This window comes from Ruegeria sp. AH7, from assembly GCF_056541325.1.
In genome coordinates, this window is the sequence record NZ_JBQFYF010000001.1 from 167,386 (window position 1) to 222,423 (window position 55,038).

General features: G+C 58.9%; 56 protein-coding genes, 3 tRNA genes and 1 riboswitch (2 of these 60 cut by a window edge). Of the genes, 22 read left to right on the forward strand and 37 right to left on the reverse strand.

Annotation, left to right across the window (positions count from 1 at the left end; all coding sequences use genetic code 11):
• On the reverse strand, positions 1–253 hold the start of the coding sequence (locus tag ACR0JX_RS00860; RefSeq protein WP_480540575.1) for a monovalent cation/H+ antiporter subunit A. Its footprint begins 2,618 nt before the window's first position; 253 of the gene's 2,871 nt are visible here — the first part of the coding sequence; it begins with the start codon at positions 251–253; its stop codon lies off the left edge, out of view.
• Between the two features lie 221 nt (positions 254–474).
• Between ACR0JX_RS00860 and ACR0JX_RS00865 the strand changes: the two genes are divergently transcribed.
• Together ACR0JX_RS00865 and ACR0JX_RS00870 are read left to right on the forward strand one after the other, a co-directional pair.
• On the forward strand, positions 475–945 hold the full coding sequence (locus ACR0JX_RS00865) for a rhodanese-like domain-containing protein (protein ID WP_480540577.1): 471 nt from the start codon (positions 475–477) through the stop codon (positions 943–945).
• A 5-nt stretch (positions 946–950) separates the two neighbouring features.
• Positions 951–1,769, forward strand: a complete 819-nt coding sequence (locus ACR0JX_RS00870; RefSeq protein WP_480540579.1) for a CE1 family esterase — start codon at positions 951–953, stop codon at positions 1,767–1,769.
• On the opposite strand, the gene mdoH is transcribed toward ACR0JX_RS00870, so the two are convergent.
• The 13 genes from mdoH to cbiE all read right to left on the reverse strand — a co-directional run bounded on the left by mdoH (position 1,770) and on the right by cbiE (position 16,443).
• The gene (gene mdoH, locus ACR0JX_RS00875) at positions 1,770–3,638 is read right to left on the reverse strand and encodes a glucans biosynthesis glucosyltransferase MdoH (RefSeq protein ID WP_480540581.1); all 1,869 of its coding nucleotides are present in this window, start codon (positions 3,636–3,638) and stop codon (positions 1,770–1,772) included.
• On the reverse strand, positions 3,635–5,134 hold the full coding sequence (locus ACR0JX_RS00880) for an OpgD/OpgG family glucan biosynthesis protein (RefSeq protein WP_480540583.1): 1,500 nt from the start codon (positions 5,132–5,134) through the stop codon (positions 3,635–3,637). Before ACR0JX_RS00880 ends, mdoH begins: the two co-directional genes overlap by 4 nt.
• Complete coding sequence (locus ACR0JX_RS00885; protein WP_480540585.1) at positions 5,131–6,348, reverse strand: OpgC family protein; 1,218 nt, start codon at positions 6,346–6,348, stop codon at positions 5,131–5,133. Before ACR0JX_RS00885 ends, ACR0JX_RS00880 begins: the two co-directional genes overlap by 4 nt.
• A 28-nt stretch (positions 6,349–6,376) precedes the next feature.
• On the reverse strand, positions 6,377–7,747 hold the full coding sequence (locus ACR0JX_RS00890; protein ID WP_480540587.1) for a tetratricopeptide repeat protein: 1,371 nt from the start codon (positions 7,745–7,747) through the stop codon (positions 6,377–6,379).
• Positions 7,748–7,926: 179 nt separating this feature from the next.
• Positions 7,927–9,111: a CaiB/BaiF CoA transferase family protein gene (locus tag ACR0JX_RS00895; protein ID WP_480540589.1), complete on the reverse strand. Its 1,185-nt coding sequence runs from the start codon at positions 9,109–9,111 to the stop codon at positions 7,927–7,929.
• The gene (locus tag ACR0JX_RS00900) at positions 9,098–10,717 is read right to left on the reverse strand and encodes a thiamine pyrophosphate-binding protein (RefSeq protein ID WP_480540591.1); all 1,620 of its coding nucleotides are present in this window, start codon (positions 10,715–10,717) and stop codon (positions 9,098–9,100) included. Before ACR0JX_RS00900 ends, ACR0JX_RS00895 begins: the two co-directional genes overlap by 14 nt.
• Positions 10,718–10,795: 78 nt before the next feature.
• Positions 10,796–11,254, reverse strand: coding sequence for a DUF302 domain-containing protein (locus tag ACR0JX_RS00905; RefSeq protein ID WP_480540593.1), 459 nt, complete (start codon positions 11,252–11,254; stop codon positions 10,796–10,798).
• A gap of 63 nt (positions 11,255–11,317) precedes the next feature.
• The gene (cobF, locus tag ACR0JX_RS00910; protein ID WP_480540595.1) at positions 11,318–12,061 is read right to left on the reverse strand and encodes a precorrin-6A synthase (deacetylating); all 744 of its coding nucleotides are present in this window, start codon (positions 12,059–12,061) and stop codon (positions 11,318–11,320) included.
• The gene (gene cobA, locus ACR0JX_RS00915) at positions 12,054–12,782 is read right to left on the reverse strand and encodes a uroporphyrinogen-III C-methyltransferase (RefSeq protein WP_170532057.1); all 729 of its coding nucleotides are present in this window, start codon (positions 12,780–12,782) and stop codon (positions 12,054–12,056) included. The genes cobF and cobA overlap by 8 nt, the downstream gene beginning before the upstream one ends.
• Positions 12,779–14,101: a cobyrinic acid a,c-diamide synthase CobB gene (locus tag ACR0JX_RS00920; protein ID WP_480540597.1), complete on the reverse strand. Its 1,323-nt coding sequence runs from the start codon at positions 14,099–14,101 to the stop codon at positions 12,779–12,781. Before ACR0JX_RS00920 ends, cobA begins: the two co-directional genes overlap by 4 nt.
• Complete coding sequence (gene cobM, locus ACR0JX_RS00925) at positions 14,088–14,882, reverse strand: precorrin-4 C(11)-methyltransferase (RefSeq protein ID WP_480540599.1); 795 nt, start codon at positions 14,880–14,882, stop codon at positions 14,088–14,090. Before cobM ends, ACR0JX_RS00920 begins: the two co-directional genes overlap by 14 nt.
• Positions 14,879–15,247 (reverse strand): cobalamin biosynthesis protein, encoded by a 369-nt coding sequence (locus ACR0JX_RS00930; RefSeq protein ID WP_480540601.1) that lies wholly within the window; start codon positions 15,245–15,247, stop codon positions 14,879–14,881. The genes cobM and ACR0JX_RS00930 overlap by 4 nt, the downstream gene beginning before the upstream one ends.
• The gene (gene cbiE / locus ACR0JX_RS00935; RefSeq protein ID WP_480540603.1) at positions 15,244–16,443 is read right to left on the reverse strand and encodes a precorrin-6y C5,15-methyltransferase (decarboxylating) subunit CbiE; all 1,200 of its coding nucleotides are present in this window, start codon (positions 16,441–16,443) and stop codon (positions 15,244–15,246) included. The genes ACR0JX_RS00930 and cbiE overlap by 4 nt, the downstream gene beginning before the upstream one ends.
• Here cbiE and ACR0JX_RS00940 point away from each other — a divergent pair.
• Positions 16,442–17,173 carry a cobalt-precorrin-6A reductase gene (locus ACR0JX_RS00940; RefSeq protein WP_480540605.1) on the forward strand — a complete coding sequence of 244 codons (732 nt, stop codon included), beginning with the start codon at positions 16,442–16,444 and terminating at the stop codon, positions 17,171–17,173. The two genes, cbiE and ACR0JX_RS00940, sit on opposite strands and share 2 nt — an antisense overlap.
• On the opposite strand, the gene cobJ is transcribed toward ACR0JX_RS00940, so the two are convergent.
• The 8 genes from cobJ to ACR0JX_RS00980 form a co-directional block, all read right to left on the reverse strand.
• Positions 17,164–17,928 (reverse strand): precorrin-3B C(17)-methyltransferase, encoded by a 765-nt coding sequence (gene cobJ, locus ACR0JX_RS00945; protein WP_480540607.1) that lies wholly within the window; start codon positions 17,926–17,928, stop codon positions 17,164–17,166. The two genes, ACR0JX_RS00940 and cobJ, sit on opposite strands and share 10 nt — an antisense overlap.
• Positions 17,925–18,653: a precorrin-2 C(20)-methyltransferase gene (locus ACR0JX_RS00950; protein ID WP_480540609.1), complete on the reverse strand. Its 729-nt coding sequence runs from the start codon at positions 18,651–18,653 to the stop codon at positions 17,925–17,927. The genes cobJ and ACR0JX_RS00950 overlap by 4 nt, the downstream gene beginning before the upstream one ends.
• Entirely contained in the window at positions 18,650–19,279 is a 630-nt protein-coding gene (locus ACR0JX_RS00955; RefSeq protein WP_480540611.1) for a precorrin-8X methylmutase, read from the reverse strand. The genes ACR0JX_RS00950 and ACR0JX_RS00955 overlap by 4 nt, the downstream gene beginning before the upstream one ends.
• Complete coding sequence (locus tag ACR0JX_RS00960; RefSeq protein ID WP_480540613.1) at positions 19,279–20,418, reverse strand: cobalamin biosynthesis protein CobG; 1,140 nt, start codon at positions 20,416–20,418, stop codon at positions 19,279–19,281. Before ACR0JX_RS00960 ends, ACR0JX_RS00955 begins: the two co-directional genes overlap by 1 nt.
• Positions 20,415–23,708 (reverse strand): cobaltochelatase subunit CobN, encoded by a 3,294-nt coding sequence (cobN, locus tag ACR0JX_RS00965; protein WP_480540615.1) that lies wholly within the window; start codon positions 23,706–23,708, stop codon positions 20,415–20,417. The genes ACR0JX_RS00960 and cobN overlap by 4 nt, the downstream gene beginning before the upstream one ends.
• A 5-nt stretch (positions 23,709–23,713) precedes the next feature.
• Positions 23,714–24,769, reverse strand: coding sequence for a cobalamin biosynthesis protein CobW (cobW, locus tag ACR0JX_RS00970; RefSeq protein ID WP_480540617.1), 1,056 nt, complete (start codon positions 24,767–24,769; stop codon positions 23,714–23,716).
• Positions 24,766–25,146 carry a DUF1636 family protein gene (locus ACR0JX_RS00975; RefSeq protein ID WP_480540619.1) on the reverse strand — a complete coding sequence of 127 codons (381 nt, stop codon included), beginning with the start codon at positions 25,144–25,146 and terminating at the stop codon, positions 24,766–24,768. Before ACR0JX_RS00975 ends, cobW begins: the two co-directional genes overlap by 4 nt.
• Before the next feature lie 83 nt (positions 25,147–25,229).
• Positions 25,230–25,435, reverse strand: a riboswitch (cobalamin riboswitch).
• Between the two features lie 237 nt (positions 25,436–25,672).
• Positions 25,673–25,756 (reverse strand) — tRNA-Tyr (locus ACR0JX_RS00980).
• A gap of 116 nt (positions 25,757–25,872) precedes the next feature.
• Between ACR0JX_RS00980 and rlmB the strand changes: the two genes are divergently transcribed.
• The 4 genes from rlmB (at position 25,873) to ACR0JX_RS01000 (ending at position 28,168) form a co-directional block, all read left to right on the forward strand.
• Positions 25,873–26,646, forward strand: coding sequence for a 23S rRNA (guanosine(2251)-2'-O)-methyltransferase RlmB (rlmB, locus tag ACR0JX_RS00985; RefSeq protein WP_480540621.1), 774 nt, complete (start codon positions 25,873–25,875; stop codon positions 26,644–26,646).
• Positions 26,627–26,941, forward strand: coding sequence for a hypothetical protein (locus tag ACR0JX_RS00990; RefSeq protein WP_480541732.1), 315 nt, complete (start codon positions 26,627–26,629; stop codon positions 26,939–26,941). Before rlmB ends, ACR0JX_RS00990 begins: the two co-directional genes overlap by 20 nt.
• A 105-nt stretch (positions 26,942–27,046) precedes the next feature.
• Positions 27,047–27,499 (forward strand): YHS domain-containing (seleno)protein, encoded by a 453-nt coding sequence (locus tag ACR0JX_RS00995; RefSeq protein ID WP_480540623.1) that lies wholly within the window; start codon positions 27,047–27,049, stop codon positions 27,497–27,499.
• Between the two features lie 198 nt (positions 27,500–27,697).
• On the forward strand, positions 27,698–28,168 hold the full coding sequence (locus tag ACR0JX_RS01000) for a CoA-binding protein (RefSeq protein ID WP_480540625.1): 471 nt from the start codon (positions 27,698–27,700) through the stop codon (positions 28,166–28,168).
• 2 nt (positions 28,169–28,170) lie between these two features.
• Here ACR0JX_RS01000 and ACR0JX_RS01005 read toward each other — a convergent pair whose 3' ends face one another.
• The 4 genes from ACR0JX_RS01005 to hisF form a co-directional block, all read right to left on the reverse strand.
• Complete coding sequence (locus ACR0JX_RS01005; RefSeq protein WP_480540627.1) at positions 28,171–28,737, reverse strand: hypothetical protein; 567 nt, start codon at positions 28,735–28,737, stop codon at positions 28,171–28,173.
• A 65-nt stretch (positions 28,738–28,802) separates the two neighbouring features.
• Positions 28,803–29,111: a phosphoribosyl-ATP diphosphatase gene (locus ACR0JX_RS01010; protein ID WP_480540629.1), complete on the reverse strand. Its 309-nt coding sequence runs from the start codon at positions 29,109–29,111 to the stop codon at positions 28,803–28,805.
• Entirely contained in the window at positions 29,108–29,521 is a 414-nt protein-coding gene (locus ACR0JX_RS01015) for a hypothetical protein (RefSeq protein WP_480540631.1), read from the reverse strand. The genes ACR0JX_RS01010 and ACR0JX_RS01015 overlap by 4 nt, the downstream gene beginning before the upstream one ends.
• Entirely contained in the window at positions 29,521–30,282 is a 762-nt protein-coding gene (hisF, locus tag ACR0JX_RS01020; RefSeq protein ID WP_480540633.1) for an imidazole glycerol phosphate synthase subunit HisF, read from the reverse strand. The genes ACR0JX_RS01015 and hisF overlap by 1 nt, the downstream gene beginning before the upstream one ends.
• A gap of 120 nt (positions 30,283–30,402) precedes the next feature.
• On the opposite strand from hisF, the gene ACR0JX_RS01025 reads away from it, so the two are divergent.
• Positions 30,403–30,849 (forward strand): DUF302 domain-containing protein, encoded by a 447-nt coding sequence (locus ACR0JX_RS01025; protein WP_480540635.1) that lies wholly within the window; start codon positions 30,403–30,405, stop codon positions 30,847–30,849.
• Positions 30,850–30,852: 3 nt separating this feature from the next.
• Here the strand turns inward: ACR0JX_RS01025 and ACR0JX_RS01030 are convergent, their stop codons facing one another.
• Positions 30,853–31,317 (reverse strand): DUF2867 domain-containing protein, encoded by a 465-nt coding sequence (locus ACR0JX_RS01030; protein WP_480540637.1) that lies wholly within the window; start codon positions 31,315–31,317, stop codon positions 30,853–30,855.
• A 4-nt stretch (positions 31,318–31,321) separates the two neighbouring features.
• Positions 31,322–32,044: a 1-(5-phosphoribosyl)-5-[(5-phosphoribosylamino)methylideneamino]imidazole-4-carboxamide isomerase gene (gene hisA, locus ACR0JX_RS01035; protein WP_480540639.1), complete on the reverse strand. Its 723-nt coding sequence runs from the start codon at positions 32,042–32,044 to the stop codon at positions 31,322–31,324.
• Between the two features lie 134 nt (positions 32,045–32,178).
• On the opposite strand from hisA, the gene ACR0JX_RS01040 reads away from it, so the two are divergent.
• Positions 32,179–32,580, forward strand: coding sequence for a DUF2147 domain-containing protein (locus ACR0JX_RS01040; protein WP_480540641.1), 402 nt, complete (start codon positions 32,179–32,181; stop codon positions 32,578–32,580).
• 4 nt (positions 32,581–32,584) lie between these two features.
• Here the strand turns inward: ACR0JX_RS01040 and hisH are convergent, their stop codons facing one another.
• Together hisH and hisB are read right to left on the reverse strand one after the other, a co-directional pair.
• Complete coding sequence (gene hisH / locus ACR0JX_RS01045; protein ID WP_480540643.1) at positions 32,585–33,223, reverse strand: imidazole glycerol phosphate synthase subunit HisH; 639 nt, start codon at positions 33,221–33,223, stop codon at positions 32,585–32,587.
• Positions 33,224–33,811 (reverse strand): imidazoleglycerol-phosphate dehydratase HisB, encoded by a 588-nt coding sequence (gene hisB / locus ACR0JX_RS01050; RefSeq protein ID WP_480540645.1) that lies wholly within the window; start codon positions 33,809–33,811, stop codon positions 33,224–33,226.
• Between the two features lie 154 nt (positions 33,812–33,965).
• On the opposite strand from hisB, the gene ACR0JX_RS01055 reads away from it, so the two are divergent.
• Positions 33,966–34,205, forward strand: coding sequence for an Lrp/AsnC family transcriptional regulator (locus ACR0JX_RS01055; protein WP_170532103.1), 240 nt, complete (start codon positions 33,966–33,968; stop codon positions 34,203–34,205).
• Here the strand turns inward: ACR0JX_RS01055 and ACR0JX_RS01060 are convergent.
• The 3 genes from ACR0JX_RS01060 to ACR0JX_RS01070 form a co-directional block, all read right to left on the reverse strand.
• Positions 34,202–35,068 carry a GNAT family N-acetyltransferase gene (locus ACR0JX_RS01060; protein WP_480540648.1) on the reverse strand — a complete coding sequence of 289 codons (867 nt, stop codon included), beginning with the start codon at positions 35,066–35,068 and terminating at the stop codon, positions 34,202–34,204. The two genes, ACR0JX_RS01055 and ACR0JX_RS01060, sit on opposite strands and share 4 nt — an antisense overlap.
• A gap of 84 nt (positions 35,069–35,152) precedes the next feature.
• A tRNA-Gly gene (locus ACR0JX_RS01065) sits at positions 35,153–35,227 on the reverse strand.
• Positions 35,228–35,260: 33 nt separating this feature from the next.
• Positions 35,261–35,335 (reverse strand) — tRNA-Gly (locus ACR0JX_RS01070).
• Positions 35,336–35,483: 148 nt separating this feature from the next.
• On the opposite strand from ACR0JX_RS01070, the gene ACR0JX_RS01075 reads away from it, so the two are divergent.
• A complete protein-coding gene (locus ACR0JX_RS01075) occupies positions 35,484–35,627 on the forward strand; it encodes a hypothetical protein (protein WP_480540650.1) in 144 nt (47 codons plus the stop codon).
• Between the two features lie 24 nt (positions 35,628–35,651).
• On the opposite strand, the gene ACR0JX_RS01080 is transcribed toward ACR0JX_RS01075, so the two are convergent.
• The 3 genes from ACR0JX_RS01080 to ACR0JX_RS01090 all read right to left on the reverse strand — a co-directional run bounded on the left by ACR0JX_RS01080 (position 35,652) and on the right by ACR0JX_RS01090 (position 40,837).
• Positions 35,652–36,035 carry an MAPEG family protein gene (locus ACR0JX_RS01080; RefSeq protein ID WP_480540652.1) on the reverse strand — a complete coding sequence of 128 codons (384 nt, stop codon included), beginning with the start codon at positions 36,033–36,035 and terminating at the stop codon, positions 35,652–35,654.
• 81 nt (positions 36,036–36,116) lie between these two features.
• Positions 36,117–39,554: a pyruvate carboxylase gene (locus tag ACR0JX_RS01085; RefSeq protein ID WP_480540654.1), complete on the reverse strand. Its 3,438-nt coding sequence runs from the start codon at positions 39,552–39,554 to the stop codon at positions 36,117–36,119.
• 146 nt (positions 39,555–39,700) lie between these two features.
• The gene (locus tag ACR0JX_RS01090; protein ID WP_480540656.1) at positions 39,701–40,837 is read right to left on the reverse strand and encodes an alpha-hydroxy acid oxidase; all 1,137 of its coding nucleotides are present in this window, start codon (positions 40,835–40,837) and stop codon (positions 39,701–39,703) included.
• 177 nt (positions 40,838–41,014) lie between these two features.
• Between ACR0JX_RS01090 and ACR0JX_RS01095 the strand changes: the two genes are divergently transcribed.
• Positions 41,015–43,471, forward strand: coding sequence for an ATP-dependent helicase (locus ACR0JX_RS01095; RefSeq protein WP_480540658.1), 2,457 nt, complete (start codon positions 41,015–41,017; stop codon positions 43,469–43,471).
• A 406-nt stretch (positions 43,472–43,877) separates the two neighbouring features.
• Here the strand turns inward: ACR0JX_RS01095 and ACR0JX_RS01100 are convergent, their stop codons facing one another.
• Complete coding sequence (locus tag ACR0JX_RS01100; RefSeq protein ID WP_170533071.1) at positions 43,878–44,102, reverse strand: DUF1127 domain-containing protein; 225 nt, start codon at positions 44,100–44,102, stop codon at positions 43,878–43,880.
• Between the two features lie 903 nt (positions 44,103–45,005).
• Between ACR0JX_RS01100 and mraZ the strand changes: the two genes are divergently transcribed.
• The 10 genes from mraZ to ACR0JX_RS01150 all read left to right on the forward strand — a co-directional run.
• Positions 45,006–45,509 (forward strand): division/cell wall cluster transcriptional repressor MraZ, encoded by a 504-nt coding sequence (gene mraZ / locus ACR0JX_RS01105; protein ID WP_480540660.1) that lies wholly within the window; start codon positions 45,006–45,008, stop codon positions 45,507–45,509.
• A gap of 4 nt (positions 45,510–45,513) precedes the next feature.
• Complete coding sequence (gene rsmH / locus ACR0JX_RS01110) at positions 45,514–46,506, forward strand: 16S rRNA (cytosine(1402)-N(4))-methyltransferase RsmH (protein WP_480541734.1); 993 nt, start codon at positions 45,514–45,516, stop codon at positions 46,504–46,506.
• On the forward strand, positions 46,503–46,871 hold the full coding sequence (gene ftsL / locus ACR0JX_RS01115; protein WP_480540662.1) for a cell division protein FtsL: 369 nt from the start codon (positions 46,503–46,505) through the stop codon (positions 46,869–46,871). Before rsmH ends, ftsL begins: the two co-directional genes overlap by 4 nt.
• On the forward strand, positions 46,868–48,655 hold the full coding sequence (locus tag ACR0JX_RS01120; protein ID WP_480540664.1) for a peptidoglycan D,D-transpeptidase FtsI family protein: 1,788 nt from the start codon (positions 46,868–46,870) through the stop codon (positions 48,653–48,655). The genes ftsL and ACR0JX_RS01120 overlap by 4 nt, the downstream gene beginning before the upstream one ends.
• A gap of 22 nt (positions 48,656–48,677) precedes the next feature.
• Positions 48,678–50,159 carry a UDP-N-acetylmuramoyl-L-alanyl-D-glutamate--2,6-diaminopimelate ligase gene (locus tag ACR0JX_RS01125; RefSeq protein WP_480540666.1) on the forward strand — a complete coding sequence of 494 codons (1,482 nt, stop codon included), beginning with the start codon at positions 48,678–48,680 and terminating at the stop codon, positions 50,157–50,159.
• Complete coding sequence (locus tag ACR0JX_RS01130; protein WP_480540668.1) at positions 50,156–51,550, forward strand: UDP-N-acetylmuramoyl-tripeptide--D-alanyl-D-alanine ligase; 1,395 nt, start codon at positions 50,156–50,158, stop codon at positions 51,548–51,550. Before ACR0JX_RS01125 ends, ACR0JX_RS01130 begins: the two co-directional genes overlap by 4 nt.
• Before the next feature lie 36 nt (positions 51,551–51,586).
• A complete protein-coding gene (gene mraY, locus ACR0JX_RS01135) occupies positions 51,587–52,669 on the forward strand; it encodes a phospho-N-acetylmuramoyl-pentapeptide-transferase (protein ID WP_170532124.1) in 1,083 nt (360 codons plus the stop codon).
• Positions 52,666–53,211 carry an AAA family ATPase gene (locus tag ACR0JX_RS01140; protein ID WP_480540670.1) on the forward strand — a complete coding sequence of 182 codons (546 nt, stop codon included), beginning with the start codon at positions 52,666–52,668 and terminating at the stop codon, positions 53,209–53,211. Before mraY ends, ACR0JX_RS01140 begins: the two co-directional genes overlap by 4 nt.
• Complete coding sequence (murD, locus tag ACR0JX_RS01145) at positions 53,208–54,608, forward strand: UDP-N-acetylmuramoyl-L-alanine--D-glutamate ligase (RefSeq protein WP_480540672.1); 1,401 nt, start codon at positions 53,208–53,210, stop codon at positions 54,606–54,608. The genes ACR0JX_RS01140 and murD overlap by 4 nt, the downstream gene beginning before the upstream one ends.
• A gap of 108 nt (positions 54,609–54,716) precedes the next feature.
• Positions 54,717–55,038 carry the 5' portion of a glycine zipper family protein gene (locus tag ACR0JX_RS01150; protein ID WP_170532131.1) on the forward strand. Its footprint extends 53 nt past the window's final position, so 322 of the gene's 375 nt are visible here — the first part of the coding sequence; it begins with the start codon at positions 54,717–54,719; its stop codon lies off the right edge, out of view.

Here is a 55,038-nt window from a genome sequence, read left to right on the forward strand (position 1 = left end):
TCAGCAGGGCAAACAGAAAGCCCAGCCCATCCAGCATGAAGTTCGCGTTCAGGCCCAGACCCGGGATCCAGTCGAACCGCGCCGTCACGATCTCGCCACGCATCACGGCCGGGATGTGGATCAGCAACCCCATGAGGGCAAGAAACGTGGTCAACCCAGCGGCAGATGCGGCTGCGTTTCGTCCTGCCCGGATCAAAAGGGCTGGAAAAACAGCTCCGAGAAAGGGAAGGGCCGCGATAAGGAATAGGGACAAGTGCGATACTCCGGTGTGGGCGGTCGATATGACTGAATTCTGAAGGATAATTTATTGGCTGCCGGGAAATTGCAAGGTTTCGACAAGGACTAAAGGGCGTATTTCGGGCGGAACCCTGCTGCGTGATAATGACGCGAACTTGATCGCAGTGGCCATTCTTGATCAAAGCCTCTTTGTCTTTGATGTGCTACAACAAGGCGGTCAACGCAAAAGGGTGCCGCATGGCAGAGAAGACAAACCTTGCCCGAAGATGGGTTTTGCTGGGGGGCGGGGCGGCCCTTACCGCTGGCTTTGCAATCCGCCAATACCGTTTGATTCCACAGGATTATTCGGGCGATCAGCTTGATGTCGCGCAAGCGCATCAGAGCGCAGTTTCCGGAGACATCCTGCTGGTGGATATTCGCACCCCGCGCGAATGGATGGCGACCGGCATTGGGCAAGGCGCGCAGCCGCTGGATATGCGGCGGGATGATTTTGTGGCGGCTTTGTTGCAGTTGACCGACGGAGATCAATCTGGCCCGATTGCCCTGATCTGCGCGCGGGGCGTGCGGTCTGCGCGGTTGAGCAATCAACTGACTGAGGCGGGATTTACCAATATTATCGACGTGCCGGAAGGTATGCTGGGATCAGCGGCAGGGCCGGGTTGGGTTCGGTCCGGATTGCCCGTCGAGACGTATTCTGAGGGGACCTGAGCAAGATGAAATACTGGTTATCTGCCTGTTTGGCCGTTGCGGCCCAGTCCGCATATGCTGATTGCGGCCCGGATGAGGGCACATGCAAGACGGCCTTGGGCGAATATCACATCGAACTGCCCAACGCCGAAAACCCGCCTTTGCTGGTATTCTTGCATGGCTATGGCGGCAGCGGGTCCGGCACCATGAACAACCGCAGCATGGTCGAGCCCTTATTGGCCCGTGGATACGCCGTTATGGCCCCCGAGGGTCTGGAAAGACCTGATCGCGGCGGCACCAAAAGCTGGAATTTCTACCCGGGCTTTGGTGAACGGGATGAGACAGCCTTTCTGAGCGAAGTGGTAAACGATGCGGCAGAGCGGTTCGGCATCGACAGCGACCGCGCGGTTCTGGGTGGGTTTTCAGCCGGAGGATTCATGGTGAACTATCTGGCCTGCGATGCGCCTGAGACATTCTCGGCCTATGTGCCGGTTTCCGGCGGGTTCTGGCGACCACATCCAGAAGCCTGCAATGGGCCGGTACGCCTGTTCCATGCGCACGGCTGGATCGACAATGTTGTACCGCTCGAAGGGCGGCTGCTTGGGGGTGGTCGTTTTCATCAGGGTGACATCTTTGCCGGGCTTGAAATCTGGCGTGTTGCCAACGGATGCGTTGACACCAAACCCAGCGGGTTTTCCACGACCGGTCCGTTCATGCGCCGGTATTGGAGCGGCTGCGCTGATGGCAGCGCGCTGGAGTTCGCTCTGTTCCCGGGTGGCCATACAGTGCCAAATGGTTGGGCGGACATGATGGTGGATTGGTACGAAGGTCTGCCCGGCGGATAATCACTCTGCCGGGGTCATGCTTCCCTTACCTTCGATCAGACGTTTCAGCTCATCCCGATGACGACGGGCTGATCGGGTGATATCTGGCTCAGCAAAATCCTCGCGCATCCCGACCATCTGGCGCGCCGCCCCGGCGGATACGCCGCTGAGTGCTGACAGTGGGATTGCAAAGGCCAGGCTGATGGCAATCGGGGCCAGCCAGACTGAAACCAGACCCGCCAGTATACCAAGGCTGAGTGCGATGCCGCTAACGGTTTCCAGCGCATGGCAAAAGATCAGTGTGCGCAGACCATAGCTGCCTCCGTCGCGCGCCTGCGGTGACCAACCTTTTTGCAGGCCCAAGGCGGTGCGGAACACGGCAATCATCTGTTGCACCATCAGGATCGGCGCGTAGAGGATCGACAGGATGACCTCGAACAGGAACGAGGTGAAGAACCGCCGCCAACCGCCGAAATCTGAATAGCGCACACCGCTGAGGGGTAGGGCGGCCACGCCCAGAACCTTGGGGGCCAGTAGCATCGCGTACATCACCAGAATGATCAGCACGTGACGGGTTTCGCTCATCTCGGGCCATTGCGGAAACAGCGGGTTGTCCGGGCTGAAATAGTGCAGAACCGACGCCTCTTCACCCTGACCGATCAACGCCCACATCAGCAGCAAGGCAAACCATAGCGGCGACATCAGATAACCAACCGCACCATGGAACATGTGAAACCGCGAGACCGAGCGGAACCCACGCGAGCCCAGCAGTTTCAGGTGTTGCAGGTTCCCCTGGCACCAGCGACGATCCCGCATGGCGTGATCGATGAGGGTGGGTGGTGTTTCTTCGTATGATCCACGGATACGCGGCAGGAAACGCACGCCCCATCCGGCACGGCGCAGCAGACCAGCCTCGACGAAGTCGTGGCTCATGATCAGCTTATCTTGCCCGTTGAACGACCGCAGCTTTGGCAGGCCTGCACAGGTGGCGAAAGCCTTGGTTCGGATGATGGCGTTGTGGCCCCAGTAATTGCCTTCTTGTCCGCACCAGCGGGCCAGACCTTCGGCAAATGCAATGCCGTAGACGCCATTGGCGAATTGCTGCATTCGGGCAAAGACCGACTGCGCGCCGATCAGTTGCGGGTAGCTTTGGATCAGCCCTGCACCGGGGTCGCGGGCCAGCGAATCCGTCAGGCGGGCGATGGCGCGTCCGGTCATCAGGCTGTCTGCATCCAGCACCAACATCGCATCCCAATCGCCGCCCCATTGGCTGACCCAATCGGCGATGTTGCCCACTTTGCGATCCGTATTCTGTTCGCGGCGGCGATAGTAGAGTTTCAGATCGGGGGCTAACGTGGTGCGCAATGCCTCGATACTGGCTTGTTCCTGTGCCGCGATTTCGGGGTCGCGGGTATCTGACAGAATGAACATGGCGTATTCGTGCCGTCCGCCGCGTGCGCGCAGCTGTTCCAGCATGGTGCGGGCATTGCCCAGAACAAACCAAGGAACCTCATTGTAGATCGGCATCAATAGGGCGACGCGCAGCGGCTGTACGCGGCCCAGAGCGACGGGTCGTTCTTGCCGCGATAGCGAGATCATTCCTAGCAGGACAGTGCAAACCGTGAACGAGATCCAGAAGAAGTTGAACGAGATCAACGCCAGCAGAATGCCTTCGACCAGGTTGATCCCCTCGGCCCCGAACCAATCGGTCATTACCCATAGCAGGCCAAGTGTTGCCACCATGGCCGGGGAAAAGGCCAGCGCGCGCCAGAACCCGGCTGAGCGATGTTTGCCTGATGGCACCTCGGCATCACGGAACCCGGCGCTGAAGTCCTGAGCGGGCATCGCCTGTGGCGCCTCGGGTGGCATGATATGCAAATCGCGGTTCATGCGGTCCAACGATACAGCCACACTTCGGAGGCCGGGCGTTTGTTTACTAGCAGCTGCGCGCGCAGTTCGACATGGTCACGCTCATCAGGTTGGAAGGAAAACGCCAGGCGCACACCGCCGGTATCGGGGTTGCGTTGCAACACACCATCTGAGGTTTCCGCATGAGGCGAATTGGCAAAGATGGTAACTGCGTCCAGATCATCGAACAGCTCACTGGGTTCGAAGTCGATCACGGCCAGACGGCCCTCACCAAAGGTATTTTCACCCATGGCCGTGTTGATCACGCGCGGCATCGGCGTAAGCTGAGGTTCCTCGCCCCAGATCAAGCGGTAGGTCAGATCAACCTGGTTGCCAGCAGAATAAGGTTCTGCCGGACGCCAATAGGCAACGATGTTGTCGTAGATCTCCTGATCGGCTGGGATCTCAACCAGCGTCACCGTTCCCTTGCCCCAATCAGAGCCGGGCTCGACCCATAAGCTGGGGCGCTTGTGATAATTCGCCTCAAGATCTGCATAGTCCGAGAATTCGCGTTTACGCTGCATCAGGCCAAAGCCCTGAGGGTTCGTATCCACGAAGGACGAGATTTGCAGGCGGGTTGGGTTGGCCAATGGTCGCCAGATCACCTCTCCCGCGCCGTTGCGGATCAGCAGCCCGTCGCTGTCATGGACGGCAGGGCGGAAATCATCAAAGCGGCTATGATTTGTTTGGTCGAACAGGAACATCGAGGTTCCGGGCGCGATGCCAACGTGATCCAGTTCGGTACGTGGGAACAAGGTGGCATCGACATCCATGATGCAATCGGTCCCTGCAGTCACATTAAACCGATAAGCCCCCGTTACGCTGGGGCTGTCCATCAGGGCGTGAACCACCATATTGCGTTGGCCGGGTTCCGGTCGTTCCAGCCAGAAGCGGATGAATTCGGGGAATTCCTCGCCATCCGGATCGCCGGTTTTCAGCGCCAGGCCACGTGCTGACAGGCCGTAAACCTCGTGCAGACCGATGGCACGGAAATAGCTGGCCCCTTGCCAGACGCAGAACTCATCGGTTTCGCCGGGGCGGTGCATTTCAGTGCGCAGGCGCAGGCCAGAGAAACCCAGGGTTTCGTCGATCGGTAGGGCCGGAACATCTTTGGACTTGTCGAACATGTCCAGGTCGAAGGTGACCGGTCTGGTCATGCCTTTCTCAACTGTTGACACTTTGACCGTGCGCGGGAAATACAGGCCGGGCGTGAAGAAATCGACGTTGAACGGCGTCTCGGTTTCATACCACAGCGCGCGATCCAGCCGGAACCGGATCGAGCGGTATTGCTGGTACGTCAGGTCCTGCCATTCCTGCGGCACCATCTCGCGCTCAGCAAAAGGGCGGCTGGCCAGCTCGCGGGCCAGCTCGATCACATGGCTGCGGTCAAACGCCACATCCCCGCCCGAGGCAAAGGTGGCCGGCGCCAGAAACAGCGCTGAAGTAGAAGCCAGAAATGCGCGGCGGGTCAGGGTCATCTCTTTGATTTCCAAGGCTGTGATTTGAACCAGGCCGCCAGATAGGCCACCGCGATGATCATGGCAAAGCCAATCGTGTTGGCGGCGAAGACGGTGGCAAAATCCCGCCCAGCCTGATCCAAGGCAACGCCGATCAGGCGCGCAGCGGCCATCGAAAAGACGAAGACCGCCAGGGATTGCTGACCCACTTTGGTGATCAGTTTCAACACCACTTGCCAGATGCGCGCACCAAGACTGTGGCCCGAAGCGATCAGGCGATGGCCTTGCTCACCAGCGATGACCCAGCCCAGATAGGCCAGTGACAGGAAGTGGATATAGCGGAACAGGCCAAACTCGGTCTTGCCGCGCAGTTCTTTGGTCAAGGGCCAGATCTCGCGGATTTGCTCGGCCACACCGGGGGCTGCGGACTGCACCCACAGGAATACCTTCCAGGACCCGATGGGCGCGGACAGAACAAGGAATGCAATCGCCGCCCAGATCAGCGGTTTCGAAACCGGCGGGGCCGGAATCCAGCCGCGCATGAAGGCGAAGCCGGTGAAGAACAACAGTTGCCAGCCAAACGGGTTGAAAAACCATTGACGATCCGACCATGGTTCGGCCGGAAGGGCCAGCGCGCCGGTTTGAGCAATAAACCAGATCGCCACGGAAACGGCGACCATCAGCCAGAAACTGACCCGATATAGTGCCATGTAAAGCGGCATCATGGCCAGAACCACCAGATACATCGGCAGGATGTCAAAGTAGTTCGGCACATAGGTCAGCGTGAAAATCCCCACCATCTGAGAGGCTGGGTCTTTGAAGAAGTGCTGAAGGTTCAGGGATGAGATGTAAGTCTTTTCAAATGCACCGGTCTGGTCCAGCGCGGCCATAGTCATCGCGACAAAGAAAAACAGACAGATATGGGCCCAATAGACTTGCCAGATGCGGAACGCCACCCGCGCCGTGCCCATCCACCAGCCTTTGCGCACAAACGCACCACCAAAAGCGATGGCCGAGGCCATGCCGGAACAGAACACAAAGATCTCGGTCGCGTCAGAAAATCCGAACCGGGCCGGAATCCAACTGGTCCATGGGTTGCCGGGAATATGGGCCACCAGAATAATGAACATCGCGATGCCGCGATAGAAATCCAGACGCGGGTCGCGCATGGTGGCAGGGGCAGCCGCATGGGCCGCCACGGGCGCAAAATCAGAAGCGGGCGATACTGTCGCCATACGTTTTCTGTCCTTCTTGGTCTTTTGGTTATTCAGCCGGGACGCTTTGCGCGTCGCCGCTGTCGCGGGCCGCTTCGATCAATGCGCGGCGCGCTAGTGCGTAATTGTCCTCGCCCCCGGCGCGTTTTGCCCGGCGATCATCCAGAATGCGCTCGACTGCATCCAGACGACCTGCGCGCAGGCCGGAATCAATTGTGATGCGCTCGAATACATCACGCTGGGCGTGGCTGCCACCGGCCAATTGCATCCCGGCCCGAGCGGTTGACAGGAAGTCAAAGGCCGCGCCGTAAAGCCCGTCGCCAAACGCCTCAAGCCCCTTGGCGGCCGCGATGCCCGGATCAGACATGCGGATCGGGGTGTCGCCTTGATTGCGCTGCGCATCCTGCTGGATACGCTGCAGCATTTTCCCGGTGGCATCGCCGCGATTGTCACCGGTTAAGGCCAGCAGATAGTGCAGGTCGGCAAAGATCAGACAGCCATCCTCGGTCCGTGCAGCGCTGAGATCGGCCAGTTCCTCCCAACGGTTGCCGACATCGATGCCCTCAAGCTCCAACCGGGACAGCAGCGATGTGGCGTTTGAGATATCGCGGTAGTCGTCGGTCTTATCCTTGCGGATATGCTGATCGTATAGGGCCATCACCTGATCGACCTGACCCAGATCCAAATGCATCAATGCCTTGTGCCACCAGACGTGATAGCGGAAGTTGTTGCAATGGGCCCAAGCGTCCTCACGTCCGGCCAACCAATCAAGGCCCAGTTGGGCATTGCCCGTCATTTCGTGCACATGGGCCACCGCATGCAGGCCCCAGGCATCGTCCGACACCATCCACAGCGCCTGACGCCCGGCAATCTCAGCCTTCTGGTAAGCACCGGTTTCTTCTAGCGCGAACGAATGGCACCCCAACAGGTAGCCGCGCCCGGCATGATCGGGCTCATAGGCAGGCAAGATGCGTTCGATCGACCGACGCATCCCTTCGGCATCCCCAAGAACAAACCGGGTGGCATGGCTGAGTTTCATCGCCAGCGTATCGGTTGGATGGGTGCGCAGAATCTCTTCGAACTTCTGAATCGCTTGCGAAGGCAGGTCGGACAGATAGAGTGACAGTGCCTCAACATACAGCCGTTCGCGGGCTGATACAGGGTGGCGCTCCATCGCAGTGGAGGCCGCGGTCAGCGCTTCGGCTGCAACAGGCAGCATTTCGCGCCGCCCCAGCAGAACCATGAACAAGCCCTTGATCGCATGGCCCAGAGCAAAATCCGGTTCCAGCTCAAGCACCTTGCCCAAATGCTGAGGGGTGATTGCCGCATGCGCCATGAACCCAAGCAGAACACCATCCCACGCTTCGGCACTGGCCGAGTGGGTCAAAGTGTTCATCTGTCCAAAAACGTCTTGTTTCATACTTGGGTCCAATCCGACTGAGATATTCGACACTGTTTGATTTATCAGAGTGTGCGGGCGGGTCGTAACAGTATCGACCCTGCTCTCGAATTGGTGAAAACCCGTGTGTGCGAAAATTGAAAAAAACCGCCGGTTCAAGGGCATGTTTCAGCAACTTGCCGCCGAAATGGGCAAGTGTTTCAGTCTTCAAAGGGGTTTTCAGCGCCTAAAATGTCATCAGTGTCTGCACCGAACACCGGCGGGGCGTGCCGGTATGTTACAGGCGTGCGGGACAGTTTCAGCGGATTCCCGATCAGATTCACCTCACCCGGTTCGGCTTGCATGGTGATCTGCATCTCGCGCGCATCCACCTGATCGGTGTCGAACACCTGATCCAATGTCTGTACCGGGCCAACAGGGACTTTGCGAAGTTCGAGTTCGGCGATCACGGTTTGCGTACTGTTTGACTGAAGCGCAGGCCGCAGGATCGCATTCAGTGCTTCGCGGTACTCCAGCCGGGCTGGGTTTGTGGCGAAACGCGGGTCGTCGGCCAGGTCGGGATGACCGATGAAATCGCAAAAACGGCGAAACTGGCCGTCATTGCCAACAGCCAAAATCACGTGGCCATCGGCGGTCTGATAGACCTCATATGGCACGATATTGGGATGTCCATTGCCACGTCGCTGAGGAACATCGCCCGAGGTCAGATAGTTGACGCCTTCGTTGATCAGCCAGGCCACTTGCGAATCCACCAGTGCCAGATCGATCTGCTGCCCTTCGCCCGTCATGTCGCGATGGCGCAGGGCGGCCAGAATGCCGACAGCGGCGTACATCCCACACATCACGTCAGAGATACCGACACCCACTTTCATCGGCGCGCCGTCGGGGTCGCCGGTCAGTGACATGACGCCACCATAGCCTTGCGCCATCAGGTCATATCCGGGCTTGCTGGAATTGGGTCCGGTTTGCCCATAGCCGGAAATCGAACAATAGACGAGGCCCGGCAGATCCTGCGATAAGCCGTTGTAGTCCAAGCCGTATTTCGCCAGGCCGCCGGGCTTGAAATTCTCGATCAGGATATCGGCATGGGCGGCCAGGCGTTTGATCTCGGCCTGCCCTTCGGGCGTCGCGATATCGATGGCGACGGATTTCTTGTTTCGATTGGCCGACATGTAATAGGCGCTCAGGTCCGAGCGGTTGCCCTCGGCATCCGTCACATATGGAGGTCCCCATTGCCGCGTGTCATCCCCGCCCGAGGCCGGGTTTTCCACTTTGATGACGCTTGCGCCCAGATCGCCCAGCAATTGTGTGCAAGTCGGCCCGGCCAGAATACGAGACAGGTCCAGTACTTTGACGCCCTTCAGCGGCCCGTCAGATGCGGCCATCATATCCTCCACGCTCGATCTCGGCGGCGATCACGGTGAAACGGTCGGCTTTGACCGCCTCTTCCAGCGCCGTCCGCAGTTCTGCGCGGTTGCGAACAGTATGTCCATAGCCTCCGAAAGCGCGCCCCATGGCCGCAAAGTCGTGGCGGTCGAAATCAACGCCCCGATTGCCCATCTGGCGCTGGCGTTGTTTTAGTTCAATCAGCGCAAGGCTGGCATCAACAAAGACAAGAAAGATGGGATTGCCGCCCATCTCGGCGGCGGTCGACAGCTCTCCGGCTATCATCAGGAAACCGGCATCGCCCGAGAAACTGATCACTGGACGGTCGGGTTCGGCCAGTTTCAGGCCGATGGCCATGGGCAGGGCACACCCCATCGTGCAAAGCGCCGAAGACTGGATCAGCCCGCGCGGCTCATGACAGTCCCACATCTGGCTCAGAAGGATGCGATGCGCACCACTGTCTGCCGTTGCAAGAGCGTTCTGTGGCAGGGTCGTGCGTGTCTCGGCGATCACGGCGGCAGGGCCCCAATTGTCGTCTTGCGGGAAGGCTTGCGCCAGTGCAGCCTTGACCTGAGCGGGTTCTCCACCGGGCCATGTCGCGCGCGCCGGGGTGCCTTTGGCCATAGCTTCAAGCGTTTCGCCGGTGTGAGCGACAAGATTCAACCCGGCCTGATGCATGTAGTGATCATTGACCACGGCCGAGATATCGATGACGCGCTTTTGCTCCGGGTCCCAGATTTCACGCCAACCGGGGCGCATCTCGATCGGGTCATAGCCCAGGCACAGAACCAGATCGGATTGTTCGATCAGCGGGATCAGGTGCTTGTCGGCTAAGGGAGATAAACCCGCACCACCCAGACAAAGGGGGTGATCCTCGGGGATGACACCCTTGGCCTTATAGGTTGTCACAAAAGGAATATTGAAGTGTTCCAGAAACGCCTGCACTACGCTGCACGAGTCATCATAGAGAACATCCAGACCAATAATCGCCACGGGACGTTCGGCCTCGGACACCCAGCGACGCGCTTTGGCGAGGCAATCGCCTTCTGGAGCAACGGCTGCGACCTTGGCTAGGCGCCGACGCTTGGTCGAGGACACGCGGGTATCCGCGACCGAGATTGGTACGTCGATATGAACCGGGCCGGGCCGGGGCTGGTTGGCCAGCGATACGGCCTTGTCGGCGATGATATCCGCGCCTTCTGCGGTCATCACAAAAGTGGCCTTGGTGATCGAGCGATAAACCTGGCTGTGATCCATCACCTGATGGGTATAGGTCAGCGCTTCATCGGGATCCACGCAGCCGGTCAGAACAATCATCGGAACTCGATCCTGAAACGCGTTGGCGACCACATTGATCCCGTTCATCGCACCTGGGCCAATGGTAGCGACCAGAATCGCTGGCGCGCCGTCGCGGTGATGCACGGCCTCGGCCATGAATCCGGCCGCGTTTTCATGTTTGGCCAGGTGAAAGGTGATCCCTGCCTGCTCCAGCGCGTCGACCAGTGTCAGCACCTCACCGCCGGGCATGCCAAAAGCATGGCGGCATCCGGCCTCATATAAGCGTTGGGCCAGCAAATCAGCCGCGCGGGGGGACATGTCCTGCATCAATGAGCTCCGAGATTTTCTTTGCCAAGCAGATGTCTGACCTTCGCACCAGAGGCAAGCCGGATCACGCCAGTGTGACTATTCGCGCGCCGATTCCGCAATGGATTGAAACTTCGCGTCCAATTCTACGGCGATGTCTGACAAGGCTGCGCCACCTTGGTTGGCATACGGGGCGAAGACAAAGCTGGGCGTCTTGTAGGACAGGGTTGCAGTTCCGTCTTCATTCTCGGTGACATAGAACCGGATTGGGGCTTCGATCATCGCCTGGGTTGAAGTTTCCAGAACCCGCACAGCATAGTCATTGTTGAATACGCCGATCACCCGATTGCCGGGGATGGTGATGCCACGTGCCGCTGCTGCCTTGGTCGGACCGGCCTGTGTGACAACGATTAGCCCGTTTTCTTTGACCGCCGCCTTGGTGTCCGCGACCAAGGCCTCATAGGTCTTGTCGGTCTCATACACGGCCCAGCCCGGCAACGCTTCGTCGGCCAAAGCGGGCAGGGCAAAAAGGCACATTGCTGCGTACAGGGCTTTCATATCTGAGATCTCCGTCAGGTATTCACATCTTGATGCCAGACTTTGACGGGATTTGCACTCACATCACTGTGTGGACTTTTGCAGCAGATAGATATCCATGATCCAGCCGTGATCGGCACGGGCCTTGGCGCGGGTGTCCAATATCTGTTGGGCAACGTCGAGCAGTGGCCCATGGATCAGGATTTCGTCTTTCATCCCGACATAAGCGCCCCACCAGATGCCATAACTCGCCATATCGAGGCTTTGGAATGAGCATTCCCCATCCAGCATCACCGCAACTTTCGAGGCATCCGCAGGCCACCCTTCGTCTCGCAAGCGCCGCCCGGTTGTGACCACATAAGGTGCACCAATATCGTTGATCGGGATCGCATGTGCTGCTGTCAGGGCTTGTAGCGCGGTGATCCCCGGAATGACGCGTTTGCAGGGTTGTGGATCCAGCCGGGCCGCGATGCGCAGAGAACTGTCATAGAGCGACGGATCGCCCCAGATCAACAACGCCACTTTAGTTGCATCCGGGTACTCGGCAATGGCTGCCTGCCAGCGTAGGGCGATGGCGTCATGCCAGTCGTCGACACCTCGCAGATATCCCTCATCCGAGCGGCGCTTGGGGATATCGAAATAGGTGATCTGAGGCGGCGTCTCGCAGGCCTTTGCGATGATCTCCTCCCGCACCCCGGCCAGATCAGCTTTGCTTTCGCCTTTGCGCGGGATCAGGATCAGATCGGCCTCTCGGATCGCTTGCACACCCTGCAGGGTAACATGATCGGGATTGCCGGTGCCGATACCGATTAGGGTCAGCTCATACATCTTCGAATTCCGCGAGTGGGCCATAGAGGATCAGCGCCGGGGCTGTTCCGATCTCAGCTTTCAGCTTGTCCGCCAATGCGCCGATGGTTGAACGATGAAGGACCTGATCCGGGGTCGAAACGGATTCCGCCAGCAAGGCAGGCGTCTCCAACGGCAGGCCATGGGCATGCAGCGCATCGACCAACAAGGGAAAGGTGCGCTTGCCCATGAATACAACCGTTGTCGCCAGCCCATCGGCCAGGGCAGGCAGGTTCAGGTCTTCGGGCAATTGCCCGCTTACATCATGGCCGGTCACAAACTGCACTCGGCGCGCGGTCAGGCGACGTGTCAAAGGAATGCCAGCTGAGGCAGCCGCCGCGACGGCAGAGGGGATGCCCGGTATGATCTCGTAGTCGATCCCAGCCTCGCGCAACGCGACCAGTTCCTCTTCCAACCGTCCAAACAACCCGCCATCCCCGGATTTCAGTCTCACAATGCGTTGCCCTGTCTGGGCGTACTCTACGAGCAAGCGACTGACATGGTTCTGCTTCGGCGATGGGCGGCCAGCACGTTTGCCAACCCCAACCAAATCCGCATCCTCGCGCGCATGACTCAGAATCGGGCCGCTGCTTAAGTCATCGAACAGCACCGCATCGGCTTTTTGCAACCGATCCACGGCTTTGAGCGTCAGAAGTTCCGGATCACCTGGGCCAGAGCCGATGAACGAGACAAAACCCGTCATGCCGAAGCCTCAGCGATTAGGTGGAAGAATGTGCCGGTGACATTGCCGCGCATCGATCCGGTTTGAGGGCCTTCCGTGCCTTCGGCATCAAACACGCGCGCCAGCGGCGCGTCGGGTTGGTCGACAATCGATGAGTAATGGAACTCATGCCCACGCAGGGCGGCACCTGCTGCAAGCCCGGGCATCGGGGCCAGCAGCTCAGCCCTGCGATAACCCAGGTTGAATTTGCGTTTCTCGTAGGAAGTGACCAGCCCCAGCAACCCGGCCATTTGGTGCCGTGTGCCGTCTTTGTCGATTAGCCCTTCACCCAAAGCCATGTAGCCGCCGCATTCGCCATGCACCGGTTTGGTTTCGGCATGGCGGCGCAGCCCGTTTAGGAAGGTATTTGCAGCTGCCAGTTTGCCGGCATGTAGTTCCGGGTATCCCCCCGGCAACCAAACCAGATCGGCATCCGTCACCGGTGCTTCATCCGCCAAGGGTGAGAACGGTAGCACTTCGGCTCCGGCTGTGCGCCAGCCTTCCAGCAAATGGGGGTAGGTAAAGGAAAACGCGGCATCCTGCGCCAGTGCAATCCGTTGGGCCGGGGGCCGCGGCAGCGCGGCTGACGATGGCCCAACCGGGCCTGAGGAGGCCGCCCGCTTGATCGCCTCAAGGTCCACGTGTTCCCGCAGGAACGCCGCATAACCCACGATGGCGCTTTCCAGATCGGGATGCTCTACAGCTTGGATCAGGCCCAAATGGCGCTCGGGCAGGGTCAGGTCACCGCGCCGCGGCAGCACACCCAGTACGGGCAGACCCGCACGCTCCATGCCCAAGCGGGTCAGGCGCTCGTGCCGGGGACTGGCACAGCGGTTCAGGATCACGCCTGCAAAGGGCAGATCGGGATTGTACATCTTGAACCCCAGGGCAGTGGCAGCGGCCGATTGCGCCTGACCGCCGACATCCAGCACCAGAACCACCGGCCAGCCCATACGCTGCGCCGTTTCCGCGCTGGAGCCGTGCCCCAGCTCGCCGGGTTTGGCCACGCCATCGAACAGACCCATCGAGCCTTCAGTGACCACAATATCCGCCCCGTCTGCCTGAGCAGAGATCGCGTTCAGCAGCGGATCATCCATCGCCCAACTGTCCAGGTTGAACGAGGCCCGCCCCGCCGCTGCGCGGTGAAAAGCCGGGTCGATATAGTCGGGGCCGCTTTTGAACGGCTGCACGGTCAACCCATCCTCGGCCAGTGCCCGCAACAGCCCCAGCATAACGGTGGTTTTGCCTGTGCCCGAAGATGGCGCGGAAATCAGTATACCCGGAGGATTAGTCATCGCCATGTTCCCAGCTGGACCATGGGCTATCTGCGCTTTGCGGACGATACCGACGGTCATAGGTCTTTGAATAGAGGCAGCTTTCGTCAAACCCTTCACCTGCCAGCGCGGGTCCGACCATGATCAGAGCTGTGCGCGAAATGCTTTCGTCCAGCGCATCCTTGAGGGTTTCCAAAGTGGCGCGGATGATCCGCTCATCGGGCCAACTGGCGCGATAAACAACGGCTACGGGGCAATCGGCCCCATAGGCTGGTGTCAAATCCGCGATGACCTTATCCAGATTGCCGATCGACAGGTGAATGGCCAGCGTGGCTCCGGTACGCGCGAAGTTTTCCAGCGTCTCGCCCTCGGGCATAGAAGAGGCCCGCCCGGGCGTCCGGGTCAGAACCACAGATTGCGCCAGACCGGGCAGGGTCAATTCGGTACCCAGAGCCGCAGCTGCTGCCGCAAAGGACGGCACGCCGGGGGTGACGCTGACCGGAATGCCCATCTCTTTCAATCGACGGATCTGTTCTCCCATTGCCGACCAGACCGACAGATCGCCTGAATGCAGCCGGGCCACGTCTTGCCCTGCCTTATGCGCCGCTTCGATTTCGGCCATGATCTGGTCCAGATCCATCGGCGCGGTATTCACGATCTTCGCGCCTTCGGGGCAATGGCTTAGGATCTCCTCCGGCACCAGCGAGCCAGCATAAAGGCACACTGGGCAGGACGCGATGATATCGCGCCCGCGCAGGGTCAGCAGGTCGGCGGCACCCGGTCCGGCACCAATGAAATGAACGGTCATGTCTGTCCTCCGATGGCAATGGCACACGTGGCCAGCCGGTCGTCTGAGATGTGTCTGGGTGTAAGCAGCCGCGCGCCGAACCCGGCGGCAGCCAAAGCGGATGCTTCGGCCACGCTGCCGGTGCCATAGGTGGCACGGCTGCGGGGCGAGCATGTCAGGGTGCGCCGTCCGGCCAGGTCAGCGGGTACAACAAGGTGCAAGGGCAGGTCGACGATTGCCGCAAAGGCGTCCAACGCGGCGTGGCCGTCCTTGTCCGCGACCGTCGCCAGCGCATCCACCGCATGGCCCGAGGACGCCTGATTATAGGCCGCCTTCAGGCTGTCGACCGTGGCGGCGTTAGAAAACCCAAGACCGGCGACGATCATAGGGTCACGCTCCACTGCACCACCGGGTAAGCGGATTTCCATCCACGCCGGGGACCCAGAGGGCCCGCCTGCGCCAATTCAATCCGCAGCAAGTCACCGCCCAGCGTTTCTTGCCACTGCGCCAGCAGCGCCTCGCTCTCGAGCGTTACTGCATTCGCGACCAGCCGCGTGCCCTTTGGCAGACTGTCGCGCAACCAGACCAGCAAGGCCTCGGACAAGCCGCCGCCGATGAATACGACATCTGGATCAGCCAAGCCTGACAAAGCCTCAGGCGCGGTGCCGTGAATAACTTCCAATCGATCCTGCCCCAGCGTGTCCGCGTTGCGCCTAATGCGGTCTGCGCGCTCGGCCAGTGGCTCAATCGAGGTGGCGGTCAAGGTCGGGTCGCACATCAGCCATTCAATACTGATGGAACCAGTGCCACCGCCGATATCCCACAGATGCTCGCCTCGCTGAGGTGCCAATGCGGATAAGGTCAACGCGCGGATGGGGCGTTTGGTGATCTGACCGTCGGTTTCAAAGATGTCGTCCGGCTTGCCAGAAGCTTTGGGGAATGACATGCCGGGGCCGGTGACCTCGAGCCCAACGCAAACGGGGTGATCGAACGTGCCCAGCAGTGCTTCGGTCAGCGAAACCGTCTGCGTATTTTCGCGCGGTCCGCCTAGGGCTTGCATCACGTGCAGTGCGCTGTCGGCAAAACCGGTCTCTGTCAGATAGGTCGCCAGTTCGGCCACCGCCTTGCCGTCGCGCAGCAGAAGGATCGCGCGCAGCCCTGCCGCCAGATGTGGGCGCAACCGGGTCAGGGGCGCGGCGTGAAGTCCAAAGGTCAATGTGGCTTCCAACGGCCAACCCAATCGGGCAGCCGCCAGCGAAAAGGTGGATTGACCGGGCAGGGCAATCCATTCGCCTCCATCAAAGGTCCGGGCAATGACCGAACCGGCCCCGAACCAGAACGGATCACCTGATGCCAGCACGACGGTGGGTCGCCCGCGCAGGTCGTATAAAATCGGTATTCCATCGGCAAATGGCACGGGCCATTCGATCTGTTCGGCCTGAGTTTCTGGAACCAGCGACAGATGCCGTGGCGGGCCCATGACGATTTCGGCCCGGTCCAGGGCTTGACGACTTGCGGGTGGCAGGCCATCCAGTCCATCTTCGCCCAGTCCCAGAATGGTCAGCCACGGAGCTTCATGCATGCCCAAACTCCTGCTTCTTGGCGGCACGACCGAGGCCAACGCCCTTGCTCGCAGCCTTGCCGAACGGGGGACGAACGCAGTCTACTCTTACGCCGGGCGCGTGGACAATCCTCGCCCGCAACCATTGCCGGTTCGCGTGGGTGGGTTCGGAGGAGTCGATGGGCTGGCCGTATACATCCGCGACAACGCGATTACGCATGTTGTGGACGCAACGCACCCGTTCGCAGCAAAGATGAGTGCCAATGCTATCGCCGCGTGTAACGCTGCGGATGTTCCGCTTACCGCTTTGACCCGATCTGCTTGGAGCCCGCAGCAGGGCGATAGCTGGCAACATGTGCCGGATATCCCGGCAGCTGTTGCGGCGCTTGACGGTCCCGCTCGGCGCGTGTTTCTGGCTGTGGGTCGAATGCATTTGCAGGATTTCGCGGCTCAGCCTCAGCATCATTATTTGTTGCGACTGGTTGATGAACCGGAAACTGTACCTCTGCCCAACGCTGATATAGTTGTCTCGCGTGGGCCCTTCACGGTTGAGGACGATGTTGCGCTGATGAAAAACCACGGCACCGAACTGGTTGTTTCGAAGAACGCAGGCGGCACGGGCGCGCGCGCCAAGCTGGATGCCGCGCGGACGCTGAATGTGCCCGTCCTGATGATCGACCGCCCCAGCCTGCCGTCCCGGCAAGAGCTTTCTTCGGTCGATCAGGTTTTGGACTGGCTTGATCATTCCTGACCCTCGGCCAAAGTGAACCTTGGTGTGTAGACAATTGGCGCGCCTTCGCGTTCGATCACGCGGGTTAGGGAGGAGCCGACGATCACAACGGTCTGCATATCGGCCATTTCGGGCGTTGCTTCTGCCAATGTCGAAATCCGGATCGCCTCATCCGCGCGCGACACGGCGCGGGCGAACAGGATCAGGCGTTCAGGTTCACATTCCTCACGCAGTATTTCCAGCGTCTTTACAAATCCTTCGGGCCGGGACTTTGAGCGCGGGTTGTAGAACGCCATCGCGAAATCGCCCTGTGCGGCCAGACGCAGCCGCTTTTCGATCAGCGACCAGGGTTTAAGGTTGTCGCTCAGGTTGATGGCGCAGAAATCATGGCCCAGTGGCGCACCCGCGCGGGCCGAGGCGGCCAGCATGGCCGTAATGCCCGGCAACACCTCGACAGGGATATCGCGCCAATCAACGGGCCCGTTTTCCATCGCCTCAAACACGGCGGCGGCCATGGCAAACACGCCGGGGTCTCCGGACGAGACCACAACAACCCGTTTCCCCTCAGATGCCATCTGCAACGCATGCTGGGACCGGTCAATTTCAACGCGGTTATCGCTGGCATGCAGAGTCAGCCCCGTGCGATCTGCCACGCGTGCGACATAGGGGATATAGCCAACCACATCCGTAGCCTGGGCCAAGGCAGCTGTGACTTCAGGTGTCACCAGCGCTTCATCTCCGGGGCCGAGCCCGGCAATCTTGACCCAACCCGTCATGGTCGCCGTCCCTGACCGTGAACGATAATGATTGAGAAATAGGGCGTGATCTCTTCGCAATCATCCGATAATTTGCAGACCCGCTGATTGGGCATCTGGGCGTATTCCACGATCCAGGCGCGGTCATACAGACCTGCGGTTTTCAAGGCGCGTTTGACCTTTTCGATATTGCGCCCGATTTTCATAACGACCAAAGCGTCGGTGTCCGCCATGCGACGAGCCAGATCATCTTCGGGCAATGTTCCCATCAGAATAGTCAGGACGTCGTCACCCCAAGTGATCGGGTCGCCCGTTGCGGTCCAGGCCCCGGACATGCCTGTGATCGCGGGTACGATTTCAACTTGAGCTTCATCTCGCAAGCGGTTGTAAAGATGCATGAATGAGCCATAGAAAAACGGATCACCCTCGCACAGTACCACGACATCTTCTCCTGCGTTTGACAGGTTTCTCAGATGCGCTGCGCAATCTTCATAAAACGCAGCGAGCAAGGCATTGTAGCGCGGATCAGACAGTGGAATTTCCGTGGTGACGGGGTATTCCATCGGGAACTCCGTCGCACTGCCGGGTATCATGCCATCCACAATCTTGCGCGCCTGACCGTTGCGGCCCGGCTTGCGAAAGAACGCCACATGGCGCGCATTGCGCAGCAAACGGTCGGCCCGAACGCTCATCAGATCCGGGTCGCCGGGGCCAAGGCCAACGCCGTATATGGTGCCGGCGTTCATTCGGCGCGACTCGCGATGGCGTTTACAGCGGCAACGGTGATCGCACTGCCGCCCAGACGGCCTTTAACGATGCAGGACGGCACCGGCTGTGCCTCCCACAGCGCGTCTTTGGATTCGACCGCGCCGACAAACCCCACCGGGCAGCCGATGATGGCTGCAGGGCGCGGGCAGTCGGAGTCTTCCAGCATGTTCAGTAGATGAAACAGCGCGGTGGGTGCGTTGCCGATGGCGACTACAGCGCCCTCAAGACGCGGGCGCCACAGCTCCAGCGCGGCGGCTGAACGCGTATTGCTCATCTCTGCAGCCAGAGGGCGCACGCGCTCGTCATGCAGGGTGCAGATCACCTCATTCTCGGCGGGCAGGCGGAACCGGGTTACGCCCTCGCTAACCATACGCGCGTCACACAGGATCGGCGCGCCACCTTCCAGCGCGGTCCGCGCGGAGGATACAAAACCGGGTGAGAAATAGACGAACTCTTCCAGCCCGACCATGCCAGCGGCGTGGATCATCCGAACGGCGACCTGCTCTTCATCGGCGTTGAACCGGGCCAGATCGGCTTCGGACCGGATGGTGGCAAAGCTTTCCTTGTAGATCGCCGCGCCGTCGGTTTCGTAAGTGTAGGGCATCAAGTGAAGTCCATCGTCATCAGTGTTTCGGGGTCCAGCCCGCGGAGGATTGGCTCATCCCCCGCACGGCCCTGTTTGACAAGATCAAATCGTCCGTTCTGGCCGACTAAAACCACATCCGCGGGGCCCATCCGAGCGCAGCCTTTGGAACACCCAGAGACATGCAGATGGCCGGGAACGCGCGCGGCCAAGGCACGGGCGATTTCGCGGGTTTCCACCTGCGCCTGCGGGCAGAGCGGCGCCCCGGGGCAGGCGTCGGTGGTCATCAGCGGGTCGGAGCCATTTGTGACGAAGGCCGGTGCGGGTATCGCCGCCCCGCCTTCCAGCAGGATCAGTCGCCAAGGGGTGACACGTAGGGCAGAGGCGCCGCTGTCGCGGATCAGCGCGTGTAGCTCGTTGGCGGGCAATTGCCCAAAGGCCGCGCCATAGAGGCTGCCCAGATCGCAAGCACCTGGTTGCAACGATGCGCCGATGGGTCCGGGGTCGCGGCCCTGCCACTCCTTAGGCAGACCAAAAGCCGCTACGGCCCGCGCCATGCGGCGGGTGTCTGGCGTGAAGACCTCGGCAAACCAAGAGGCCAGAGCAATCAGGTGATCAATGGCCTCGGCCTCAGAGACTGCACGTCCTGTCTTTGCCCCATCTGCGCGCAGGATCAGCCCGTCGGCGGAACGCTCCAACCGGATATCGGCCGAGTCCGCCGCCAGCAGGCGCTCTGGTCCCGTGTCGATGGCAAAGCCGAACTTGGCCGGTAGAGCAGGCAATTCGCTCAGGCGGTCGATCAATTCCTGTGTCAGCCGCGCGGTCAGGTCGCCCCGCTGGTAAAGCGGTGAGACCAAAATGTTGCGCCGGACTTCGATACCCGGCTCCGCGTCCAACAGCCCAAGCGCGGACAGCTCGGACAGCAATGCCTGGTGATCACTTTCCTGCACGCCGCGCAACTGTAGGTTGGCACGGTTGGTCAGGTCGATTGTGCCGTTGCCGAACCTTTGGGCCAGTTCACACAGGCCAAGGGCTTGCGGCGCGATCAGCCGCGCCAGCCGAGGGCGCACGCGCACCACCAGCCCATCCCCTGACATCATCGGTCGGTGGGCGCCGGGGCACCAACCTTGGACGATTGGTTTTGGGGTGGGCGCGCTCATCCCAGCCCCTCCAGATCCGCCCGGATCGAGTTGCGCCGGGTATTCCACAACCCGGCATCCAAAAGCGCGCGGAACCGGTCCTGCATCGCCTGATGGGCTTGCGGATTGGCCTGCTGCAGGAAGGCATCCACGTCTTCATCGCCCAGTGTCGCATCGTGGTAGAGGTCGAACAGATGCGGCGCAACGGTGCCCGACAGATGCGCAAACGAGGCCATGTGATCCAAAGTCGCCGCGATCTCGGCCGCGCCCCGGAAGCCGTGGCGCTGCATCCCGGCGATCCAGTCCGGATTGGCTGCGCGGGCGTGGACGACGCGGCTGATCTCTTCCGGCAAGGTGCGGGCGCGTGGGTTTTCGGGATTGGTATTGTCCAGATGATAAAGCTGCGCGGTCCCACCCGTGGCCTTCTTGGCGGCAGCAAAACCGGCCTCATGTGTCGCGTAGTCATTCGCCAGCAGCAGGTCTGTCTCGGTCAGGTCCTGCAGGTGAACAAAACTGTCGGCATGCGCCACGCGTTGGGTGATGCCCGCCTTGTCCTGAAAGATATTCTCGCCCTCCAGTGCGAAGGAGCTGGCCTCAAGCCATGCCTCACCCGCCTGCGCGCGGGCCTCGTCGGTATAGACCTCGGAAAGTTGGGTCATGTTGACGCCATAGTTGCCGGGGGCGGGGCCGAAGACGCGAGCCGACGGGGCTTGACCGGCATAGGGGTTCCAGTCGGTCGCCTCATCCCGCGCCGCCAACGCGCGGATCGCCTGACCGTAAAGCGCCGAGAGGGTCGGGAAGACGTCCCGGAACAGGCCCGACACACGCAGCGTCACGTCCAGACGTGGGCGGCTGAGGTCAGTGATCGGCAGCACTTCTATCCCCGAAACCCGTTCCGAGCCTTTATCCCAGACCGGTTTCACGCCCAGCAGGTGCAATGCCATGGCAAATTCCTCGCCCGCGGTGCGCATGGTGGCTGAGCCCCACAGATCGACGATCAGCCCCTTGGGATAGTCGCCTTCTTCCTGAAGGTGGCGGCGGACCAGTTCCTCGGCCAGTTTGACGCCTTGGGTGTAGGCCGCCCGCGTCGGCACCGAGCGGGGGTCGGTGGTATAGAGGTTCCGCCCGGTTGGCAGCACGTCCGAGCGTCCGCGATAGGGGGAACCGGACGGCCCGGCCTCGATCCGCTTCCCGGCCAACGCGTCGATCAGAGCGTTGCGTTCTGCATGGGCCGAGGGTGCGGGGTCGAATGTGCCGGAAACCTCAGGCGCGCGGCCATAGATATGCAGCCCGTCGCCGAACTGGCTTTCTTTGATATCGCAGACAAAGCGGTCGATGCGGGTGATCGCCTCGGCGGTGCAGGTGGCCTGATCAAGGCCCAGATCGCTCTCCAACCCGATGGCCTGCGCCTCATCCCGGATATCTTCCTGCAGGCGATCGCGGCGTTTGGGGTCGAGGCCATCCGCATTCGAGAACTCATCCAACAGCGATTCCAGCCGAACCATGCGATCCGGGGTGCCACTTTCCTTCATCGGAGGCGGGATATGACCCAGCGTCACAGCCCCGATCCGGCGCTTGGCCTGCGCGGCCTCGCCCGGGTCGTTGACAATGAAGGGATAGATCACCGGCAGGTCACGGATCAGCGCCTCGGGCCAGCAATTCGCCGACAGCGCAACGGATTTGCCCGGAAGCCATTCCAGCGTGCCATGCGCGCCGATATGGATCAAAGCGTCTGCGCCCAATCCCTTGCGTAGCCACAGATAGAAGGCGACGTAGCTGTGACGCGGGGTGCGAGACAGATCGTGATAGTCGTCATCGCGCAGCTCGGGCGTACCGCGTTCGGGTTGCAGTGTAACCATCACGTTGCCTCGGCGCAGGGCGGTGAAGTGGAACGCGCCCTCGGTAAAAACCGGGTCGTCTTCTGGCTTGCCCCAAACAGTTTGGAGATCGACGCGCAGTTGCTCGGGCAGGTTAGCCAGGGCTGCCTGGTAATCTTCCAAAGACCATGAGATGCGCGCGTCCAGCAGGGTTTCAGCAATCGGCTCAGCCGGTGCGGTGCTGTAGCCCTCGGTTTGAAGATCGGCCAGGATCGCCTCGGCCGAGGCCAGCGCGTCGAGGCCCACCGCGTGCGCCATTTGCCAGTCCTTGCCGGGGTAGGTCGATAGCACCAGCGCGGGTACCTGATCTGCCTTGGGCTTATCATGCAGGGTCAGCCAGCCGGTTACACGGTCGATGATCGCTTCGATCCGTTCTTGCTCAGCCCGGTGGGCAAAGCGGGAATATTCCAGATGCGGGTCACGTTTGCCCGGTTCCTTGAACGAGGCAATGCCCGCCGAAATACGCCCGTCGACTTCGGGCAGCACCACATGCATGGCCAGGTCGGCGGGGGAGAGGCCCCGTTCCGCCTCGGCCCAAGCTTTGCGGCGCGATGTGGCGAGGGCCATCTGAAACACAGGCACACCCGCCGCGTCGAGCGGAGATGTGCCCGATGCGCCTTTGCCCGAGAACGAGGTCGCGTTGATGATCGCCGAAGGTTTCAACGCGGCGATGTTATCACGCAGCCATTCTGCGGCAGCAGGAGCCTTGAGCGAAGGGGCGAAGAGGCCGACGGCCTCGAACCCACGATCCCGCAAGCTGCGGATCACGGCGGCGACAGGGGCCGTGTCCGCCGAGGTCAGATAGGCGCGATAGAACGTGACGATGATACGTTTTGCGTTGCCCGAAAAGGCCGCCTCAACCGGGATCACGCCGCGATCAGGACACCACGCGCCGGATTCGGGCAGGGTTTTAGCCCCCATAACAGGGCCGGCATAAAGCCCCGCCGCCAATGCCATCTGCGCCAAGGCAGCCTGTGCCGCGACCTCTCCGCCGGTGTCGCAGAGATGCGCCAGACGGCGCAGGGTCGAGACGGGCAGGGTGGAATATTCATCCAGCCGCGTGTCCTCTCGCCCGTCGGCGGGTAGGACAGCCAGCGCGATGCCCTTGGCCTGCGCCAGTGACAGAACCTGCTGCAACCCGTAGGCCCAGTAAGGCACGCCGCCAATGAGACGGATCAGAATGCCCTTGGCGCCCTCCAACGTCTGTTCTACATAGGTGTCGACGGACAGAGGATGTTTCAACGCCGTCAGGTTCGCCAACCGCATCGTGGGCATACGCCCATCCGGCCCGCCACCGCGATGCCAGCCCGCCGCGAAAGCGCCAAGGTCGCTGTCCGAGAAGGACAGCACCACCAAATCCGCCGGGCTCTGGCCCAGATCGGTTGGGGTTTCCATTTCTTCTAACCCGTGGCTTTCGCGGAAGACGACGTGCATGGGCCTTACTCGGCGGCCTCGGTTACACCCGTGAGGATTTCGCGGATTTCTGCTTCTTTGATGTCGTCATGCTCGGCGATCACCACCATGCGCGAGCGGCGTTCCTCGCCGGGCCCCCACGGGCGGTCGTACTGGTGACGCACACGAGCACCCACGGCTTGCACCAGCAGGCGCATCGGCTTGCCTTGAACGGCGGCATAGCCTTTGACACGCAAAATGTTCAGCTCGGTGGCCAGGCGCTCGATCTTGGCGACCAAATCGGCGGGATCGGACTGTTCCGGCAACTCGACGATGGTGCTTTCGAAATCGTCATGCTCGTGATCGTGGTGACCGTCGTGATGCGACGGACGAGCATCCATGTCGTCCTCGGCTGCGGCCTCAAGACCCAGAACGACGCGCACATCCACGGCACCTTCGGCAACCTCAACGACGGGTAGCGGGCGAGGGGCCTCGGCGGCGATGATCTCTTTCGCTTTGGCCACGCCTTCGGGACCGGCCAGATCAGGCTTGGTCAGCAGGATGATATCGGCGCAGGAAATCTGATCCTCAAACACCTCGGATAGGGGCGTTTCATGATCGATCGAGTCATCGGCGAGGCGCTGAGCATCCACCGCTGCCACATTCGGCGCAAAGCGACCGGCTGCGACGGCCTCGGCATCGGCCAGCGCGATCACACCATCAACGGTGATTTTCGAACGGATATCGGGCCAGTCGAACGCCTTCAGCAGCGGCTTAGGCAAGGCGAGGCCCGAGGTTTCGATCAGAATATGCTCAGGGCGCGGCTCCAGTGCCATCAGGGCTTCGATAGTCGGGATGAAATCATCGGCCACGGTGCAGCAGATACAGCCGTTCGCGAGCTCCATGATGTTTTCCGCCGGGCAATCGGGGATTGCGCAGGATTTCAGGATGTCACCATCGACGCCGACATCGCCGAATTCATTGACCACCACGGCCAGACGCTTTCCCTGCGGGTTTTGCATCAGGTGCTTGACCAGTGTGGTTTTGCCCGAGCCCAGAAAGCCGGTGATCACAGTGACGGGTAGTTTTTCTAAGTTGCTCATTTCAGGGCTCCAATCGGGGGAATACGGGCCGCACAGTTTTTGCGGAAATGTTCAGGACGTTCGCGCCATTTGACCAAACCATCGTCAGTGGCCAAATACTTGGTCACACCTTCGATGATCGTTTCGACATGGTCGGTTTCGTTGAGGTTTTCGTAGACAAAAGTCCAACGCGTGGGTCCGCCACGCAACACGATGGAACATCCTTGATCACAATTGGACAGGCACTCCACGGGTTTCAGATGGATCCCATCTGGCACGCCCGCCTGTTCCAGCGCCTTATGCAGCAAAGCGCCGGGGCGCTGGGCGTCATCTTCGATTGCCAGGCCACGGCGGCATGTCGTGCAGACCAGCAGTTCAACTGGTGCGGCTTTACTCATCTCTCTCATCCCCCTTAGTCAAATCTGGGGGACGGGGTTTCATGTGGGCCGATCCAAGCCCCACACCGGAACACCCCGTCCGGTTTCATCTTCGGGCGCTGGCAGGTCTCCCGGCTTGCGGATGTCAGGGTGTATACCCTGTCGGATGTCCTGCCTTCCCAGCCTTTGGCCAGTGGCTTTGGGCACCCTCTCCGGTCACGGTCGCGGGGGCGGCTGCGTTTGGCGGTAAACCCGTTGACGCATTCCCTTTTCATCCTCTTACGAGGACACCAACGGATCGGACATGCGGCACTGATACGGTGCTTGTCAAGCGTGTCGCCGACAACCGCTACGTCGGGTACAGGAAAACGACCTGTGGCAGTCGCTGAGCGGCATGGCTGGGCTTAGCCTGCGGCTTTCGAAAGGTTTAACAGTGACCACGTCACTGAACCAAATGTTTGACGGATGACTAGACTGCTCTTCATAACTGAAGGCACAGGCCAATGGTGGGGGCGTTTTACTCTGAGATCTGGAAGCTTTGTGAGAGTGGTGGGCGACCCTGGAATCGAACCAGGCGTGCGTCTCCGCGAGGGAGTTACAGTCCCCTGCCACACCTTGCGGCCTGTCGCCCACTGTCAGGCGTTGCACCTGACGTGGAGGCGTGATTACTAGCGCACCAAAGGAGCGTCAACAGGAAAATACGGCATTGACGCAGGAAAGCGAATTCATGGCCCGGAGGCCCTCAGAATGAAAAAACCCAAGTGGGTTGTTGAAAAGGAACAGGCACGAAAAGCAGCAGCGGCCGAAACGGTTTGGCTGTTTGGTTTACACGCCGTGCGCGACGCCTTGATGAACCCCAAGCGCCAGAAACTGCGCCTGATTGTGACACGAAACGCGCGGGACAAACTGCTCGAAGCCATTGAATTCGCAGGGATCGAGGCCGAGATGGTTGATCCGCGCAAGTTCAGTGCCCCGATCGATGCGGGTTCGGTGCATCAAGGGGCAGCGCTTGAGGTTAAGCCGCTGGAGTGGGGCGGTTTGGCCGAGAACTGCATCGGACGGGAACATCCCCGCGTGATCCTACTGGACCGTGTAACGGACCCACATAATGTGGGTGCGATTCTTCGGTCAGCCGAAGTACTGGGTGCAAGTGCTGTGATCGGAACCCGGCATCATTCGGCCCCTGAAACCGGGGCACTGGCCAAGACCGCCAGCGGCGCATTGGAACGTCAGCCTTATCTAAGGGTGCGCAATCTGGCCGATGCCATAACCGAGCTTCAGTCGATGGGGTTTCTGGTGCTCGGTCTGGATGGCGAGGCGAATGAAACTATTGAAACAGCCCTGGGGAACCAAAGGGATCGACCTGTGGCGCTGGTATTGGGTGCTGAAGGGCCGGGATTGCGGCAAAAGACCAAAGAGACTGTGGATCAATTGGTGAAAATTGACGCATCCGGGGGATTTGGGTCACTGAACGTCTCAAATGCTGCCGCAATCGCCCTATATGCCTCTCGGCACCATTAGACAGGAGATCGCTATTTCCGGACCGTCCAAAATCGCAACCTGCTGCTATTGCGGTACTCGGGCTGCCCTGGTTCTGACCGGGAAGAAACGGCACGAGCTGAGTTGTTCAAGCTGTGGTGCGCCTCTGCACGATCTTAAGATGTTGCCAAAGCACAAGGTTCAAAAATCAAAGCCTGCTCGTACGGCGATCAGCCATGCAGCACCTCCGAAGTCTCGAAAAAAGAAGAAGAAAAAGAGCACGTTCTATCGTGTTCTGGATGAAGCCTGGGATGTTATAGAAGACATCTTTGATTAAGGGCTGCCATGCATTCGCAAGGATGTTCACATCCACGTCAACGGGGGTTTCACAGCGGTTCAAAAATTGCATCTTAGGTGCTCGATTCTTTGCTACAGGACCCAGATGCAAAACCGCCGTTTCATATTCGGTATACTGACAGCCATCGCTTTTGCACCTTTCGCTTGGGCGCAGGACAAACCTGTCTATTTTGCGACCGATGGCGCCGCGATGGCGGGGTATGATCCAGTGTCCTATTTCGACAGTACAGTACCGGTTCGGGGTGAACCAAGCATTGCCGTCATGTGGAAAGGGGCCCAGTGGCATTTTGCGTCGCAGGAAAATCGCGAACGGTTTGAAAGCAACCCGCGCGCCTTTGCGCCTCAGTTCGGGGGTTATTGTTCCTATGCGATGGCAAATGGTGTTCTGAAAAGCACTGACCCGATGGCTTGGCAGGTCGTGGATGGGCGTTTGTACCTCACTCATTCCCCGGCGGTTGAGCGGATTTGGGAACAGGACAGGACGGCAAATATCCATCTGGCCGAAGAGAATTGGCCCGTCATTCTGTACGAAGACTAGGCGAATTTCCGTTTTTTGTGAAAAGTCATCACAAAAATGAGCGCTTGGTCTTTTTTTTAACTAGATCATGCCTAAATGTCACAGTGACCGCGGAACGGAACTGCCGCGGGTCATTTCACTGTCCCTCGTTCCAACAACTGGCGCCCAAGGTTTCTTGGGCGCTTTTTTCTTTTTTGCGGCTGTGATTAGGATGCGGCCATGGCTGACTATTCCGACGATCATCTGAAAACTATCCTGCAACGTACCAAAACCATAGCGGTGGTTGGGGTGTCGATGAACCCGGTGCGGCCCAGCTATTACGTGGCGCGCTATCTTTCGTTGAAAGGGTATACCGTTATCCCCGTCAATCCGGGCCACGCTGGCAAGGAATTATTTGGCCAAACGGTGCGTGGTGCCCTGTCCGAGATTTCTGAACCTGTCGATATGGTCGATATCTTTCGGCGCTCCGAAGCTGTTCCACCTATCGTCGATGAGGCGCTAGAGGTGTTCCCCAAGCTTCGGACCATCTGGATGCAGATCGGGGTCGAGCATCCTGAGGCTGCTGAAACGGCGCAGGCCCGTGGGGTGGATGTGGTAATGAACCGTTGCCCCAAAATCGAATATCAGCGCCTGTTTGGTGAACTGCGGATGGGCGGGTTCAGCACTGGCATCATCTCATCGAAGCTTTGAACCTAGTTGGCGACATAGGGTTTCAACCGCGCCACTTGCTCGAGGCGCCGTTTTTCTAGAACAACATCGCGCGGAATCCAGTCATATCGGCTGTCATCTGACAGCGGGGACCAGAACAAAACCCCGCCATAGCGCCAAGGGTCCAGCACAACGCCCTCATACATCGAGTCTCCGGCACGGCTGATAATCGCTGTGCTGTGATCAATACGGAAAGGGTTGTCGGCATTGGCGATGGCGCGATGCAGCGTAAGTGTTTCGAAGTTTTCCTGCTTCAATCGACGCTCGATATCTTCGGCCCAATGCCAGCACAGCCCGCGCGGCCGCAGCCCCCTGTTGACCTTCGTGTTGTGGATCAGCGGGGGATCAGTGATCTGATATTCCTGCGCCAGCTGGGCTGTGTAGGCATAGGCGATCCGGGCGGCGCGGTCGGCCTCTTCCGGGTCAATCCCGGGCCCTAAGGTCCGAATCTCGACTGCAAGACGCTGCACCTCATCCCCAGTCTGCGGAGGAGGGGTAGCGCAGGCTGCCAAACCCACAAGAGCCAGAACAAAGGCCAAAGCTCTGATCATTCCGATTTCCCCTATTGGATATCTCGAAGGATCATAAAGCTGGAACTAGCAGATCGGAAGATTACTTAGCGCGTGGCCTTCTCAGCAATACCGCTGGTGCCCTGACGTCGTTCGAGTTCAGCCAGCACATCATCCAGCGCAACGTCGCGCGCGGCAAGCATCACCAACAGGTGGTACAGTACATCTGCCGCTTCGGAGGTCAGCTTGTCCTTATCCCCTTTGACGGCTTCGATGATCGCCTCAACGGCTTCTTCTCCGAATTTCTCGGCGCATTTTTCTGGGCCCTTGGCCAGCAGTTTTGCAGTCCAGCTGGAGTCGGGGTCGGCCCCTTTGCGGGCTGTAATAACCTGTTCAAGACTTTCAAGTATTGTCATGAATGAAGTTCCTTTAGTCGGCTATCTTTCATGATCACAGCATCAACCATGGCCCAAAGCTCGTGGGCAAAGTTTGAGCCAACTACCTCATCCCGATCCAACGGTGTGAATAGGGTGAGGTCTTTTTTGGTCTCGGTGTCCCAATCCAACAGTGTGCAGCCGTCAGCATGCCAGGACACGCGTGTGCCCCATCTGGTTTCGACAGAAGCCTCCTCGCCCCAGTCTCCAACATATACTGTGATCGTCGGAGGGTGAGCGGTGAACTCTTCCGAATACAATACGGTGTACCAGCCTATGAAATCACCATTGTGTGTCAATTCACCGGTCGCCTGCTTGGTGACGGTAGTACAGCAGTCGCACGATGCGTGCTCGGTTTCCAATTCTAAGACAGATATTGTTTCCCAAAGCATTAAGAGAATCTCATCGGAATGCCCGCAGCGGCCATGTGTTCCTTGGCCTCGCGGATTGTGTATTCGCCGAAATGGAAGATCGAGGCGGCCAGAACTGCGCTCGCGCCACCCTCAGTCACACCTTCGACCAGATGGTCGAGGGTGCCAACACCGCCACTGGCGATCACTGGCACGTCCACTGCATCACTGATCGCCCGGGTCAGGGGCAGGTTGAACCCGGCCTTGGTGCCATCACGGTCCATAGACGTCAGCAGGATTTCTCCTGCACCTTTGGCTACAACAGTCTTGGCGAATTCGACCGCATCGATTCCTGTGGGTTTACGCCCACCATGGGTGAAAATCTCCCATTTCCCCGGGCTTACGGTTTTGGCGTCGATGGCACAGACGATGCACTGACTACCAAACTGGTCCGCGGCTTCCGCGATCACATCCGGGTTGGCGACAGCGGCCGAGTTAAAACTGACCTTGTCAGCACCCGCCAGCAACAGGGCGCGCACATCATCCTTGGTGCGCACGCCTCCACCAACGGTCAGGGGTACGAAGCATTGTTCGGCAGTACGCCGAACCACATCGAACATCGTGCCGCGGTTTTCATGCGTCGCGTGGATGTCCAGAAAACAGATTTCGTCCGCGCCTGCTGCGTCATAGGCCTTGGCCGACTCCACTGGATCGCCCGCATCGCGCAGGCCCACGAAATTCACGCCTTTGACCACGCGGCCATCGGCAACATCCAGACAGGGAATGATGCGGATTTTGAGCATGAACCTTCCTTTGCTTGGCGCACCTCTACCGGCAAAGCCCCGCCGATGCCAGACTTGTGATTGTGATCTGTGGCGAAGCCATGGAAATTAGGTGTGAAATTCAGCAAAAGGACGACTGCGATGAGACATCTTCTTCTGGCATCAGTTTTCACAATCGGAGGCGCTTTGACCGCCATGGCTGACGATATTATCAAGATACAAACCGAAAAATCCGTGACCGAGGCGCTGGATGCATTGGAAGCCGCTGTGGGCAATGCGGGTGCAACCGTTTTTGCGCGGATTGATCACGCGGCGGGGGCCGAAAAGGTGGGCACGCCGATCCCACCCAACCAGGTGTTGATTTTCGGAAACCCCGCTCTGGGCACGCCTGCCATGCTGATTGACCCTCGTGCAGGGCTGTTCCTGCCGCTGAAGGTGCAGGCCTATCAAGATGCAGAGGGTCAGGTCTGGTTGGCCTATGAGGACCCGAAAGAAACGATGGACGAGTTGGACGAAGTCGAAAACTCACCCGTGGTCGAGAAAATGCGCGGAGCGCTGGCCAAACTGACTGCGGCGGCGGCTGGTTAAGCCCTAGGCGCTTGCGCGACTGACGCGTGCAAGCGCATTTCTGGCGATCAGGATGTGGAAAGGCAGGATCACTGCCAGGTACAAGCGTCCGCCCAGATTGTGCCGGTGAACCCAGGTCGCCAGCGAGATACGGCCATTTTCAGACAAGACCGAAACACGAAAATCCAGATGACGGTCGTTGAAGCCTGCGATCACCTCGGTCTCGTCGTCATGCTCAACAGGAAATATCCCGACCTTGTCGGTCGCACTGGGCCCGCCGGTGCTGAGCCCGAACGGCGCCACCAATACTCCGCGCAATCGAACAAGCGTCATGGCCCATGCCGGAAAGCTGGTGATAATCTCTGCTGCCTGACGTGGAGACAAATCCGACGCAACACTGAAACAGTCCAGGAAATCGCCCTGTTTGATTCGTTTGTGAAGCAAGCTTCGGGCCGATAGTGCCGTGCGTTTGACAGCGGAATGGAACATCGCGCTATTCTCTGAGAGTTGTCAGAGCCTCTTTCAAATCGATCGCCCCATCATAAAGGGCGCGGCCGGAAATGGCACCATTCAAGGCTGCGCCACAATCGCGCAGGGCAAGCAGGTCTTCAATCGAAGAGACGCCGCCCGAAGCGATCACAGGGATTGAAACAGCTTTCGCCAGCGCGGCGGTTGCGTCGATATTTGGGCCTTGCATCGCCCCATCCCGGTTGATGTCGGTGTAGATGATCGCCGCAACGCCTGCGTCCTCAAAACTGCGCGCCAAATCGGTGACCTGAACGTCCGTTTCTTCAGCCCAGCCTTTGGTTGCGACCAGGCCGTTGCGTGCATCAATCCCAACGGCGACCTTGCCGGGGAAGGCTTTGGCCGCTTCGCGCACCAGATCGGGGTTTTCGACGGCGACGGTTCCCAGAATGACGCGGGCCAGTCCTTTGTCGATCCAGGTCTCGATGGTTGCCATGTCCCGGATACCACCACCAAGCTGCGCGGGCACATCGCAGGCTTTCAGGATCGCTTCGACCGGGGCGGCATTCACCGGCTCACCCGCGAAAGCGCCGTTCAGATCGACAAGGTGCAACCACTCGCACCCAGCCTCGACAAATGCACGGGCCTGAGCGGTCGGGTCCTCATTGAAAACGGTGGCTTTATCCATCTCTCCGCGCACCAGGCGCACGGCGTTGCCGTCTTTGAGGTCGATGGCAGGGTAGAGGATCATGTCGGGCGACCTTATCTAAATGTTACATGGGCGGCATATCGCACAAGCCGGGCCGGGGATGCAACGCGACGCAAAGTCAATCTTGTCCGATGCCCAATGGCACGCCAGACTGACACCAAATCAGGGAGGTTACTATGAAGAAACTCGCAACATCCGTTGTCTTTGCAACCTTGGCGACCGGCGCAATGGCGGCGGACCCGGTTGATGGGCTGTGGAAAACACAGCCGGGTGACACCGGGGGGTATCTGCACGTCACCATCGGTGAATGCGGCAGCGCGATCTGTGGCACTATAGACAGTGCGTTTGATGGCAATGGCGATCAGCAATTGGATTATGAGAATCTGGGCAAGCAGATTATCTGGGACATGGTGCCCGAAGGTGGCGGAAGCTATGACAGCGGCAAGATCTGGGCCCCGGATCGGGATAAGACCTACAATTCGAAGATGACCCTGGACAGCCAGAACCAGCTGACGGTCAAAGGATGTGTCGCTGGTGGCCTGGTCTGCCGCGGGCAGACCTGGACGCGCGTTCAATAAGCTTTTACGGGGTCCAGGTCAGGAAGTTCCCGATCATGCGCAGGCCCACATCCTGGCTCTTCTCAGGGTGAAACTGCATCCCCACCATCGTGTCGCGGCCGATCACGGCCGTGACCTCTTGCCCATAGTTCACATATGCCAAACGCTGCACCGGGTCTGTGACACGGAAGTGGTAGGAGTGGACGAAGTAGGTATGATCACCGGATGCGACCCCGTTGAACACTGGGTGATCGCTTTCCAGAACCAGATTGTTCCAACCCATATGTGGCACCTTCAGTGCAGCATCTGACGGTTCAATCCGCACCACATCGCCAGCCACCCAGCCCAAACCATCGGTTTCGCTGTATTCATGGCCCTTTGAGGCCATCAGTTGCATTCCGACGCAGATGCCCAGAAACGGGCGACCTTTCTGTTCGACCGCTTCGACCATGGCGTCGTAGATACCCTTATGCCCCCGCAGCTCTGCCGCGCAGGCGGGAAAGGCTCCGTCACCAGGCAACACCAGCCGATCGGCGCGTGCAACGACATCCGCGTCCGAGGTCACCACGACCTCGCCCGCGTTCTCTTCCTGTGCCATGCGTTGAAACGCCTTCTCGGCCGAGTGCAGATTACCGCTCTCGTAGTCGATAATGGCAGTCAGCATCTACAAGGCACCTTTGGTCGACGGAATCGCATCTGCCTTGCGCGGGTCGGTTTCGACCGCCTCGCGTAGCGCCCGCGCAACCGCTTTGAATGTGGCTTCGGCAATGTGATGGCTGTTAAAGCCGTGCAACTGGTCGATATGAAGGGTGATGCCCCCATGGGTGCTGAGCGCCTGAAAGAACTCACGCACCAACTCGGTGTCGAACGTGCCGATCTTCTGGGTTGGCAGGTCCACGTTCCAAACTAGGAACGGACGGCCAGACAGGTCCAGTGCACAACGCACTTGCGCATCATCCATGGGCAGGTGGCATTCACCATAGCGGCGAATCCCCTTTTTATCGCCCAAAGCCTGAGTCAGCGCCCGACCCAGCGCGATCCCCGTATCCTCGACCGTGTGGTGGTCGTCGATGTGGTAGTCGCCCTTGGCCCGGATCGTCATGTCGATCAGCGAATGACGCGCCAACTGATCCAGCATGTGGTCAAAGAAACCAACACCGGTCTGGTTGTCATACTGGCCGGTCCCATCCAGATTGACCTGGACCGAAATCTCGGTCTCGGCGGTCTGACGACTGATCTTAGCGCTGCGCATGGGCGAATTCCTTTTGCTACAGGGGCGCTTATAGACGCGGACGGGCTGCCTATCCAGACCGCTTGAGGCCTTCGCTGCAAACTGTTGCAGGGGATTGCACCCGGGCGCGGCCCGTGCCAGCCTGAGCGCAACACGAACCAACAAGGCCCGGCCCATGTCCACCTGCGTTTTCATCCAGATCCGCTGTAAACCCGGCACCACTTATAAAGTGGCGGAAGAGATCGCGCTGCGCGAAATCCACTCCGAGCTCTATTCTACCAGCGGTGAATATGACCTGATGCTCAAGCTCTATATTCCCGAATCCGAAGATGTGGGCCATTTCATCAATGAAAACCTGCTGGTGATTCCCGGTATCGAACGCTCATTGACGACAATGACGTTCAAGGCGTTCTAGCCCAGCTCAAACGTCGTCACGCCGAAAATCCGGTTCAGGTCGATATCGGGTTCATGGTCCGAATACATTCGTGCGGTCTCAAAGACCTTCTCAAGTCCCAACGCATCGGCCAGCGCGAAGGCGGCGGCGTTGGGTTGGGGCATGTCGATAAACACCTCATGCGTTGCGTGATCCTCGGGGATAGTGTTGAGGACCGAGACCAGCAGCGCCTGTGCGATGTCAGGGCTGTCCGCAAACAAAGGCCCGATCTTATATCCGATCTGGCAGGGGCGCAGGGTCACGTAGCCCCTGATCGTCCCGTTTTCGATAAAGGCACGTGAGGCATGGCTAGGCGCGCGCAGCCATTCACGCACGAAAACGCTACGCGGGGCAGGGAATAGGGCCCGGTCATAGGTCAGCAAATCCTCGGATATCTCAGTCAGGACGGATATATGCGCAGTCGCTTGCGACCCAAGAGCGGCCAATATCCCGGTCTTTGTTCCGGTAAAGCGGTAGTTGTTATAGGCAAAGGTAAAGCCGGATTTGCGATAGTTGTCCTGTTGCTCGACCACACCATCCAGACCCATATTGCGCCCCTCGCAATGGGCCAGCGCGTGCTGGGCGATCTCCAGCCCATGGCCCGATCCGCGAAATTCGGGACGGACGATGTAAAAGCCCAGAAAAGAAAACGCATCGTCATAGTTCACCGCGGATACTGACGCGATCATTTCACCATCAAGAAATCCGCCCAGAAAGCCATCCGGGTCAGTAGGGCGAAAACACGCGGCATCGTGCTGACCGGGATTCCACCCTTCGCGCCCGGCCCAGTCAACGGCGTGTTGAAGTTCGGCTGCAGTCAAGGGGCGGATGACGTAGTCAGACATGGTTAATGATCCTGCAATTCGTAATGTCGCCAGAATGGCGCAACGTTTTGCAAAGGACCAGCATGTTCGAGAAAGGTTGGTATCTGGAGCGGGCGAGGCGATTCGAACGCCCGACCCTAACCTTGGCAAGGTTATGCTCTACCCCTGAGCTACGCCCGCATCAGATACTTGTATGGTCCAAAGACCTCTCAATGGAGCGGGCGAGGCGATTCGAACGCCCGACCCTAACCTTGGCAAGGTTATGCTCTACCCCTGAGCTACGCCCGCGCCGTTGAGTGAGGAGGGATGTATAAAGTCCCACGCGAGGCTGCAAGCGGAAAAACACAAAATTCCGGAAAAATCTTTCGACGGAAACCGGTGTCGGTCGCGTTCAAGAATCAGAGTGCATGAGAACAAAATTCGAGGAGGTGAACAGATGTTGCAGATTGCAGACCTTAAGATGGCGGCCCTTGCAGTGATGATCGTGATTGGCTTTTGCGCCATAGATGCCCAGCCGCAGCACGTTGGGCATACATATCCCGCAATCGCTGCTGCACCGGTTGTCGAAGCCAGCACGTAGCCAGAATAAACCCAGCCGAGCGGTTTACAGAGCCAGGACAAGATTGGCGACAGCACCGACCAGAATGGCGCCAAATGTCAGAAGCATTCCGATCTGCCGCAGAACCACAACCTGAGGGTTGCTGCCAAAGCCATAGGCATGCATCAAACGCCCCGCCAGGATCAACAAACCTAAAAGGTTCACCAACAGACCGGGTGCGCCCTGCAACTCGACCATTGCAATCAAGAGCAGCGCAAAAGGTGCATATTCCGCGCAATTTGAGTGTGTGCGCATCGCTTTGATAAGCGCTTTGTCATCTCCATCTCCGACCGAGACCTTCCCGCTGCGGCGCGCCGAGATGACCTTTGCACTGAGCCAGACGTAAAGAATTGCGATCAATGCGGCATAGATCGGGGTAATAGTCAGCATTCTTGGGGCCTCCGTCTGGGTCATGCAAAATGGCCGCGCAGTTACCCGCGCGGCCATTCAAAGCTTAGCTGATTTTACAGCTTATTCCAGTTCCACAAGCAGGTCCTTGGCGTCAATCTGGCCGCCAGGCTGAACATGAACCGCTTTGACCACCGCATCGCGTTCGGCGTGAATGCCGGTTTCCATCTTCATGGCTTCGATGGTTAGCAGCAGATCACCTTCTTTGACCTGTTGTCCGACACTGGCCGCAACCGTTGCCACAACACCCGGCATCGGGGCACCAATATGGTTCGGATTGCCCGCTTCGGCTTTGGGTCGCGCCTGCGTGGATGACGTGACCATGCGGTTCGGCACCCGGATCACCCGAGGCTGCCCGTTGAGTTCAAAGAAGACTTTCACCTCACCCTTTTCATCGGTCTCTCCGATGGCCTGACAGCGGATTTCCAGCGTCTTGCCCGGGTCGATCTCGGCGGTGATCTCGTCACCTGGTTCCATTCCATAAAAGAAGGTGCGGGTCGGCAGGGTGCGGACGGGGCCATAGGTGCGGTGACGGCCCATATAATCCAGGAAAACCTTGGGATACATCAGGTAACCATTGAGGTCCTCGTCATCAACCTCCTTGCCCTCCAATTGCTTGGACAGTTCGGCGCGGGTGGCTTCCAGATCGACCGGAGGTACGTCCTTTCCGGGGCGCTGCGTGTTCGGCGCTTCGTCCTTCAACACTTTCTGGATGATGGTGTTCGGGAACCCACCCGGAGGCTGACCCAGATTGCCGCGCATCATGTCGATGACCGAGTCGGGGAAGGCCACATCTGTGTCCGGGCTTTCCACCTCGTCCCGTGTCAGGCCCTGGCTGACCATCATCAGCGCCATGTCGCCAACCACTTTCGATGACGGTGTCACCTTGACGATATCGCCGAACATCTGGTTTACATCAGCATACATCTGGGCAACTTCATGCCAACGCTCTTCCAGTCCCAGGGACCGGGCCTGGGCTTTGAGGTTGGTGAACTGACCGCCAGGCATCTCATGCAGATAGACCTCGGACGCTGGCGCCTGAAGGCTGGATTCAAAAGCGGCATATTGGCCGCGCACGGCTTCGAAGTAGTCGCTGATTTCGCGGATCGCTTTGATGTCCAGACCGGTGTCGCGGTCAGTGTGGCGCAAGGCTTCGACCACGGTGCCCAAAGTCGCCTGGCTGGTGTTGCCCGAGAAGCTGTCCATCGCGCAATCCACAGCATCCACGCCCGCCTCAGAGGCAGCCAGAATGGTGGCGCTGGCAATCCCAGCGGTGTCGTGCGTGTGGAAGTGGATCGGCAGGCCAACCTCTTCCTTCAAGGCGCGGATCAGGATCTTGGCCGAGGCGGGTTTCAGCAGACCGGCCATGTCCTTCAAACCCAGGATATGAGCCCCAGCATCGCGCAGCTCTTTCGCCATGCCGACGTAGTATTTCAGGTCATATTTGGCGCGGTCGGGGTCGAGGATATCACCGGTGTAACACACCGTGCCTTCACAGATCTTGCCATTCTCAACCACCGCATCCATGGCGACGCGCATGTTTTCGACCCAATTGAGCGAGTCGAAGACACGGAACACGTCGATATTCTGTGAGGCCTGCCGGACGAATTCCTGCACCACGTTGTCGGGGTAGTTGGTATAGCCAACACCATTCGCACCACGCAGCAGCATCTGGGTCATCAGGTTCGGCATTGCCTCGCGCAGATCACGCAGACGCTGCCACGGGCATTCTTGCAAAAAGCGGTAAGCCACATCGAAGGTCGCACCGCCCCAGCATTCGACCGAAAACAGTTGCGGCAGGTTGGCCGCATAGCTGGGTGCGACCTTGATCATATCGATCGACCGCATCCGTGTGGCCAGCAGCGATTGATGCCCGTCCCGCATCGTGGTGTCGGTGATCAGCAACTGCCGCTGCGCCTTCATCCAGTCGGCAACCGCCTGTGGTCCTTTTTGTTCCAGCAGGTTACGGGTGCCCATCTGCGGCTCACCCCGCAGCGCCGGAGGTTTGGCCTCTTTCAGGTCAGCACGCGGCTCGGGGCGGTCCTTGGTTTCGGGATGCCCGTTCACGGTGATATCTGCGATATAGGTCAGCACTTTGGTGCCGCGGTCACGGCGGCGTTTGAAGGCAAACAAGTCCGGTGTCGTGTCGATGAACTTTGTGGTGTATTCGTTTGACAGGAAGGTCGGGTGTTTCAGCAGGTTGATGACAAAGTCGATATTGGTGCTGACCCCCCGAATCCGGAATTCACGCAGTGCACGATCCATCCGCGCAATCGCAGCCTCAGGAGTCGGTGCCTTCGCGGTCACTTTGGTCAGCAGCGAGTCATAGTATCGCGTGATCACCCCACCAGCATAGGCCGTGCCACCATCCAGACGAATGCCCATGCCCGTGGCCGAGCGATAGGCAGTGATGCGGCCATAATCGGGGATGAAGTTGTTCTGCGGGTCTTCGGTGGTGATCCGGGTCTGCAATGCGTGGCCGGTCAGATGCACGTCGGCCTGGCTGGCTGCACCGGTGGCTTCGGCCAGAGTTTTGCCCTCGGCGATCAGGATCTGGGCCTGAACGATGTCGATACCTGTGACCTCTTCGGTAACAGTATGTTCAACCTGCACACGTGGGTTCACTTCGATAAAGTAGAACTTGCCAGTTTCCATATCCATTAGGAATTCGACAGTGCCCGCGCATTCATAGTTCACATGGGCGCAGATTTTGCGGCCAAGTTCACAAATCTCGGCGCGCTGCGCGTCGCTTAAATAAGGGGCAGGGGCGCGTTCCACGACCTTCTGGTTGCGGCGCTGGACCGAGCAGTCGCGTTCATACAGATGGTAAATCTCACCATGCTTGTCACCCAGTATCTGCACTTCGACATGGCGGGCGCGGGTGATCATCTTTTCCAGATAGCCTTCGCCATTGCCAAAGGCGGCTTCGGCTTCACGGCGACCCTCTAGAACCTTCTCTTCCAACTCGTCCTCGGATTCGATCGGGCGCATGCCGCGCCCGCCACCACCCCAGGAGGCCTTCAGCATCAGGGGATAGCCGATTTCCTTGGCTTCCGCCCGGATCGCATCCATGTCATCGCCCAGAACCTCGGTTGCGGGGATCACGGGCACACCTGCTTCGATGGCGACCCGCCGGGCGCTGGCCTTGTCCCCCAAGGCGCGCATGGTTTCCGCTTTGGGCCCGATGAACGTGATCCCGTTCTTCACACAGGCATCCACAAAGCTGGGGTTTTCCGACAACAAGCCATATCCGGGGTGAATCGCATCTGCGCCGCATTCCTTGGCGACGCGAATGATCTCATCAATCGACAGATAAGCGGCAACCGGGCCCATCCCTTCGCCAATGCGATAGGCTTCATCCGCTTTAAAGCGATGGAGACCCAGCTTGTCCTCTTCTGCGTAGACTGCGACTGTACGTTTGCCCATCTCATTGGCGGCGCGCATCACGCGAATGGCAATCTCGCCGCGATTGGCGATGAGGATCTTTTTGAAGTCAGTCATAGCAGGTCCCGGTGTTGATGGTTTGGGCGTGTTCTTAGCCGGACACTACGCGCAGATACATCAGTCTTTCTGGGTAGAACCGGCATGTTAACGCTCGCAAACGCCTTTTATTTGTGCGCTTTTCTTAACGTCGCTGCGTTGCAGCATCAATTCCTTAATTTACTTTGGGTCAGTTGGTCCAAGGAAAAGGTGCCCATCTGTCCCATATTGGACAGCATATCCTGCTTGAGAATATCGATCACATGCGCCGGACCTCGCGGACCCAAGGCTGCCATCCCGTACAAAAACGCTCGCCCCAGCATGACAAAATCCGCCCCACAGGCCAACGCCCGCAGGATGTCCAGGCCACCTTCGATGCCACTGTCAAAGATCAGCGGCAGGGTGGTTGCCGCACGCAGCTCTGGCAAAACCTCGATACTGGCCGGGGCTGCATCGAACTGCCGCCCGCCGTGGTTTGACACCCACAGCGCATCAACGCCCGCGCGCTCCAACGGCTCGGCGTCTTCGGCGCGCATTACACCTTTGAAGATCAATGGCCCGTCCCAGTGATCGCGCAGCCAATTTACGTAGTCCATATCTGGCGAAGTGCGCAGCAGATACCCCACATGGGCAGTTGGCGGCAGGTTCTGTCCGCTGTCTATGTACTTGTCCAGCGTGCGCATTCTGGGCGACCCCTGCCGCAACATCCCCAACGCCCAGGCGGGTCGCATCGCGATCTGGGCCAACAATCGTGGTGTCAGCCTTGGGGGTTGCGTGAGGCCAGAGCGTGTCTGACGCTCGCGCCGAGAGGCCACAGGAACATCGACGGTCAGCACCAGAGTCCTAAAACCCGCGTTGCGTGCGCGAGACAGCAAATCGGCGCGTATTTCAGGGTCTTTGGGCGGATAGAGTTGGAACCATGCATTGTCGCCAATACTGGGTGCCAAATCTTCGGGGCTTTGTGCCGCGACGGTTGAGAGCGTGTAGGGCAGCCGGGCCTTGGCGGCGGTCCGGGCCAGCAGACCTTCGGCATCCGGCCAGACCAGTCCCGACATACCGATCGGGGCAATACCAAACGGCATCGGGTAGTTCTGGCCTAAAAACTGCGTGCGGGTGTCAAAATCTCTCTCACCTCGCAGGATTGCGGGATAAAGCTGTACACGGTCGAGGGCATCCCGGTTGCGCTGCAGGGCAGTTTCCATGCCCGTGCCACTTTCCACATAATCCCAGACAAAGCGCGGCAACCGCCGTCGCGCGCGGCGCTTCAGGTCCGAAATACCAGGGTAAGTGCTATGCAAATCCATGCGGATTGATCCGCCTTGTGCTGCGATTCGGCAAGCATCTGAGGTTGTTTTACGGGTCTGCGCCTACATCGGGGTGAGGTTCGTGCGTAATTTGTAGGTGTTCGGCCCCAAAAAAATGAGTGAACAAGCCGTGAACAAACTCTTCCCCTCGGCACGCAACCCGCGTAGTTTGGGGGTATGAGCAGTTACGACGAAATGGACGCCTTCGAGGGCGCATCGCTTTCGGCGCGGGCGATGCCTGCGGCGTCGGCTGACTATCTCAACGACCTCAACCCGGCGCAGCGCGAAGCGGTTGAGCATCTGGACGGGCCGGTTTTGATGCTGGCTGGGGCTGGAACGGGCAAAACCAAGGCTCTGACGGCGCGGATCACCCATCTGCTCAGAACCCACCGGGTGCGCGAAAACGAAATTCTTGCGGTGACATTCACCAACAAAGCGGCGCGCGAGATGAAAGAGCGTGTCGGGCGTATGCTAGGTCGACCCGCCGAGGGGATGCCGTGGCTTGGCACCTTCCACGCGATCTGCGTCAAGCTTTTGCGGCGTCACGCCGAGCTTGTCGATCTAAAGTCGAATTTCACCATTCTGGACAGCGATGATCAGCTGCGTTTGCTCAAGCAATTGGTGCAGGCGGCCAACATAGACGACAAACGTTGGCCTGCCCGGATGCTGGCTAGCATTATCGACGATTGGAAAAACCGTGCACTGACACCTGACAAAGTGCCCGCTGCGGATGCTGGCGCGTACAATAAAAAAGGTGTTGAGCTTTATGCCCAATACCAGACCCGATTGCGTGAGCTGAACGCAGTGGATTTCGGCGACTTGCTTTTGCACATGGTCACGATTTTTCAGACCCATGCGGACGTGCTGGAGCAATACCAACGCTGGTTCCGCTACATCCTCGTGGATGAGTATCAGGACACAAACGTCGCCCAATACCTCTGGCTGCGTCTGCTGGCCGGGGGGCACAAGAACATTTGCTGTGTGGGGGACGATGATCAGTCGATCTATGGCTGGCGTGGTGCTGAGGTGGGCAACATCCTGCGGTTCGAAAAGGACTTCCCCGGCGCGTTTGTGGTGCGGTTGGAACAAAACTACCGCTCGACCCCACATATTCTGGCGGCTGCCTCCAATGTCATTCGCGGCAACCAGACTAGACTAGGTAAGGAACTTTGGACTGACGCCGAAGATGGCGAAAAAGTTCGGCTGATCGGACACTGGGACGCCGAAGCGGAAGCCCGCTGGATTTGTGACGAAATCGACGCAATGCAAGGCGGCACCCGCGGTATGCGACCCTTTGAGCTTGAAGAAATCGCGATACTGGTTCGAGCCACTCACCAAATGAAAGTTCTTGAGGATCGGTTCCTGAAAATCGGTATGCCCTATAGAGTCATTGGGGGGGTGCCCTTCTACCGTAGAATGGAAATCAGGGATGCCATTGCTTATTTCCGGGTTGTGGTTAGTCCTGACAATGATCTGGCCTTCGAGCGAATCGTAAACACGCCGAAGCGTGGTTTAGGGGAAAAGGCTCAACAAACCATCCAACGTATAGCCCGGGAGGAAGGCAAATCTCAGGTCGAAAGCGCGCGCATCGCGGTTGATAGAGGTTTGATCAAAGGGAAAGGCGCTACGTCTTTGCGGGAACTAGTCGATGGACTTGCTCGCTGGAATGATCTGACACGGGGTGCCACGATTGAAGTCGACGATGATTCCGTAATTGATGACGTTACTGAACCTGTCCGATATAGCACCCCTGAGTTTTCACATGTTGAATTGGCTCAGATCATCCTTGACGAAAGTGGCTATACGGAAAGCTACCTAAAACCTCTTTCCGATGAAGAACTTAAAATGGATCCACGACCGGCGCGAAAACCCCGCGATCATGAGGCTGCCGGACGATTGGAAAACCTCAAGGAACTGGTCAACCACTTGGACGAATTTGAAAACCTGCAAGGGTTTTTGGAGCATGTCAGCCTGGTCATGGACAACGAGCAGGACAACGACGAGCCAAAGGTATCTATAATGACTCTTCATGCCGCCAAAGGCTCAGAGTATCCGGCCGTTTTTCTTCCGGGGTGGGAAGAGGGGTTGTTTCCCTCCCAGCGCTCAATGGACGAATCAGGATTGAAGGGGCTTGAGGAGGAACGACGCCTAGCATACGTCGGTATCACCCGCGCAGAGGAAGTTTGCACAATTTCGTTTGCTTCGAATAGGTTGATCTTCTCTGGTGACTTCAAAGGTTGGCAATCAATGATTCCTTCACGGTTCATCGATGAATTGCCCGGGGATCATGTAGAGGTGCTGACGCCTCCGGGGCTGTATGGTGGTGGTCAGACAACGGCAGGGATCGAAACCCGCGCAGCCGAGGCGAATGTCTACAACTCGCCCGGCTGGAAACGGATGCAGGCGCGGCAGGGGCAGTATGGGATGTCGCAACCCAAGGAAAGCCGGAATACGGTGATCGATGCAACGGCAGTGGCCAGTTTTACATTGGGTGAGCGGGTGTTTCACCAGAAGTTCGGCTATGGCGGCGTGGTTGGCATTGAAGGCGACAAGGTCGAGGTCGAGTTTGACAAGGCCGGGACCAAGAAAGTTGTCTCTCGGTTCCTGTCTGCGAAGGACGACGTGCCGTTTTGATCTTTTGCGAGGCTCTGCCTCGCGCTCCGAAGTATTTTTGAACAGAAGAAGGTGGGGGCGTTCGCGCCCCTTTTTTGCTGTTTGCAAAAGAAAAGCGGCGGTTCCCAGGGAGGAGGAGAGGGAACCGCCGCTCTTTGCAACATCAGAGCAGGGAGGAGGAGAGCCCTGATGTATCAGCACCCGGGTTTGAGCCCGGTATGGGGAAGACGCGGCGACGTCAGGGAGGAGGTAGACGTCACCGCGCGCTTTCAACATCAGAGCAGGGAGGAGGAGAGCCCCGATGTATCAGTTTCCGGCTATTTGGGCCGGTATAAGGTGCGGCAGCATCAGGGAGGAGGTAGATGCTGCCGCTGATTACAGACCCTAAAGGGAGGAGGAAGGGCCTGATCTCGGTTGTTCTGGGCGCTTAACGCGCTGTGTGTTCGTCGGCGGCTTGCTTGGCCAGACGTCGGATCATCGAGCGATGCAGGCCGAGATCGGCCAGTTCCCGATCCGAAAGGTTGGACAGCTCATTGACTGTCTGACGATACATCCGGTAGCTGGCAAAGCGGGTTTTGGCGGCTTCGATCCATGCGTTCAGCCCGTTGCTGTGTGCGCCTTTCAGCGCGGAAGTGTTGGTTGCGACTGCCATGTGCTCACTCGCTTTCATCTCTCTGTGCTGGTCATTTCCAGCGTTTGCTTGAGACTGAAGATAAGCCAATGCTGCAATTGCACAATAGGTTGCGATAACAATGCTGCTATGCAGCAAATGCATAGATATCAAAAACTTGATGCTCTGTACCTTGATCGCCCCTAAAAACATGAGTTCTGGGCAGATCATTCGCAAAATCGTTACATGGAAAAAAAATTGATGCACGGACCGAGTGCGCGATGATTGAGCGACAAATCACAAAATTTAGGCGTTCATGGGCCGGGTATCGAACGGTGTTGGGGTCTTTTCGAGGTGTCATGTGATGGTGCTGGGAATTCGTGGGATACGGTGAACTCCGGCGATATCTCGGAGTTTTTCTGAGAAGTGATTCGACTTCACGAGCAAGAAAATCGACGAAAACACCCGGTTCTCTGAAAAAATCTGAGAATGTATGGGAAATCATGGGGTCGAACGGAGCGGCGAGATTTGCATACATATAGTGTCTTGCTTGATGGAAGACACTACAGGGGGTATCTGAGGCGTTCTCTAGAAAGATTTGAGGGCCGCTATTTGGTCGCCGAACCCTTATCGGGCCTAAATTTCCTGTTGATTTCCACGAATTCCCATGGCATCCCTATATGCATCCGATGAGGACGAGGCAGCAGGGGCACAAAACGACCCCAAACCAAATAACAAACAGGTTTCATACAGGCACTTCGCTTTCATCACTCTGAAGATCCGGCGCGCGAGCGAGCAGACATCCCCCCAGGTGGCGCGCGCAGCTGGACATCCCGCACAGCGGGTCAATGCGGCGGGTTGATCAGTGGCAGCAGATCAACTCGCCGTTTTTCATCCGGGGGACGTGAATTTTGAGGTGGGGCGCAAGCGAAAGGGACAGTCGTCTTGGCGCGCAGGTTTAGAGGTGAAAGCCACCATAAGGTGGACACGAAGGGCAGGGTGTCGATCCCGGCCTCGTTTCGCCGTGTGCTTGAATCCTCTGATCCCAATTGGCAGCCCGGTGACACTCCTGAGCTTGTGATTGTCTATGGCGACCACCGTCGCAAATACCTCGAATGCTATACGATGCAGGCAATTGATGAGGTCGATGACAAGATCGATGCCTTGCCGCGCGGCTCGATGGAGCGGCGGATGCTGCAACGTATGTTCCACGGTCAGTCCTTCCCTACGACGGTAGATGAGACCGGACGTCTGGTCCTGCCCGCCAAGCTGCGCAACAAAATCGACCTTGGAAATGAGGCATTCTTTATTGCTGCCGGTGACACCTTCCAGATCTGGAAGCCCGAAACCTATGAGGTCGAAGAACTGGCCAAGACCGAAGAGTGGATGGACGATCTGCCAGATGATTTCGACCCGATGGTCTATCTCGATGGCGTTGGGGACGCGTAACGGCATGTCCGGCGCGGTCTCCTCATCTTCGAACCCACATATTCCTGTCCTGCTAAGCCCTTTGCTGGCGGCGGTGTCTCCGGTGTCGGGTGTATGGTTGGACGGAACTTTCGGCGCAGGCGGCTATACGCGGGGTCTGCTTGAGGCCGGCGCCGACAAGGTGATCGGCGTGGACCGCGATCCGCTTGCGTTTGAGATGGCAGCAGATTGGGCGCGTGACTATGGTGACCGGCTGGTGATGCAGCCGGGTGTGTTTTCGCGGTTGGATGAATATGCGAAGGATTTGGAAGGAGTCGTTCTGGATCTTGGCGTGTCGTCGATGCAATTGGATCAGGCCAAGCGCGGGTTCTCGTTCATGAAAGACGGGCCGCTTGATATGCGCATGAGCCAAGAGGGCGAAAGCGCTGCTGATCTGGTGAACGGCGCAACCGAAGCTCAACTGGCCGATATTTTGTTCCATTTTGGCGAAGAACGGGCCAGTCGGCGTATTGCCAAAGCGATCATCAAAGCACGGACTGAGGCACCGATCACAACGACGTTGCGATTGGTCGAGATCATCGAATCTTGCCTGCCGCGTCCGAAACCCGGTCAATCTCACCCGGCGACGCGCAGTTTTCAGGGGCTGCGGATTGCTGTGAATGCCGAATATGAGGAGCTATTTCAAGGGCTTATGGCGGCTGAACGGGCCTTGAAACCTGGCGGACAATTGGCCGTTGTGACCTTTCATTCCATCGAGGATCGGATGGTTAAGCGGTTCTTCCAATCGCGCGCGGGCAAGACCGGTCGGGCCAATCGCTATGCGCCCGAAATCGAACAGGAACTGCCGCAATTTACCCTGAAGACCCGCAAGGCCGTGGGGCCGGATGAGCAGGAGTTGCAGGAAAATCCACGCGCGCGTTCTGCCAAGCTGCGCGTTGCGGTTCGGACAGAGGCTCCGGCAGGGGAAATCGATGCGCGGGCCATTGGCATGCCGCAGCTGGGGGAGAAGGCAAGATGAAGAGTATTCTGTATGTGTTGACTGCCATGTCGGTGTTTGGTTTGGCGCTTTGGGCGTATCAAGAGAACTATCGCACCCAGCAGGTTTTGAAGGAAACTCAGTCACTGCAACGCGAAATTGGTACGGCGCAGGTGAGGCTGGCGGTTCTAAACGCCGAATGGGCTTATCTCAACCGACCGGATCGGTTGCGTGAACTTGCCGATCTGAACTTCGAACGTCTGGGCCTGCTGCCCTTGCGGTCTGAACAGTTCGGGCGTGCAGATCAGATCGCCTATGCCGAGGATCCTGATCTGCCAATTGTTGATCCGATTGAATTGCAGGCCATTACGGATCTGCAGGCTCTGGGCGAGGTTCAGCTGCCATGACACGTACCCCACTTCGCCCACTGGCCCGTGTTCTTGAAGCGCGCGCGAAAGGGGAGAACCCCAAGGTCATCGAGCGCGAGAATATCCGGCAACGCCACGAGCAGATGAAAGATCGCGCGCGTGCCCGCGCTGAGGGGCGTTTGCTTGTGCTGGGCCTGTTCTTTTTCTGCGCGTTTTCGGTTGTTGGGGTCCGTATGGGCATGCTTGCGACCTCTGAAGCGCAAGAGCCGCTGGCGAGCGCGCCTGGGGCTTCGATTGCTATGCAACGTGCCAATATTGTGGATCGTGAAGGCCGTATTCTGGCGACCAATCTGGACACCTATTCCGTCTATGCCCAGCCGCCGTTGATGATCGACCCAATTGCGGCGGCAGACCAGTTGGTAGCAATCTTCCCCGATCTGGAAAAAGAACTTCTGGTCAAGGACTTCACTGGCAATCGCAAGTTCCTGTGGATCAAGAAGCGCATCTCACCTGAGCAGAAACAGGCTGTTCACGATATCGGCGATCCGGGCATTCTGTTTGGCCCGCGCGAAATGCGCCTGTACCCCAATGGCAAACTGGCTGCGCATATTCTGGGGGGGTCCGGTTTTGGACGTGAGGGCGTAAGTGCCGCCGAAGTGATTGGCGTCGCTGGCGTCGAAAAGAAGTTTGATAACTATCTGCGCGACCCGGCCAATGGTAACAAACCGCTACAACTGTCACTGGACCTGACCATTCAAGCCGCAGTTGAGCAAGTTTTGTATGGCGGCATGAAGATTATGAATGCCAAAGGGGCCTCGGCGGTTCTGATGGATGCGCATACGGGCGAGGTGATCTCAGCCGCGTCTCTGCCTTCGTTCGATCCCAATGATCGCCCTCGCCCGCCGACCTCGGGTTTTGATCCCTCCGACAGCCCGTTGTTCAACCGCTATGTGCAGGGCGTGTACGAGCTGGGCTCGGTGTTCAAGATTTTCACCGCAGCACAGGCGGTGCAGCTTGGGTTGGTGAATTCTGAGACTATCATCGATACTTCAGGCCCAATGAAGATCGGTCGTTTTCCGATTGGTGAGTTCAACGGCAAGAACTACGGCAAGATCAGCGTGGCTGATGTGATCGTCCACAGTTCGAACCGGGGAACCGGCCGGCTGGCCCTGCAGATCGGGGCCAAAAGACAGCAGGAGTTTCTGGAAACGCTGGGCATGTTCGAACCAACACCGTTCGAGACTGTCGAGGCCTCCGGGGGCGCGCCGCTTAAGCCCAAGAAATGGGGTGAGTTGAGCACGGTGACCATTTCCTATGGCCACGGCCTATCGACCAGCCCGATGCATCTGGCAGCGGGCTATGCGGCGATTGCCAATGGTGGGCATTATGTCAGCCCGACGATCCTGAAGAAAAACAGCCCGCAATACGGCCCGCGTGTCCTGACGGACAGCGCTGCGTCGCAGGCGCAGAAGATGCTGCGCAAGGTGGTGACCGACGGCACCGCCAGCTTTGGCGATGTCAAAGGCTATGACGTCGCGGGCAAGACCGGAACGGCGGATAAACCCAAACCGCGTGGCGGGTATTACGATGACAAGGTCATCGCGACCTTTGCCACAATCTTTCCGGCCTATGATCCGAAATACGTGCTGATCGTCACGCTGGATGAACCGTCAATTGTGGCCTATGGCGAAAAGCGCCGGACAGCCGGGTGGACGGCGGTGCCGGTCGCTGCTGAATTGATCGGACGTGTGGCGCCACTGTTGGGGTTGCGTCCGCGTCTTGAGCCCGAGGCGGGCGCTGCTATAACCCTGACCTCGAATTAGGGTGCCAGAGAACAGGTGGGTCATGGGCGCAAGAACAAAAAAACTCAGCCAACTGGCCCTAACCGCACGCGGTGGCGCAAATCCGGATATCACCGGGCTGGCCGTTGACAGCCGCGAGGTCAAAGACGGTTTTCTGTTTGCAGCCCTCCCCGGCACTCGGGTTCATGGTGGCGAGTTCATCCAATACGCCTTGCGCATGGGGGCCGCCGCCATTCTGACCGACGCCGAAGGCGCGAAGATCGCCGAGGCCGAACTGGCCGCATCCGACGCTGCCTTGGTTGTAGTTGAAGACCCGCGCCAAGCATTGGCCGGGTCCGCTGCACTTTGGTTCGGTGCGCAACCGCAGACGATTGTTGCGGTCACCGGAACCAATGGCAAAACCTCGGTTGCCACATTCGTCCGCCAGATCTGGGCTGAGCTTGGCCATGCCGCCGTCAATCTTGGCACCACCGGAGTCGAGGGCGCTTGGACCGCACCGCTGGCTCACACAACGCCCGAACCGATCACCCTGCATCGATGCCTGTCCGAGGCGGCTGAGAACGGCGTGACCCATGCGGCGATGGAGGCTTCTTCGCACGGGCTGGAGCAACGGCGTCTGGACGGAGTACATCTGGCTGCTGCCGGGTTCTCGAACTTCACGCAGGATCATCTGGACTATCACGAAACCTTCGAGGCCTATTTTGCAGCGAAGATGGGCTTGTTCGACCGGGTTTTGCCTGAGGACGGCACCGCAGTGATCAACCTGAGCGACCCTAAGGGAGCGCAGGTGCGCAAGATTGCCGAGGCGCGGGGGCAGTCGGTGCTGACAGTCGGATTGGGCGAGGCCGATCTTTGCCTTATGAACCAACGCTTTGACTCAACTGGGCAGGATTTGCGGTTTTCCTGGCAGGGCAAGACCTTCCAGACGCGCCTGAACCTGATCGGTGGGTTTCAAGCTGAAAACATCCTGCTAGCCTGTGGGCTGGTCATCGCAGCAGGCGACGACCCTGATAGAGTGTTCGAGACCCTATCGCATCTGACAACGGTCCGAGGCCGCATGCAACTGGCCGCCACCCGCGACAATGGCGCGGCGGTGTTTGTAGACTATGCTCACACGCCCGACGCTGTTGCGACGGCTTTGAAGGCGCTGCGCCCGCATGTGATGGGACGTCTGATTGCTATCGTTGGTGCGGGCGGAGACCGCGACGCCACCAAACGCCCGCTGATGGGCAAGGCCGCAACCAATCACGCCGATATCGTCTTCGTCACCGATGACAACCCGCGCAGCGAAGATCCCGCCGCCATCCGCGCGGCCGTGATGGAGGGTGCGCCTGGCGCGACCGAAGTGGGTGATCGGGCCGAAGCGATCTTGCGCGGCATTGACGCTTTGCAACCCGGTGACGCGCTGTTGATTGCAGGCAAAGGCCATGAAACCGGCCAAATCGTCGGTGATCAGGTTTTGCCCTTTGATGATGTTGAACAAGCCAGCATCTCCGTGGCCGCCCTGGATGGGAGGGTCGCATGACGCTCTGGACAGCGGCAGAGGCCGCCGAAGCGACCGGTGGTCGCGCGATGACCGATTGGATGGTGGATGGCGTGTCGATTGATACGCGAACCTTGCAGACGGGCGACCTGTTTGTTGCCTTGAAAGCTGCGCGAGACGGGCACGACTTTGTGGCTCAGGCGCTTGAGAAAGGCGCGGGTGCAGCCTTGGTCTCGCATGTACCGGAGGGCGTGCGCGAAGATGCGCCGCTGTTGATTGTTGAGGATGTTCAGGCCGGTTTGGAGGCACTGGGCCAAGCCGCGCGTGCGCGCACTGAGGCACGTATCGTCGGGGTGACAGGCAGTGTCGGCAAAACCTCGACCAAGGAAATGCTGGCGACCATTCTGGAAAGACAGGGTAGGACCCATGCCAGCGTTGCCAGCTACAACAACCATTGGGGCGTGCCTCTGACACTGGCGCGGATGCCGCAGGACACGGAATATGCTGTGATCGAGATTGGGATGAACCACCCCGGCGAGATTGCTCCACTCGCGTGTCAGGCCCGCCCGCATGTGGCTTTGTTGACAACGGTAGCCGCGGTGCATCTTGAGGCGTTTGAGTCGGTTGCAGGAATCGCCCATGAAAAGGCGGCAATTTTCGAGGGGCTGGAACCCGGCGGCGCAGCCATCGTCAATGCCGATATCGAGCATGCCGAAATTCTGCGCCACACGGCGCAAGACCACGGCGCAGGGATCGTCGAATTTGGCCGACAGGCCGCAGATTACAAACTGACGGATGTGACCGCCGGGCCGGATTCGATTCAGGCCCAAGCCTCGGTTGGTGACACGCAGTTCATCTTCGACGTCCAATCCGCTGGTACGCATTTTGCAATGAACGCGTTGGGGGCCTTGGCGGCCTGTGTCGAACTGGGTGTCGATCTGGAACAGGCCATCGATGGGCTGCAGCACTGGTCTCCGGTCAAAGGTCGCGGAGTGCGCGAGACTTTGCCATTGGCAAATGGTGGGCAAATCGAACTGCTGGACGACAGCTACAATGCCAACCCGACCTCGATGGAAGCCGCTTTGGATGTTCTGGCGGCATCCCAAGGTGCGCGCCGGATCGCCTTTTTGGGGGACATGAAAGAGCTTGGGCCGCAGGAACAGGCCATGCACGCGGCGATGGCGCAGGTCAATGCGATGGCCGGTGTGGATAAGGTGCATTGCATCGGCCCGCTGATGCAAGCGCTGCATCGGGCTCTGCCAGATGATAAGCGCGGGCTCTGGTTCGAAACCAGCGCTGAGATGGCTGAGCACCTGCCTGACCTGATCAAAACCGGCGATAGCGTGCTGGCCAAGGGCTCGCTAAGCATGGCCTTGGCGCGGATTGTTGACGGTCTGCGCAAAATGGGGCAAGGGGGCGCGCTTGACGGGTGAACTTGCCCATGGGCCTCGTGTAAGAAAGGTTTTGTAATGCTGTATTGGTTGACCGCCTTGTCGGATGGAGGGGATTTCTGGAACCTCTTCCGCTACATTACCTTCCGCGCAGGCGGGGCCTTTCTAACGGCGCTGATCTTTGGCTTCATCTTCGGAAAACCGCTTATTAATGTGCTGCGCAAGAAGCAGGGCAAAGGCCAGCCGATCCGCGACGACGGCCCTGAGGGGCATTTTTCCAAGGCTGGTACCCCAACCATGGGCGGGTTGCTGATCGTCGGGGCTCTGGTCACTTCGACCCTCGTCTGGGCGCGGTGGGACAACCCTTATGTCTGGATGGTTCTGTTCGTAACTTTGGCCTATGCGGCCATTGGTTTTGCGGATGACTACGCAAAGGTGTCAAAGCAAAACACGAAGGGCGTTTCCGGCAAGATGCGGATGGCTTTGGGTGTCATCATCGCTGTTCTGGCATCGCTATGGGCAGTTCTGCACCATCCTGAAGCGCTGCAAAATCAACTTGCTGTGCCCGTTTTCAAAGATACGCTCGTCAATCTGGGCATCTTCTACATCCCGTTCTCGATTGTCGTCATCGTGGGGGCGGCGAATGCGGTGAACCTGACCGATGGTTTGGACGGCTTGGCGATCATGCCCGCGATGATCGCGGCCTCGACGCTTGGAATCATCGCCTATGCCGTCGGGCGGGTCGACTTTACCGAGTACTTGGACGTGCATTATGTGCCCGGGACAGGAGAAATCTTCATCTTCACCTCGGCCCTCTTTGGCGCGGGGCTTGGCTTCTTGTGGTACAACGCCCCGCCCGCCGCGGTGTTCATGGGCGATACCGGATCACTGGCACTGGGCGGCGCGCTGGGGGCTATTGCTGTGGCGACCAAGCACGAGCTGGTGCTGGCCGTCGTCGGCGGGTTGTTCGTGGTCGAAGCGCTGAGCGTGATCATTCAGGTCCTCTATTTCAAACGCACCGGCAAGCGCGTTTTCCTGATGGCCCCGATCCATCACCACTATGAGAAAAAGGGCTGGGCCGAGCCGACCATTGTGATCCGCTTCTGGATCATCTCCTTGATCCTGGCGATGATTGGGTTGGCGACGCTGAAGGTACGGTGAAGAAGCGTCGGGTTGTACTGTCCGGATGTTCGGGCGGTGGCAAGTCCACCCTACTAGAGGAAATGGCGCGACGCGGCTATGCCACGGTCGCGGAACCGGGTCGTCGGGTGATCGCAGCCGAGCAAGAGCACAGCGGAGATGGTTTGCCCTGGATCAATCCCAAGTCGTTTTGCCGCAAAGTGATCCAAACATCTTTCGATGATGTGACCAAGGCTCCAGATGGTTTGGTCTTATTCGACCGTTCCGCGCTGGACGCCTTGATTTGGTTTGATCGAACCGGCGCCAATCTGGAGAGTTCGCTCCGGGATAAGATACTAAGCCTAGGATACGATCACTGCGTTTATCTGTTCCCACCGTGGCGCGAAATTTATGTAAAAGACGAACAGCGAAGGCATGACTTGTCCGACGCACTTGAAGAGTATGAGGCTTTGTGCGACCGCTTACCAAAGCTCGGGTTCCAAACTGCGCTTGTTCCGAAAAAGCCAGTTGCAGACCGAGCAGATTGGTTTGAGGCGCAGCTAAACAAAGGGCAGACGACATGATCCCGGTCAAAGGGTTTTCAGGACAAAAAGTTGCGGTTCTGGGGCTGGGCCGATCTGGGCTGACCACCGCACGGGCGCTGCGTGCGGGTGGGGCACAGCCGGTGTGTTGGGATGACAACCCGGACGCACGGGACGCTGCTCAGGCCGAGGGGTTTGACTGTACTGATCTGCGCCGAAATGGGGCGTTCGAGGGCATTGCGTCTCTGATAGTCTCGCCGGGAATCCCGCATCTTTATCCTTCACCAAATCCTATCGTTGCGACCGCCTTGGAGGCAGGCGTTCCGGTGGACAATGATATCGGCCTGTTCTTCCGCTCCTTCGCAGGGCCGGAATGGAACAACTTTGATACTCCACCGCGCGTGATTGCCGTCACAGGGTCGAACGGGAAATCAACCACCGCTGCTTTGATCCACCACATCCTGACCGAGGCAGGACGATCAGCCGAACTGGCTGGGAATATCGGGCGTGGCGTGCTGGATATTGATCCCGGCACGGATGGTTCGGTCGTGGTTCTGGAACTCAGTAGCTATCAAACCGAACTGGCCCGGTCGCTGACACCGGATGTGGCCGTGTTTACCAATCTTTCGCCAGATCATCTGGACCGCCATGGCGGCATGGGTGGTTACTTCGCCGCCAAGAGACGGCTGTTTTCCGAAGGTGGGCCCGATCGGGCTGTCATTGGCGTGGATGAGGCCGAAGGCGTGTTTCTGGCCGGGCAGATGGCAGAGGGGCCAGCGGATGACCGGGTTATCCGTGTCTCGGTTGATCGTAAGCTGACGGGTCCGGGTTGGCAGGTCTTTGCGCGCAAGGGGTTCTTGTCGGAATACCGCAAGGGGCGACAGGCGGGCTCAATTGACCTGCGCGCCATAAAGGGCTTGCCGGGGACACATAACCACCAGAACGCTTGTGCGGCATATGCCGCCTGCCGTTCGTTGGGCCTGGCCCCTCGGGTGATCGAGGACGCGCTGCACAGCTATCCGGGCCTGCCGCATCGCAGCCAAATTATCGCCGAAGCGCAGGGTATAACTTATGTGAACGATTCCAAAGCCACAAATGTCGACAGTGCGGTCAAGGCGCTGGGGGCGTTCAAGCGTATACGCTGGATCTGTGGCGGGCTGGAGAAAGAGGGTGGGCTGGCTGCTCTGAACGAGGCAACCACCGACGTGCTAAAGGCTTATGTCATTGGGCGCGAGGCTGCGAAATTTGCAATGCAATTGAACGTCGAAGCACAGGTTTGCACAACCATGGCTGTTGCGGTTGAACAGGCGATGGCAGATGCCGAAGCCGGTGATACTATTTTACTTGCGCCTGCTGCTGCAAGTTTTGACCAGTATGATAGTTTTGAACGACGTGGCGAGGATTTTGCTGACAATGTTCTGCAAAGACTGGCTGAATAGAGCGATTACAGTTTGCCGCTTGTTCACAAGGGCAAATGGGCTATCGTCTTGACGCCCTAGCGGATTTGGTCTTGCCTTGGCAGGACTTTAGAAAACGAGGTTACGGATATGTCCAACCGAAAGAAATTTATGGTGTTGCCAGCGGTGCTGTTGGTCGGAGCTTGTGCCAGTTCGGGTGCGAACTACACGCCGATCATCGATGGCAACATCGGTCCCAATTACAACGCAGACCTGGCGCAGTGTCAGGCTCTGGCCCGAACACAGCCAACGGTTGATGGCAGAACAGCGGGTGCGGCGGCGATTGGTGCTGCAGGTGCCGCTGGTACAAAAGCGATCATCGATGACAGTGCCAGCGATCTGGGCCGTACCGCCGTTGCCGGTGCTCTGATCGGTGCGGGTGCAAGCGCGCTACAGAACACCCAAAATCAAG

Excerpts from the sequence above, each read along its gene's own strand:
- ACR0JX_RS00885 (WP_480540585.1), bottom strand. The coding sequence starts at position 6,348 with ATGGCGACAGTATCGCCCGCTTCTGATTTTGCGCCCGTGGCGGCCCAT.
- ACR0JX_RS00920 (WP_480540597.1), bottom strand. The coding sequence starts at position 14,101 with ATGGCGATGACTAATCCTCCGGGTATACTGATTTCCGCGCCATCTTCG.
- ACR0JX_RS01075 (WP_480540650.1), top strand. The coding sequence starts at position 35,484 with ATGTTGCAGATTGCAGACCTTAAGATGGCGGCCCTTGCAGTGATGATC.
- murD (WP_480540672.1), top strand. The coding sequence starts at position 53,208 with ATGATCCCGGTCAAAGGGTTTTCAGGACAAAAAGTTGCGGTTCTGGGG.
- ACR0JX_RS00975 (WP_480540619.1), bottom strand. The coding sequence starts at position 25,146 with ATGAGTAAAGCCGCACCAGTTGAACTGCTGGTCTGCACGACATGCCGC.
- ACR0JX_RS01060 (WP_480540648.1), bottom strand. The coding sequence starts at position 35,068 with ATGTCTGACTACGTCATCCGCCCCTTGACTGCAGCCGAACTTCAACAC.
- hisH (WP_480540643.1), bottom strand. The coding sequence starts at position 33,223 with ATGCTGACTGCCATTATCGACTACGAGAGCGGTAATCTGCACTCGGCC.
- ftsL (WP_480540662.1), top strand. The coding sequence starts at position 46,503 with ATGAAGAGTATTCTGTATGTGTTGACTGCCATGTCGGTGTTTGGTTTG.
- cobM (WP_480540599.1), bottom strand. The coding sequence starts at position 14,882 with ATGACCGTTCATTTCATTGGTGCCGGACCGGGTGCCGCCGACCTGCTG.
- ACR0JX_RS00995 (WP_480540623.1), top strand. The coding sequence starts at position 27,047 with ATGCAAAACCGCCGTTTCATATTCGGTATACTGACAGCCATCGCTTTT.
- ACR0JX_RS01025 (WP_480540635.1), top strand. The coding sequence starts at position 30,403 with ATGAGACATCTTCTTCTGGCATCAGTTTTCACAATCGGAGGCGCTTTG.
- ACR0JX_RS01090 (WP_480540656.1), bottom strand. The coding sequence starts at position 40,837 with ATGGATTTGCATAGCACTTACCCTGGTATTTCGGACCTGAAGCGCCGC.
- ACR0JX_RS01120 (WP_480540664.1), top strand. The coding sequence starts at position 46,868 with ATGACACGTACCCCACTTCGCCCACTGGCCCGTGTTCTTGAAGCGCGC.
- ACR0JX_RS01085 (WP_480540654.1), bottom strand. The coding sequence starts at position 39,554 with ATGACTGACTTCAAAAAGATCCTCATCGCCAATCGCGGCGAGATTGCC.
- ACR0JX_RS01015 (WP_480540631.1), bottom strand. The coding sequence starts at position 29,521 with ATGCTTTGGGAAACAATATCTGTCTTAGAATTGGAAACCGAGCACGCA.
- ACR0JX_RS01080 (WP_480540652.1), bottom strand. The coding sequence starts at position 36,035 with ATGCTGACTATTACCCCGATCTATGCCGCATTGATCGCAATTCTTTAC.
- rsmH (WP_480541734.1), top strand. The coding sequence starts at position 45,514 with ATGTCCGGCGCGGTCTCCTCATCTTCGAACCCACATATTCCTGTCCTG.
- ACR0JX_RS00950 (WP_480540609.1), bottom strand. The coding sequence starts at position 18,653 with ATGAACGCCGGCACCATATACGGCGTTGGCCTTGGCCCCGGCGACCCG.
- hisB (WP_480540645.1), bottom strand. The coding sequence starts at position 33,811 with ATGCGCAGCGCTAAGATCAGTCGTCAGACCGCCGAGACCGAGATTTCG.
- cobW (WP_480540617.1), bottom strand. The coding sequence starts at position 24,769 with ATGAGCAACTTAGAAAAACTACCCGTCACTGTGATCACCGGCTTTCTG.
- ACR0JX_RS01040 (WP_480540641.1), top strand. The coding sequence starts at position 32,179 with ATGAAGAAACTCGCAACATCCGTTGTCTTTGCAACCTTGGCGACCGGC.
- rlmB (WP_480540621.1), top strand. The coding sequence starts at position 25,873 with ATGAAAAAACCCAAGTGGGTTGTTGAAAAGGAACAGGCACGAAAAGCA.
- ACR0JX_RS00895 (WP_480540589.1), bottom strand. The coding sequence starts at position 9,111 with ATGGCCGCATCTGACGGGCCGCTGAAGGGCGTCAAAGTACTGGACCTG.
- ACR0JX_RS00960 (WP_480540613.1), bottom strand. The coding sequence starts at position 20,418 with ATGAGCGCGCCCACCCCAAAACCAATCGTCCAAGGTTGGTGCCCCGGC.
- ACR0JX_RS00900 (WP_480540591.1), bottom strand. The coding sequence starts at position 10,717 with ATGCAGGACATGTCCCCCCGCGCGGCTGATTTGCTGGCCCAACGCTTA.
- ACR0JX_RS01095 (WP_480540658.1), top strand. The coding sequence starts at position 41,015 with ATGAGCAGTTACGACGAAATGGACGCCTTCGAGGGCGCATCGCTTTCG.
- ACR0JX_RS01130 (WP_480540668.1), top strand. The coding sequence starts at position 50,156 with ATGACGCTCTGGACAGCGGCAGAGGCCGCCGAAGCGACCGGTGGTCGC.
- ACR0JX_RS01100 (WP_170533071.1), bottom strand. The coding sequence starts at position 44,102 with ATGGCAGTCGCAACCAACACTTCCGCGCTGAAAGGCGCACACAGCAAC.
- ACR0JX_RS01030 (WP_480540637.1), bottom strand. The coding sequence starts at position 31,317 with ATGTTCCATTCCGCTGTCAAACGCACGGCACTATCGGCCCGAAGCTTG.
- ACR0JX_RS01055 (WP_170532103.1), top strand. The coding sequence starts at position 33,966 with ATGTCCACCTGCGTTTTCATCCAGATCCGCTGTAAACCCGGCACCACT.
- ACR0JX_RS01125 (WP_480540666.1), top strand. The coding sequence starts at position 48,678 with ATGGGCGCAAGAACAAAAAAACTCAGCCAACTGGCCCTAACCGCACGC.
- cobA (WP_170532057.1), bottom strand. The coding sequence starts at position 12,782 with ATGACGGGTTTTGTCTCGTTCATCGGCTCTGGCCCAGGTGATCCGGAA.
- ACR0JX_RS00955 (WP_480540611.1), bottom strand. The coding sequence starts at position 19,279 with ATGCCCTACACTTACGAAACCGACGGCGCGGCGATCTACAAGGAAAGC.
- ACR0JX_RS00865 (WP_480540577.1), top strand. The coding sequence starts at position 475 with ATGGCAGAGAAGACAAACCTTGCCCGAAGATGGGTTTTGCTGGGGGGC.
- ACR0JX_RS00930 (WP_480540601.1), bottom strand. The coding sequence starts at position 15,247 with ATGATCGTCGCCGGTCTTGGGTTTTCTAACGCCGCCACGGTCGACAGC.
- cobN (WP_480540615.1), bottom strand. The coding sequence starts at position 23,708 with ATGCACGTCGTCTTCCGCGAAAGCCACGGGTTAGAAGAAATGGAAACC.
- cbiE (WP_480540603.1), bottom strand. The coding sequence starts at position 16,443 with ATGCATGAAGCTCCGTGGCTGACCATTCTGGGACTGGGCGAAGATGGA.
- hisA (WP_480540639.1), bottom strand. The coding sequence starts at position 32,044 with ATGATCCTCTACCCTGCCATCGACCTCAAAGACGGCAACGCCGTGCGC.
- mdoH (WP_480540581.1), bottom strand. The coding sequence starts at position 3,638 with ATGAACCGCGATTTGCATATCATGCCACCCGAGGCGCCACAGGCGATG.
- ACR0JX_RS00990 (WP_480541732.1), top strand. The coding sequence starts at position 26,627 with ATGCCTCTCGGCACCATTAGACAGGAGATCGCTATTTCCGGACCGTCC.
- ACR0JX_RS00905 (WP_480540593.1), bottom strand. The coding sequence starts at position 11,254 with ATGAAAGCCCTGTACGCAGCAATGTGCCTTTTTGCCCTGCCCGCTTTG.
- ACR0JX_RS00940 (WP_480540605.1), top strand. The coding sequence starts at position 16,442 with ATGCCCAAACTCCTGCTTCTTGGCGGCACGACCGAGGCCAACGCCCTT.
- cobF (WP_480540595.1), bottom strand. The coding sequence starts at position 12,061 with ATGTATGAGCTGACCCTAATCGGTATCGGCACCGGCAATCCCGATCAT.
- ACR0JX_RS00880 (WP_480540583.1), bottom strand. The coding sequence starts at position 5,134 with ATGACCCTGACCCGCCGCGCATTTCTGGCTTCTACTTCAGCGCTGTTT.
- cobJ (WP_480540607.1), bottom strand. The coding sequence starts at position 17,928 with ATGACGGGTTGGGTCAAGATTGCCGGGCTCGGCCCCGGAGATGAAGCG.
- ACR0JX_RS01005 (WP_480540627.1), bottom strand. The coding sequence starts at position 28,737 with ATGATCAGAGCTTTGGCCTTTGTTCTGGCTCTTGTGGGTTTGGCAGCC.
- ACR0JX_RS01000 (WP_480540625.1), top strand. The coding sequence starts at position 27,698 with ATGGCTGACTATTCCGACGATCATCTGAAAACTATCCTGCAACGTACC.
- ACR0JX_RS00890 (WP_480540587.1), bottom strand. The coding sequence starts at position 7,747 with ATGAAACAAGACGTTTTTGGACAGATGAACACTTTGACCCACTCGGCC.
- mraY (WP_170532124.1), top strand. The coding sequence starts at position 51,587 with ATGCTGTATTGGTTGACCGCCTTGTCGGATGGAGGGGATTTCTGGAAC.
- ACR0JX_RS00870 (WP_480540579.1), top strand. The coding sequence starts at position 951 with ATGAAATACTGGTTATCTGCCTGTTTGGCCGTTGCGGCCCAGTCCGCA.
- ACR0JX_RS01010 (WP_480540629.1), bottom strand. The coding sequence starts at position 29,111 with ATGACAATACTTGAAAGTCTTGAACAGGTTATTACAGCCCGCAAAGGG.
- hisF (WP_480540633.1), bottom strand. The coding sequence starts at position 30,282 with ATGCTCAAAATCCGCATCATTCCCTGTCTGGATGTTGCCGATGGCCGC.